General features: G+C 70.1%; 53 protein-coding genes, 1 tRNA gene and 1 pseudogene (1 of these 55 running past the window's edge). 16 read left to right on the top strand and 39 right to left on the bottom strand.

Annotation, left to right across the window (positions count from 1 at the left end; translation table 11 throughout):
- A protein-coding gene (locus DJ73_RS03420; protein ID WP_094522976.1) for a hypothetical protein crosses the window boundary here: on the top strand, positions 1-606 show its 3' portion. Its footprint begins 591 nt before the window's first position; only the last 606 of its 1,197 coding nucleotides appear in the window; the start codon falls outside the window, past its left edge; the stop codon is at positions 604-606.
- A 74-nt stretch (positions 607-680) separates the two neighbouring features.
- Here the strand turns inward: DJ73_RS03420 and DJ73_RS19645 are convergent, their stop codons facing one another.
- Complete coding sequence (locus DJ73_RS19645) at positions 681-812, bottom strand: rubrerythrin-like domain-containing protein (RefSeq protein WP_141211975.1); 132 nt, start codon at positions 810-812, stop codon at positions 681-683.
- A 225-nt stretch (positions 813-1,037) separates the two neighbouring features.
- Here DJ73_RS19645 and DJ73_RS03415 point away from each other — a divergent pair, with 225 nt between their 5' ends.
- On the top strand, positions 1,038-1,241 hold the full coding sequence (locus DJ73_RS03415) for a hypothetical protein (protein ID WP_094522978.1): 204 nt from the start codon (positions 1,038-1,040) through the stop codon (positions 1,239-1,241).
- An 83-nt stretch (positions 1,242-1,324) separates the two neighbouring features.
- Here DJ73_RS03415 and DJ73_RS03410 read toward each other — a convergent pair.
- From DJ73_RS03410 to DJ73_RS03375, 8 genes are all read right to left on the bottom strand, one after another.
- A tRNA-Thr gene (locus DJ73_RS03410) sits at positions 1,325-1,397 on the bottom strand.
- A gap of 598 nt (positions 1,398-1,995) precedes the next feature.
- Positions 1,996-2,385, bottom strand: coding sequence for a peptide ABC transporter ATP-binding protein (locus DJ73_RS03405; protein WP_094522984.1), 390 nt, complete (start codon positions 2,383-2,385; stop codon positions 1,996-1,998).
- A complete protein-coding gene (locus DJ73_RS03400; protein ID WP_094522986.1) occupies positions 2,372-2,593 on the bottom strand; it encodes a hypothetical protein in 222 nt (73 codons plus the stop codon). The genes DJ73_RS03405 and DJ73_RS03400 overlap by 14 nt, the downstream gene beginning before the upstream one ends.
- Before the next feature lie 131 nt (positions 2,594-2,724).
- A complete protein-coding gene (locus DJ73_RS03395; RefSeq protein ID WP_094557290.1) occupies positions 2,725-3,714 on the bottom strand; it encodes a class I SAM-dependent methyltransferase family protein in 990 nt (329 codons plus the stop codon).
- A gap of 93 nt (positions 3,715-3,807) precedes the next feature.
- On the bottom strand, positions 3,808-5,310 hold the full coding sequence (locus DJ73_RS03390; protein WP_094557289.1) for an MATE family efflux transporter: 1,503 nt from the start codon (positions 5,308-5,310) through the stop codon (positions 3,808-3,810).
- A gap of 103 nt (positions 5,311-5,413) precedes the next feature.
- Positions 5,414-5,845, bottom strand: coding sequence for an EamA family transporter (locus DJ73_RS03385; protein WP_094522992.1), 432 nt, complete (start codon positions 5,843-5,845; stop codon positions 5,414-5,416).
- A gap of 58 nt (positions 5,846-5,903) precedes the next feature.
- Positions 5,904-7,652, bottom strand: a complete 1,749-nt coding sequence (locus DJ73_RS03380) for a histidine kinase N-terminal 7TM domain-containing protein (protein WP_094557288.1) — start codon at positions 7,650-7,652, stop codon at positions 5,904-5,906.
- 86 nt (positions 7,653-7,738) lie between these two features.
- Positions 7,739-8,857 (bottom strand): UbiA family prenyltransferase, encoded by a 1,119-nt coding sequence (locus DJ73_RS03375; protein ID WP_094557287.1) that lies wholly within the window; start codon positions 8,855-8,857, stop codon positions 7,739-7,741.
- Between the two features lie 229 nt (positions 8,858-9,086).
- Here DJ73_RS03375 and DJ73_RS03370 point away from each other — a divergent pair, with 229 nt between their 5' ends.
- Positions 9,087-9,857 (top strand): VOC family protein, encoded by a 771-nt coding sequence (locus DJ73_RS03370; protein WP_094522998.1) that lies wholly within the window; start codon positions 9,087-9,089, stop codon positions 9,855-9,857.
- Between the two features lie 3 nt (positions 9,858-9,860).
- Here DJ73_RS03370 and DJ73_RS03365 read toward each other — a convergent pair whose 3' ends face one another.
- From DJ73_RS03365 to DJ73_RS03325, 9 genes are all read right to left on the bottom strand, one after another.
- Positions 9,861-12,608, bottom strand: coding sequence for a PAS domain S-box protein (locus tag DJ73_RS03365; RefSeq protein WP_094557286.1), 2,748 nt, complete (start codon positions 12,606-12,608; stop codon positions 9,861-9,863).
- Positions 12,609-12,695: 87 nt separating this feature from the next.
- Positions 12,696-13,169, bottom strand: a complete 474-nt coding sequence (locus tag DJ73_RS03360; protein ID WP_094557285.1) for a Zn-ribbon domain-containing OB-fold protein — start codon at positions 13,167-13,169, stop codon at positions 12,696-12,698.
- Positions 13,166-14,332, bottom strand: a complete 1,167-nt coding sequence (locus DJ73_RS03355) for a thiolase domain-containing protein (protein ID WP_094557284.1) — start codon at positions 14,330-14,332, stop codon at positions 13,166-13,168. Before DJ73_RS03355 ends, DJ73_RS03360 begins: the two co-directional genes overlap by 4 nt.
- Positions 14,333-14,412: 80 nt before the next feature.
- The gene (locus DJ73_RS03350) at positions 14,413-15,165 is read right to left on the bottom strand and encodes a proteasome assembly chaperone family protein (RefSeq protein WP_094527730.1); all 753 of its coding nucleotides are present in this window, start codon (positions 15,163-15,165) and stop codon (positions 14,413-14,415) included.
- A 76-nt stretch (positions 15,166-15,241) separates the two neighbouring features.
- Positions 15,242-15,424 carry an RNA-protein complex protein Nop10 gene (locus tag DJ73_RS03345; protein WP_094523008.1) on the bottom strand — a complete coding sequence of 61 codons (183 nt, stop codon included), beginning with the start codon at positions 15,422-15,424 and terminating at the stop codon, positions 15,242-15,244.
- A gap of 25 nt (positions 15,425-15,449) precedes the next feature.
- Positions 15,450-16,250 carry a translation initiation factor IF-2 subunit alpha gene (locus DJ73_RS03340; protein WP_094557283.1) on the bottom strand — a complete coding sequence of 267 codons (801 nt, stop codon included), beginning with the start codon at positions 16,248-16,250 and terminating at the stop codon, positions 15,450-15,452.
- 18 nt (positions 16,251-16,268) lie between these two features.
- A complete protein-coding gene (locus DJ73_RS03335; RefSeq protein WP_008004084.1) occupies positions 16,269-16,442 on the bottom strand; it encodes a 30S ribosomal protein S27e in 174 nt (57 codons plus the stop codon).
- Between the two features lie 2 nt (positions 16,443-16,444).
- Entirely contained in the window at positions 16,445-16,726 is a 282-nt protein-coding gene (locus tag DJ73_RS03330) for a 50S ribosomal protein L44e (protein ID WP_053771189.1), read from the bottom strand.
- A 115-nt stretch (positions 16,727-16,841) separates the two neighbouring features.
- Positions 16,842-17,537, bottom strand: coding sequence for a cyclase family protein (locus tag DJ73_RS03325; protein WP_094557282.1), 696 nt, complete (start codon positions 17,535-17,537; stop codon positions 16,842-16,844).
- Between the two features lie 203 nt (positions 17,538-17,740).
- Here DJ73_RS03325 and DJ73_RS03320 point away from each other — a divergent pair, with 203 nt between their 5' ends.
- Positions 17,741-19,924 (top strand): S9 family peptidase, encoded by a 2,184-nt coding sequence (locus tag DJ73_RS03320; protein WP_094557281.1) that lies wholly within the window; start codon positions 17,741-17,743, stop codon positions 19,922-19,924.
- A gap of 37 nt (positions 19,925-19,961) precedes the next feature.
- Here the strand turns inward: DJ73_RS03320 and mce are convergent, their stop codons facing one another.
- On the bottom strand, positions 19,962-20,345 hold the full coding sequence (gene mce, locus DJ73_RS03315) for a methylmalonyl-CoA epimerase (RefSeq protein WP_094557280.1): 384 nt from the start codon (positions 20,343-20,345) through the stop codon (positions 19,962-19,964).
- Positions 20,346-20,465: 120 nt separating this feature from the next.
- On the opposite strand from mce, the gene DJ73_RS03310 reads away from it, so the two are divergent.
- Together DJ73_RS03310 and DJ73_RS03305 are read left to right on the top strand one after the other, a co-directional pair.
- The gene (locus DJ73_RS03310; protein WP_094523017.1) at positions 20,466-21,269 is read left to right on the top strand and encodes a formate/nitrite transporter family protein; all 804 of its coding nucleotides are present in this window, start codon (positions 20,466-20,468) and stop codon (positions 21,267-21,269) included.
- 77 nt (positions 21,270-21,346) lie between these two features.
- Complete coding sequence (locus DJ73_RS03305; RefSeq protein ID WP_094527725.1) at positions 21,347-21,661, top strand: YbjQ family protein; 315 nt, start codon at positions 21,347-21,349, stop codon at positions 21,659-21,661.
- Positions 21,662-21,670: 9 nt separating this feature from the next.
- Here the strand turns inward: DJ73_RS03305 and DJ73_RS03300 are convergent, their stop codons facing one another.
- The 4 genes from DJ73_RS03300 to DJ73_RS03285 form a co-directional block, all read right to left on the bottom strand.
- Positions 21,671-23,347, bottom strand: coding sequence for a methylmalonyl-CoA mutase (locus DJ73_RS03300; RefSeq protein ID WP_094523021.1), 1,677 nt, complete (start codon positions 23,345-23,347; stop codon positions 21,671-21,673).
- Between the two features lie 164 nt (positions 23,348-23,511).
- Positions 23,512-24,666, bottom strand: coding sequence for a DUF63 family protein (locus DJ73_RS03295; protein ID WP_094557279.1), 1,155 nt, complete (start codon positions 24,664-24,666; stop codon positions 23,512-23,514).
- A gap of 103 nt (positions 24,667-24,769) precedes the next feature.
- Positions 24,770-25,219 carry an Lrp/AsnC family transcriptional regulator gene (locus DJ73_RS03290; RefSeq protein WP_094523025.1) on the bottom strand — a complete coding sequence of 150 codons (450 nt, stop codon included), beginning with the start codon at positions 25,217-25,219 and terminating at the stop codon, positions 24,770-24,772.
- A 150-nt stretch (positions 25,220-25,369) separates the two neighbouring features.
- Complete coding sequence (locus DJ73_RS03285; RefSeq protein WP_094527724.1) at positions 25,370-26,134, bottom strand: phosphopantothenate/pantothenate synthetase; 765 nt, start codon at positions 26,132-26,134, stop codon at positions 25,370-25,372.
- Between the two features lie 110 nt (positions 26,135-26,244).
- Here DJ73_RS03285 and DJ73_RS03280 point away from each other — a divergent pair, with 110 nt between their 5' ends.
- On the top strand, positions 26,245-26,481 hold the full coding sequence (locus tag DJ73_RS03280; protein WP_094523029.1) for a hypothetical protein: 237 nt from the start codon (positions 26,245-26,247) through the stop codon (positions 26,479-26,481).
- Between the two features lie 68 nt (positions 26,482-26,549).
- On the opposite strand, the gene DJ73_RS03275 is transcribed toward DJ73_RS03280, so the two are convergent.
- Positions 26,550-28,250, bottom strand: a complete 1,701-nt coding sequence (locus DJ73_RS03275; protein WP_094557278.1) for a methylmalonyl-CoA mutase — start codon at positions 28,248-28,250, stop codon at positions 26,550-26,552.
- A gap of 122 nt (positions 28,251-28,372) precedes the next feature.
- Between DJ73_RS03275 and DJ73_RS03270 the strand changes: the two genes are divergently transcribed.
- Complete coding sequence (locus DJ73_RS03270; RefSeq protein WP_094523033.1) at positions 28,373-28,729, top strand: hypothetical protein; 357 nt, start codon at positions 28,373-28,375, stop codon at positions 28,727-28,729.
- Positions 28,730-28,787: 58 nt separating this feature from the next.
- Here the strand turns inward: DJ73_RS03270 and DJ73_RS03265 are convergent, their stop codons facing one another.
- The 11 genes and pseudogenes from DJ73_RS03265 to DJ73_RS03215 all read right to left on the bottom strand — a co-directional run bounded on the left by DJ73_RS03265 (position 28,788) and on the right by DJ73_RS03215 (position 41,360).
- A complete protein-coding gene (locus DJ73_RS03265; RefSeq protein WP_094527722.1) occupies positions 28,788-30,482 on the bottom strand; it encodes a potassium transporter TrkG in 1,695 nt (564 codons plus the stop codon).
- A gap of 1 nt (position 30,483) precedes the next feature.
- Positions 30,484-31,167 carry a TrkA family potassium uptake protein gene (locus DJ73_RS03260; protein WP_094523037.1) on the bottom strand — a complete coding sequence of 228 codons (684 nt, stop codon included), beginning with the start codon at positions 31,165-31,167 and terminating at the stop codon, positions 30,484-30,486.
- 68 nt (positions 31,168-31,235) lie between these two features.
- Positions 31,236-32,108 (bottom strand): annotated as a pseudogene (locus DJ73_RS03255) (universal stress protein); the annotation flags it as partial.
- Between the two features lie 56 nt (positions 32,109-32,164).
- Complete coding sequence (locus tag DJ73_RS03250) at positions 32,165-34,540, bottom strand: amino acid permease (RefSeq protein ID WP_094557277.1); 2,376 nt, start codon at positions 34,538-34,540, stop codon at positions 32,165-32,167.
- Positions 34,537-34,977, bottom strand: a complete 441-nt coding sequence (locus DJ73_RS03245) for a universal stress protein (RefSeq protein ID WP_094523041.1) — start codon at positions 34,975-34,977, stop codon at positions 34,537-34,539. The genes DJ73_RS03250 and DJ73_RS03245 overlap by 4 nt, the downstream gene beginning before the upstream one ends.
- Positions 34,978-35,096: 119 nt before the next feature.
- On the bottom strand, positions 35,097-36,635 hold the full coding sequence (locus DJ73_RS03240; protein WP_094523043.1) for a TrkH family potassium uptake protein: 1,539 nt from the start codon (positions 36,633-36,635) through the stop codon (positions 35,097-35,099).
- Between the two features lie 112 nt (positions 36,636-36,747).
- Complete coding sequence (locus DJ73_RS03235) at positions 36,748-38,250, bottom strand: TrkH family potassium uptake protein (protein WP_094523045.1); 1,503 nt, start codon at positions 38,248-38,250, stop codon at positions 36,748-36,750.
- A 7-nt stretch (positions 38,251-38,257) separates the two neighbouring features.
- On the bottom strand, positions 38,258-39,595 hold the full coding sequence (gene trkA / locus DJ73_RS03230) for a Trk system potassium transporter TrkA (RefSeq protein WP_094523047.1): 1,338 nt from the start codon (positions 39,593-39,595) through the stop codon (positions 38,258-38,260).
- Between the two features lie 70 nt (positions 39,596-39,665).
- Positions 39,666-40,583 carry a mechanosensitive ion channel family protein gene (locus DJ73_RS03225; RefSeq protein WP_094557276.1) on the bottom strand — a complete coding sequence of 306 codons (918 nt, stop codon included), beginning with the start codon at positions 40,581-40,583 and terminating at the stop codon, positions 39,666-39,668.
- The gene (locus tag DJ73_RS03220) at positions 40,583-40,828 is read right to left on the bottom strand and encodes a YhbY family RNA-binding protein (RefSeq protein WP_094523051.1); all 246 of its coding nucleotides are present in this window, start codon (positions 40,826-40,828) and stop codon (positions 40,583-40,585) included. Before DJ73_RS03220 ends, DJ73_RS03225 begins: the two co-directional genes overlap by 1 nt.
- A gap of 103 nt (positions 40,829-40,931) precedes the next feature.
- Positions 40,932-41,360 carry an SHOCT domain-containing protein gene (locus DJ73_RS03215; protein WP_094523053.1) on the bottom strand — a complete coding sequence of 143 codons (429 nt, stop codon included), beginning with the start codon at positions 41,358-41,360 and terminating at the stop codon, positions 40,932-40,934.
- Positions 41,361-41,511: 151 nt separating this feature from the next.
- Here DJ73_RS03215 and DJ73_RS03210 point away from each other — a divergent pair, with 151 nt between their 5' ends.
- Genes DJ73_RS03210 through DJ73_RS03200 form a run of 3 tightly spaced genes read left to right on the top strand, consistent with a single transcriptional unit; the run spans position 41,512 to position 44,398 of the window.
- Positions 41,512-42,576: a metal ABC transporter substrate-binding protein gene (locus DJ73_RS03210; protein ID WP_094557275.1), complete on the top strand. Its 1,065-nt coding sequence runs from the start codon at positions 41,512-41,514 to the stop codon at positions 42,574-42,576.
- On the top strand, positions 42,573-43,328 hold the full coding sequence (locus DJ73_RS03205) for a metal ABC transporter ATP-binding protein (protein ID WP_094557274.1): 756 nt from the start codon (positions 42,573-42,575) through the stop codon (positions 43,326-43,328). The genes DJ73_RS03210 and DJ73_RS03205 overlap by 4 nt, the downstream gene beginning before the upstream one ends.
- On the top strand, positions 43,325-44,398 hold the full coding sequence (locus DJ73_RS03200; RefSeq protein ID WP_094557273.1) for a metal ABC transporter permease: 1,074 nt from the start codon (positions 43,325-43,327) through the stop codon (positions 44,396-44,398). The genes DJ73_RS03205 and DJ73_RS03200 overlap by 4 nt, the downstream gene beginning before the upstream one ends.
- Here the strand turns inward: DJ73_RS03200 and DJ73_RS03195 are convergent.
- Positions 44,395-46,893, bottom strand: a complete 2,499-nt coding sequence (locus DJ73_RS03195; RefSeq protein ID WP_094557272.1) for an RND family transporter — start codon at positions 46,891-46,893, stop codon at positions 44,395-44,397. The genes DJ73_RS03200 and DJ73_RS03195 overlap by 4 nt on opposite strands.
- Positions 46,894-46,962: 69 nt before the next feature.
- The gene (locus DJ73_RS03190) at positions 46,963-48,669 is read right to left on the bottom strand and encodes a COG1361 S-layer family protein (RefSeq protein WP_094557271.1); all 1,707 of its coding nucleotides are present in this window, start codon (positions 48,667-48,669) and stop codon (positions 46,963-46,965) included.
- Between the two features lie 169 nt (positions 48,670-48,838).
- Between DJ73_RS03190 and DJ73_RS03185 the strand changes: the two genes are divergently transcribed.
- Entirely contained in the window at positions 48,839-49,525 is a 687-nt protein-coding gene (locus DJ73_RS03185; protein ID WP_094523065.1) for a TetR/AcrR family transcriptional regulator, read from the top strand.
- Between the two features lie 75 nt (positions 49,526-49,600).
- Here the strand turns inward: DJ73_RS03185 and DJ73_RS03180 are convergent, their stop codons facing one another.
- A complete protein-coding gene (locus DJ73_RS03180) occupies positions 49,601-50,302 on the bottom strand; it encodes an HD domain-containing protein (RefSeq protein WP_094523067.1) in 702 nt (233 codons plus the stop codon).
- Positions 50,303-50,548: 246 nt separating this feature from the next.
- Here DJ73_RS03180 and DJ73_RS03175 point away from each other — a divergent pair, with 246 nt between their 5' ends.
- Positions 50,549-51,481: a cation diffusion facilitator family transporter gene (locus DJ73_RS03175; protein ID WP_094527709.1), complete on the top strand. Its 933-nt coding sequence runs from the start codon at positions 50,549-50,551 to the stop codon at positions 51,479-51,481.
- 274 nt (positions 51,482-51,755) lie between these two features.
- Positions 51,756-52,442: a YqjF family protein gene (locus tag DJ73_RS03170; RefSeq protein ID WP_094557270.1), complete on the top strand. Its 687-nt coding sequence runs from the start codon at positions 51,756-51,758 to the stop codon at positions 52,440-52,442.
- Between the two features lie 105 nt (positions 52,443-52,547).
- On the opposite strand, the gene DJ73_RS03165 is transcribed toward DJ73_RS03170, so the two are convergent.
- A complete protein-coding gene (locus DJ73_RS03165; RefSeq protein WP_094523073.1) occupies positions 52,548-53,858 on the bottom strand; it encodes a Glu/Leu/Phe/Val dehydrogenase in 1,311 nt (436 codons plus the stop codon).
- 209 nt (positions 53,859-54,067) lie between these two features.
- Here DJ73_RS03165 and DJ73_RS03160 point away from each other — a divergent pair, with 209 nt between their 5' ends.
- Together DJ73_RS03160 and DJ73_RS03155 are read left to right on the top strand one after the other, a co-directional pair.
- Positions 54,068-54,532: a PH domain-containing protein gene (locus DJ73_RS03160; protein ID WP_094557269.1), complete on the top strand. Its 465-nt coding sequence runs from the start codon at positions 54,068-54,070 to the stop codon at positions 54,530-54,532.
- A partial coding sequence (locus tag DJ73_RS03155; protein WP_254921578.1) for a PH domain-containing protein occupies positions 54,529-56,471 on the top strand: 1,943 nt, incomplete at its 3' end. The genes DJ73_RS03160 and DJ73_RS03155, both read left to right, overlap by 4 nt.

The following is a 56,471-nucleotide window of genomic DNA, read 5'->3' as shown; positions in this document are numbered from 1 at the left end:
CCAGTCGACTTCACCGAGGGGGAACCGCGCGTGACGATCGAACAGGAGGAATTCGCCGCCGGAGCGCTCCCGTTCGTCGCCCTCGGACTGCTCGTGGCGATCGTTGCGGTCGTCGGCTACCGTCGCCGCCCCTGGGGAGCGTCGGCTTCGGGCGAGACACCGGTGGCGTCGGCGGAGTCGACCGAGCCCGGGGCGACCACTTCGACCGCGGCTGACGGCGCGAGCGCCTCGCCCGATTCGGCTTCGGGCGAGGACGACGTGACCAGCGACTCGGCCGCCGGAGAGGACGAGTCGGGCACGGACGCGGACGAGGACGCGGACGGCGCGGCGCCGCCGGTCGACGAGGACCTGCTGAGCAACGAGGAGCAGGTGATCCGACTCGTCGAGGAGAACGGCGGCCGGGTCAAACAGAAACGGGTCGCCGAGGAGCTGGACTGGACCGCCGCCAAGACGAGCCAAGTCGTGACTGGGCTCCGGGACGACGGGGACCTCGACGGGTTCCGGCTCGGCCGCGAGAATGTGCTCTCGCTGCCCGAGTACGACGCGGCCGGCGGGGGAGACGCGGACGGCGAGGCCGACGGTACGACGGACGAACGCGAGGAGTGACGCGTCCGAGCGCCGCTCTCGGACCGACTCAGGCGGCCGGTAACGACCGGCCCCTCACTCGCTCTCCGCCCGCGTCAGAGGTCCCGCGACCGACCGAGGTGCTTGAGTTCGCCGCCGCACTCGCACGTGCCGCCGGAGTCCGTCCGTTCCCCGCATTCGAAACACTCGTACAGTTCTTGTCCGTCACTCTCGTATTCTGGTCGCATATCAAGTCTTTTGATAGCAAGTAACATAGCTTCGGCCCTATTATTCTTTAAAGAATACGATATCATATCGGCGAGTGGTTGGACGAACGATCAGACCCGGTACGGGGCGCGCTCGGCGTCGACGGTCCGCCGGTGGGCCGATTCCGTGCCGTCGAGACGACCCGGGAAGACGGGACGAACGGCCGGAACCCGTTCCTTTTTCACTCGAATCGGCGTAGTTGAGGTATGGAGTTCGGCTTCACTCTCGGATCGAACGCCCCGACCGGCGTCTTCGCCCTCCACGCCGCGGTCGCCGCGTTCTTCCTGTACCTCGGGGCTGTGAACGCGGCCGCCGGCGAATCGCTCGGTCTCGCGTTGAACGCGCTCATCGGCGCCATGCTCCTCGTCGCCGGCGTCGTGACGGCGCGGATAACCGAACGGCGAACCTGAGTCACGGCGCGTTCGCCACCCTCGGCCCCGTTGAGTCCGAACGTCACGCGTCGCTTCTCGGCTCCACGTCGTTCCGTTAGAAGAGCCGGAGGAGGGATTTGAACCCCCGACCTATTCCTTACGAAGGAATCGCTCTGCCAGCTGAGCTACCCCGGCGCGCGTCTAACAATTCCCGAACGGCAAAATAAGGGTTCCGAAACGACGACGGCTCGGGGACCGGGCGCGGGCTCGATGCCCTCGACATCTCCCGATCCCTGTGCCCTCAAATTGTTGTCGTTCGTCTCGGTTAAAGTCTAATTCTACCTAGATACGGCGGTTTCTATCGATACTATCACAGGTGTATAAGGAAAAAACATAAATACTTGTTCAGGTCTTCAGTACAGTGTGGTCGCGCCGCGACGGCGGAGATCGGCTCCGTCGGTGGTGCGTGCCCGGTCGAAGCCCGTGCCGGGTGCCGATACTCTCGTCGGTCGCTTCCCCCACGGCGACCCGACGTGGCGGTCACCACTATCAGCGATCCACCGCGGCCGTCGTCCACCCACGTCTCCGACGTGTCAAGCGCGAAATCGCCTCTGACCTCGACGCTCCGACGGCCGCGAACTCTTGTCATGTGACGGGCCGTGTCGTCCCGACCCGCTCGTTCCCGGGCGGGACGACTGCCGCGCTGTCGGTCAGTCCATCCGGTCTCCTCGGTAGTTATCGGTGTGAGAGCCACTCGGCGAGGGGCGGCGCTCGTCCGACGCTCGCCGCGCCCCTAAGCGAAGAGCCGCCGCGGCTCGCTCGCGATCGCCGAGAGACCGCTCGCGCCGGCCCCGAGAGCGCCCGCGACCCGCACCTCCGCCGGTGCGACGCCGAGCTCGCGGGAGAGGCGCCCCGGGCGCGCGTCCGCGCCGATCACCGCGACCGTCCGACCGCGGACCCGGACCTCGGTCGTGAGGCGCGTCGCGGTCAACAGCGCGGCGGGGGCGCGTGCGTCGCCGTTCTCCGGTAGCCTCCGGACGACCCGGATCGCGTCGCGGACGGTCGGTACCTCGACGAACAGCCGCTCGCCGGTCGAGCGGACGTCGAGATCGACGCCGTCGACGGTGAGCGTGAGGTCCTCCGTGACGACCGAGAGCGGCGCCCTCGCGTCAGTCCCGCTCACGGGTCGTGACCCGCACGGTGCCGTCGAGCCGCCAGTTGGCGTGCTCGACGTCGTCGCCGGTTCCGCTGGGGACGTCGACGCTCATGTCCTCGAACTCGTACACGATCTCTGCGTTGCGGCCGGTCAGCCGGTCGTAGAGCCCGATTGCGAGGTCGGGCCACGTGGTCGTCTCGTCGATGCGCTCCTCCGGGTCGACTGTGTCGCTCATAGTCGATGGATACCACGTACCACAGTACTATAAAATTGTCACTCTGTCGAAACCACCGGCGGCGCTGGCGACGGGGAGTCACCGACACGTGATGACGCCGGCGTCGCAGGCGCGACCGACCGAACCGCGCTTCAGAGCCGCGTCAGCCGGACGTCGAGGCAGACGTTGTACTCGTGGGGCGCGTACGACCGGACGACGCGCTCCGTCTCGATGTCGACCGCGTACTCGTCGCCGGCCGCCTCGCGGATCGCCCGCGCTCCGGGGCCGAACGGGTCGTCCTCGTGCTGAATGTCGTAGTAGTGGACCGCGCAGTCGTCGCCGGCCAGCCGAACGGCGGTGTCGAGGAACGCGTCGGCGGAGTGCGGGAGGTTCATCACCAGCCGGTCGGCCGCGTCGGCGTACTCGTCCGCGATCTCCCGCACGTCGCCGGCGATCGCGGTCACGCGGTCGGCGACCCCGTTCCGGGCCGCGTTCTCGCGGAGGTAGTCGACGGCGCGCTCGTTGAGGTCACAGGCGATCACGTCGGCGCCGCGGGACGCCAACGGCACCGCGTAGGGGCCGACGCCCGCGAACATGTCGACGGCGGTCTCGCCCGCCTCGGCCCGCTCGATCACGCGGTGGCGCTCCGTGGCGAGCCGCGGCGAGAAGTACACCTCGGCGACGTCGAGCAGGAACTCGTGGCCGTACTCGCGGTGGACCGTCTCCGTGCCGTTCCCGGCCAGCACGTCCCACCGCCGGACGCGGAGCTCGCCCTCGATCGGCGACGCGCGGTTGAGCACCGTCTCGCAGGGCACGTCGGAGGCCATCACCGCGTCGGCGATCTCGCGGGCGCGCTCGTCGTCGTCCTCGTCGACGATGACGATGTCGCCGAGCCGCTCCAGCGAGGGCTCGTATCCGAGGATGTCGGCCGGCGTCCGCGGACGGTCGCGCTCGGCGGCGTCGCGCTCGACGACGGACGCGTCGAGGTCGGCAGGCACCGCTTCCGGGTCCGTGACGGGGATGTAGATGGCGTCGCCCTCGACCGCGATCTCGTGGTCGCCGTCGAGGACGCCCGCCTCGGCGAGGCGCTCGCGGACGGCCTCTCCGCGCTCGCGGTCGACGGCGACGCAGGGAACGCTCATTGTCGCGGAGAGGCGGAGCGAGCCATAAACGCTGACGCTTTCGGCCGTCCGGGACGGCCGGGCCGACGATCCGGTGCGACCGCGGCGCCGGAGTCAGTCGTCCGCGGTCGCCTCGGGTCGATACGCCTCGCTTATCCCCTTCCACTTCCCCGACCGGAACCGCCAGTAGTTGATCGCGGCGGGGATCGTCGTCTCAGCGAGGAACGCCGTGTAGAGGCCCCACAGCCCGATCGCGGGGAGCGCGACCTCCGGGAGCGTGAGCCCGGTCAGGGGCACGTCGAGCGCGGGGGTCACGTCGTTAGCGCCGACGTACGCGAGCGGGATCGAGACGCAGAACATTCCCAGAAACTGGCTCGCGAAGGGGATCTTCGTGTCGCCGGCCGCGTCGAGCGGTCCCGCCGCCCCGCCGGAGACGCCCTGGAACACGACGGCGACGCAGGCGGCGTACACGAGGTTCACGGCGATCGGGACCTCCGGGCTCTGTGGGCTCTCCGCGAACAGCACCACGATGTCGGTCGCGAACGCGGCGATCAGCGCCGCGGAGACGACGTACGTCGCCACGGAGAAGCGGATGATGTCGCGGGCGTACGCCTCCGCCTCTCCGGGGTCCTCGCCGCCGAGTTCCTGTCCGACGAGGCTTGAGGAGGCGAGCCCGAACCCCCAGCCGGGCGTGTTCATGAGCCCCCAGATGCGCCGTGCGATGACGAACGCGGCCACCGTGTTCTCGCCGAACACGTCGAGGATGGCGAGCATCGGGAACTCCGCGGCGGTCCACACGAGGTTGCGCGCGCCGACCGGGAGCCCGATCTCGACGAGGTCGCGGAGCATGTCCGGGTTCAGGTAGGAGCCGAAGGGGTCGACGGCGACCGGGAACTCGCCGATCAGGGGTGCGCTGCCGCGCACGATCCCGACGGCGAAGCCGGCGACGGCGAGGACGTTCGAGAGGACGGTGCCGACCGCGGCGCCCTCGACCCCCCACCCGAACCCGAAGATGAACAGCGCGCTGAGGACGATGTTCGCGAGCGCGCCGCCCGCCCGCACCTGCATCGCGGTGTACGCGTCGTCGCAGCCGACCAAGACGCGGCTCCCGACGAGGTTGAGAGCGGCGAACGGCACCCCGAGCCCGACGACGCGGAGGTAGTCGGCCCCGAGCGCGATCGCGGCCTCGTTGCTGCTCAGGACGTCGATGAACGCCGGCGCGTACAGCCAGAACGCCGAGCTGACGGGGAGCGTGACGAGCACGACGAGGAGGACGCTCGACCGCACGGCGTCGCCGAGCTCGCCGTACGCCGCCGCGCCGTACCGCTGGGAGACCAGGGCGATGGTACCGCCGGCGACGCCGCCGCCGATCGCGAACGAGAGCCCCCAGTACGGCCCGGCGAACCCGACGCCGGCGACCGCGCTGGTGCCGACCGCGACGCCAACCATCGCGACGTCGACTGCGTTCTTCGACATTCGAGCGATCCCCGTGACGATCCGCGGCCACGCGAGGTCCGTCGTCCGGACCACCCGGTGGCGGTCGATCAGTCCCGCCCTCGCGAGGGCGAAGCCGATGTACAAGATGAGCGCGCGGAAGGGGTTCGGGAGGCGGACCACTGCGAGTACGCCTCTTTCCCGGTGGGCGCTAAAGGGATTTCGTCACGCGGCGGTCGTTTCCGGATCGGGGGACTCGACCGCGACGTTGAGGCGGAGACAGATCTCAGGCGCCCGACACGAGGTACACGGCCGCGGCGGCGAAGACGATCCCGACCGCCTTGCGGGCGGTGAACGACTCGCCGAGGAAGAGGAAGCCGATCACAGACGAGAAGACGAGGAACATCGCGAAGATGGGCGTCACGACGCTCACCGGCCCCAACGCGAGCGACCGGTACAGCGCCAGGATGCCGATCCCGAGGAACACTCCGGCCGCGAGCACGTGGAGGATCTTCGGCGACCCGAGGTGGACGGCGAACCCCTGGCCGGTGTACGCGAGCACGCCGACGGCCATGCAGATGAGCAGGGTGTTAGAGACGACGACGGCGACGTCGCTCGGGACCGCGTCCGGTCCCGTGGTCGCGACGCGCATCAGCGGCGAGACGAGCGCGTACGCGCCCATCGCGAGGAGCGCGTAGGGGAGATACGTAGCGTCCATACCGGCGGGTCGACCGGGGCGAACTAGTGCCTACCGACCCGCGGCCGTCGGCCGGCGGCTACCGACCCGTGCCCGCGGAGCCGGCGGACGCGTGGGTCTCGGCGCCGGCCGACTCCTCCCCGCCCGCCGGCGCCGCGTCGCCGGTGGGGACGGAGACCGTGACGGCCGTCCCGCGGGGCTCCCGCTCCGCGAAGGAGACGCTCCCGCCGACCTCGTCGATCCCCCACTTCACGATCCAGAGGCCGATCCCGCTGCCGTGTTCCAGCGGCGTCTCCGTGCCCTGCGCCAAGACCTCGTACTCGGCCGGGTCGATCCCCGGGCCGTCGTCGGCGACGGAGACCTCGACCCAGCCGTTCGCGACGGTCGCCTCGATCCACACGGACGGCGCGTCCGCGTCGTTGTGCTCGACCGCGTTCGAACAGAGGTTCGCCGCGACGACGCGGAGGGTCGACGGAACCGGCACGTCCGGCACGTCCCCGTCGATCGACACCCGAGCGTCTGGGAACTCCTCGCGGAGGTCGGCCGCCGCCTCCTCGACGACCGCGGACAGCGCGACCGGCGGCTCCGGCTCCGAGACCGGGTCGAACAGTTCGCTCGCGGTCCGGGTCCGCTCGCTGAGATCGAGGATCCGCGATGCGCTCTCCTTGACGACCGACAGCGCGCGCTCGTCTCCGGAGTCGGCCGTCAGTCGGTCGGCGTACCCGTGGATCAGGTTCGTCTCGGTCCGGACGTCGTGTCGAAACACCCTGTTGAGCACGTTCAGCCGCTGCTGCTGACCGAGATACTCGCCAACGTCGTGGAAGACCATGAGCCGCCCGACCGCCCGACCGTGGTTGTCGGTCACGCGTCGCACCGTGACCTCGTACGGTCGGCGCCCGTTCCGTCCCACGATCGAGAGGGGCCCGACGTCGCCCCGTTCACCGTCGAGCGTGTCGTAGCGGGGTACGACCGCGCCGGCCGCCTCGCCGACCGCCGTTCGGCGGTCGACCTCGAACACGTCGGCGGCGCTGCGGTTCAGGTCGAGCACGTGGCCCTCGGTGCCGACGACGAACACGGGGTCGTGGAGCTGCTCGAAGACGAGCTGGCGCGCCCGGCGGCGCGGCGCGGGCGTGAGCGTGAGCAGCCGGAACCGCGACAGCGCGAGGAGGTACGCGACCCCGGAGGCCGCGAACGCGACGGGGGTCGGGTCGAGTCCGGGGATGGGGATCGCCCCGGTGAGATAGAGGACGCTGCTCACCCACGGCACCGCCGTCCCCACGAGCAGCGCCGCGCTCTGCCCCCGGAACGGGCGGGCGTCGTCGCGGACGAGCTGGAGGATCGGGACCGACCCGATCAGCCCCATCAGGTAGGTGTAGCCGGCGATGACGTAGTACCAGTGACCGACGTCGACGCGGAGGAACGACCCGACCGCGGTGTCGGCGACCGCGCGGTCGGTGGTGATGAGCCCCAACGGGTCGCCCGTCGCGACCACGAGGACGGTTATCGCCGGTGCGACGCAGGCCGCCGCCACGACGCTCGGCCGCACGTACCGGTCGCGGCCCGTGTACTCCAGCGCGAACAGCAGCCACCCGACCGGGACCACTACCACGCCGACCCACTGCACGTCGTACCAGAGCGCCTTCGCGGCGAGCGTCGACGCCTCTAACTCGAAGACGAGGAACGTCGTCCACCACACCTGCCCGAAGAGGAGCAGCGCGAGCCACGTCGCCCCCGCCTCCGGCCGCTCCCGCCACGCGAGGATCGCCGCGGACATCCCGGTCACGACCGCGGCGAGAAGCGCGATGGAGAGCGGACTCAGCCCGATCACACTTAATTACATGTAAAGGTGATATAAATCATTTTGTTTCCCTGATTCGACATCCGCGCCGCGATCGGGCGGACGGCGGGAGTCGGTCAGCCGACCAGCGACACCCCCGCGATCGCGGCGCCGACGACGAGGTAAGTGCAGTCCGGGGCGACGCCGAGGACCGCGGCGTCGTCGACGCGGCCGGCGAGGGCGGTGACGCAGACCGACGCGACGATGCCGACGCCGAGCGCCCCGACGAGCGGCCACGCGAACAGCCCGGCGACGGCGGCGGCCGTCACGGCGCCCGCGACGATCAGGTCGACGCCGTACAGCACCCGCCGGGTCCGGGCGACGCCGAGCACGACGGGGAGCGTCTCGACGCCGACCGCCGCGTCCGCCTCCACGTCCCGGACGTTCGGGAGTTCGGCGTCGACGAACGACCGGAGGAGGAAGTACGCGAAGACGACCGGGACGGCCGGCCCCACCGCCGCCTCGGCGAACGCGATCGGGAGGAACGTGAGGGCGGTCGCCCACCCCACGGCGACGACGATCGAGTTGACGACGAGCACGTCCTTCAGGCGGGGGACGTAGCTGTGCCCGCCGTCGGTGACCCCCGCATCGACTCGCCCGACGGGCTGGTCGTCGGGCGCGACGCTCGCGAGGACGTCGCCGACGGCCCGGCCGAGGTCGGGCAACCAGTCGGAGGCGTACACGACCCAGAACGCACCGGGGAGCAGCGTGACCGCGAGCGCGACCGGTCCGCCGATGACCGCGAGCGCGACCGCGGTGCCGTACGCGAGCGTGGCGGCGACCATCAGCTGGTCTCCGTAGCGCCGGGCGAGCAGCGCCCGCTGCGGGGTCGAAGCCGCGTCGGCGTCGGCGTCGGCGACGTGGTCGACGGTGTACACCGCGAAGGTGACCAGTGCGACGACCACCGGGGCGGCTGTCGGCCGGACGCCCAGCAGAACGGTCGCGATGAGCGTCTCGACGGCCGCGACGAGCGCGATGAACGGGGCCCCCGACGCGAACGCGCCGAGGAGGCGCGCGGGGTCGGTAGTCGTCCCGACCGCGGCCGGAGACGTGCCTTTCGGCGCCGCTGACTCTCGACGCGGTGGCGTCGACTCCGTCGAGGCGCGCGGCGGCGTCTCGGACGGGAACTGTTCGGTGTGATTCTCCGAGTCGGTGCCGTCGATGAACTCCGACGGCGGATCTGTCCTGTTTGACATTGTTTGCGGCCGGCACCCCGACTGTCGGTGGCACCCGCCAGCTATACTCAAACCACCGAACCTATTTATACATAATAAAATGAATAAACAAACTGATAATAGTGGGCGTTTTATCTCCGACTGAGCCGATTCGATCTCGCGTGCGTCGCCCACCGGTGGATCGGCGGCGTCCCGAGTCCTCCGTGCCCCCTTCAGTACGCTTTTGGGGCGAGCGGCCGATCCGTCCCCTATGGACGGAACCTTCGACCACACGATGATCCGCGTCGAGGACTTAGAGGAGAGCCTCGACTGGTACCAGACGCACCTGAACTACGAGGAGAAGGGACGCTGGGAGGCGGACACGTTCACCAACGTCTACCTCGGCCCCGAGGACGTCCACGAGGACGGCGCGCTCTTAGAGCTCACCTACAACCACGGCGACCGCACCTACGAGATCGGCGACGCGTGGGGTCACATCGCCGTGCGCGTCCCCGAGGACGCTCTCCAGGAGTCGTACGACCAGCTGATGGCGGAGGGCGTCGAGGACTACCGAGACCCCGAGTCGTGCGGCAACCGCTACGCGTTCGTGAAGGACCCGGACGGCCACGAGATCGAGATCGTCAAGCGCGACTACGGCGAGAAGTGGAGCATCGACCACACGATGATCCGCGTCGAGGACGCCGACGAGGCGCTCGGCTACTGGACCCGCAAGTTCGAGTACACGGAGCAGCCGGGTGGCCGCTGGGAGGCGGACACCTTCTCGAACTACTTCATGGCTCCCGAGGACGCCCCGAAGGAGGCGATGAAGCTGGAGCTCACGTACAACTACGACGGCCGCGAGTACACGATGGGCGACGGCTGGGGCCACCTCTGCGTCCGCGTCGACGACCTCGACGAGGCGTGGGAGACGCTGATGACCCGCGAGGCGCCGGACTACCGCGACCCCGCCTCCTGCGACCACAACTACGCGTTCACGAAGGATCAAGACGGCCACGAGATCGAACTGCTCGTCCGGGAGTAGGCGTCAGCGCCCCTCGTTTCTCGCCGCTCGCTCCGCGACGTCGACGCCGTGCACCTCGAACCGGGCGCCGCCCAGCTCGGGGTCGTCCGTGACCCGCACGTCCCAGCCGTGAGCGGTCGCCACCTGCTCGACGATCCGGAGGCCGAACCCAGTCCCCTCCCGCGAGGTCGAGTAGCCGACGTCGAACACGTCCTCCCGGTCGTCGGGCGGGATTCCGGGCCCGTTGTCTGCGACGAAGAACCCGTCGCCGTCGGTCAGGCCGCCCACCGTGACGGCGACGCGATCGCCGCCGTGCTCGACGCTGTTGCGCATCAGGTTCTCGATCAGCTGTTGCAGCCGGCTCTCGTCGGCGTGCAGCGTCAGGTCGGTCTCGACGGCGAGCGTCGCGTCCGCGGTGTCGACGTTCAGCCAGCAGGACTCGACGACCGCCGCGAAGTCAACGAGCTCCGTGTCGCTCACGCGCTCCCCCTCGCGGGCGAGAGTGAGCAGGTCGCTGATCAGTCCGTCCATCCGTTCATGGGCGCCGGCCGCGGCGTCCAGGTGCGGCGAGTCGCAGTCGTCTCGAGCCAGCTCTACCCGGCCCTGCGCCACGTTGAGCGGGTTTCGGAGGTCGTGGGAGACCACGCTTGCGAACTCCTCCAGCCGGTCGTTCTGCCGTTCTAGCTCCGCGCTCCGCCGGTGGAGCCGCTCGGTACGGGCCTCCGACTGGAACGCCGTCTCCGCGGCGGTCGCGAGGATCTTCGCGAGGAACACGTCGGTCCCGTCGAAGACGCCGGGGTCGGTTTCGCCGATCGATACCGTCCCGTACTCGCCCGCCGGGAGGATCATCAGGCTCCGGAGCCCCGTCCCGTTGTCGACGGCGTCGAGAGTCTCGATGTCGTCGTACACCCGGACCTCGTTCGCCTCGTAGGCCGCCCAGTTGAGGCTCCCGCCGTCGGGCGTGAACACCTCGCGCTCGGGGAGCGTCGCCTCGACGGCCTCCGACACGGCGACCGGGACCAGCCCGCCGGCGTCCTCGTCGTGGATCCGGACGGTCGTCACGGAGAAGCCGAGCACTTCGGCCGCGGCGTCGACGACGCGCTCGGCGATCGCCTCTCGAGAATCCGCGCGGACCAGGTTCCGCGTCGCGTCGTGAAGCCGCTCTAAGCGCGTCTCGCGGTCGACGCGGTCGAGGGCGGCCTCCAGGTGGTTCGCCAGGATCACGGCGATGAGGACGTCCGTGTCGGTGAACGCGTTCGCCGCCGACGCGGAGATGACGAACAGCCCGTGCCCCTCGATCGGGTGGAGCACGAGACTCTCCGCTGGCGTCTCCTCGTCGAGGCGGTCAGACTCGGAGAGCTCGTCGATCGCGAGCGGCTCGTCGCCACGGTACGCCTCCCACGCGAGGGCCGCGCGCGACCCCGGCGGCCCGCCTCGGTCGTACGACGGCTGCTCGTCGAAGAACATGGGGACCGACTCCGCGAGCGCGATCGGCTCCAGCGCATCTCCGGCGTCGTTCTCTAGGTGGATCCCGCTCAGCTCCGCGCCGATGATCGCCGACGCGGCGTCCACCGCCAGCTGCGTCGTCTCCTCGACCGTGCGGGTGTAGTTGAGGTCCCGCGTCCACTCGCGGAGACGGGCCAGCTTCTCCTCGCGCCCCTTCCGGTCGGAGACGTCCCGCGTGTTGATCACGTACCCGTCGATCCCGCTGTCGTCGAGCCTGTTGCTGCCGACAGACTCCACCCACAGGTAGTCGCCGTCGGCGCGCTCCAGCCGGTGCTCTATCGTCGGATTCTCCGCGTCGCCGGCGATCGACTCCCTGAACCCTTCGAGGACGCGTTGGCGGTCGTCCGGGTGCACGTACTCGAACGCGTCCTCACCGAGGAGGTCCGCCGGCTCGTAGCCGAGGAGCGACTCGACGGACGGGCTCGCGTACTGGAACATCCCGTCCGCGTCGAGCGCCGAGACGATGTCGTTGGAGCGCTCGAGGAACGCGCGATGCCGCTCGCGCTCGGTCACGTCTCGGATGATCCCGACAAACCGGCGCTCACCGTCTTCCTCGAACTCGCCGAAGGAGATCGACAGCGGCACCTCGTGGCCCTCGCGGTGCTGGCCCGGGAACTCGACGGCCGACCAGTCCATCTTCGGGTCACCGCCGGAGACGTACCGTTCGACCCCAGCGGTGTGATCCGCGGCCTTCCGGTCCGGCATCAGCTTCGTCAGCGGTTCTCCCTCCAGCTCGCTCGGCGCGTAGCCGAACAGCCGTTCGACGGCGGGGTTCGCGAACCGGATCTCGCTGTCGGCGTCGATGGTGACGATCGCGTCCATCGAGTTGTCGGTGATCGCGCGCAGGTGCGTCCGGGTCCGTTCGGCCTCGCGCTCGGCGCGGCGCTTCATGACGGCGTCGGCGATCCGGTTCGCGAGGATCTCGTACTTCTCGGTACCCCCGCCCTTCTGGAGGTAGTCCGTCACCCCGGCGGAGATCGCCTCGCTGGCGACGGTCTCCGACCCCTTTCCGGTGTACAGGACGAAGGGGAGGTCGGGATCGCGCTCCCGGACGCGCTCTAAGAACTCGATCCCGTTCGGTCCGGGCATGTCGTGGTCGGAGACGACGCAGTCGATCCCGCCCTCGTCGAGCCGCTCCAGCCCGACCGTCGCGTTCGGGGCGGCCTCGACGGCGATCCGCTCGTCCTCGCGTTCGAGGAACGATCCCGTCACCTCCGCGAGGTCCGGGTCGTCGTCGACGAGGAGGACGCGGATCCGGTCTCTCATTGATCCCGAGTACTGGTGACGACGGTATAACCATTTGGTCGGCCAGCGGAAACATCGACCACCCTAGGGCGGGCGGATCCGCGGCTCCTACTCGCCGTCATCCGGCCGGAACGCGACCAGCGGCTCCCCGTCCGTCGCTCGCTCCTCGACGCCGGCCGTCACCGACAGTCCGACCTCGACCGCGTCGCCCTCGGGCTCGACGCCGCGCAGGACCCCCGTCGCTCGGACCGGCCCGAGGTCGACGACCGCGGTGACGTACGGGGCGTCGTCGGCGAACCGCGGCGAGGGCACGTGGACGACGCTGAACGTCTCGACGCGTCCGGTCTCCGTGAGCGGTTCCCGCGAGAGCGCGTCCGACCCGCAGTCCGGACAGATCCGGCGCGGCGGGAGCGACCCGTGGCCGTCGGGGCAGACCAGCGCGTACCCCTCGCCCGCCGCGAGCGCGTCGAGCCACTCGTCGTAGTCGGCGTCGCTGACCGGCGTCGGCGTGGGGCCGGTCCCGTCGGCGTCGCCGCCGTCGCTCCCCGCGTCGCCGTCGTCGCCGGCACCGTCGTCGCTCATTCCGCCACCTCCAGCACGTGGACGACCGCGCTGGCAACGGTTCCGCCCGCGTTGTGCGCGACGCCGACCTCGGCGTCTGGGACGTGTTCGCTGTTCGGGTGGTCGCCCCGCAGCAGCCGCGTCAGTTCGGCGACCTGGGACCCGCCGGTCGCGCCGACCGGGTGCCCCTTCGCCTTCAGGCCGCCGGAGAGGTTCACCGGGAGGTCGCCGTCGGCGGTCGTGATCCCCTCGCGGGCCGCCGAAACCCCCTCGCCGACCTCGAAGAGCCCGAGCGACTCCGTGGCGAGCACCTCGGCGATGGTGAAGCAGTCGTGGACCTCGGCGACGTCGACGTCGTCCGGGCCCACGCCGGCGGCCGCGTAGGCGGCCTCGGCGGCGTCGTCGGCGGCCGGCGTTCGAGCGAGGTGTTCGCGGTCGCCGAGCGCCATCCGGTCGGTCCCCTGTCCGGTCCCCGTCACCGCGACGGGGGCGTCCACGTCGTGTTCCGCGGCGTACTCCGCGGAGACGACCACCAGCGCGCTCGCCCCGTCGGTGATCGGGCAGGCGTCGTAGAGGTGGAGCGGCTCGGCGACCGGCGGCGCGTCCATCGCCTCGTCGACGGACACCTCTCGGCGGTACTGTGCGTACTCGTTCGGGAGCGCGTTCGCGTGGTTCTTCGACGCGACGTGGGCCAAGTCCCGTCGCTCCCCGCCGTACGCCTCGAAGTAGGCGGTCGCCATCAGGGCGTACGCGCCGGGGAACGTGACGCCAGACCGGACCTCGAAGAGGTCGTCGGCGGCCATCGCGAGCCCCTCCGTCACCTCGGCGGTCGGCAGGTTCGTCATGCGCTCCATCCCCCCGGCGAGGACCACGTCGGCGTCGCCCGCGGCGACGGTCCGGACGGCCTCGCGGACGGCGACGCCCGCGGAGGCGCACGCCGACTCGTACCGGGTCGCGGGACAGCGCACGCCGGCGGCCTCGGCCATCAGCGGCGCCTGGTGGCCCTGGTGCTCGGCGAGCGCCCCCATGAAGTTCCCGTAGTTCAGTTCCTCGACGTCCTCTCGCGGGACGCCGGCGTCCTCGAACGCGCGCTCCGCGGCCGTCGCGAAGAGGTCGCGTCCCGCGCGGTCCGCGTGGCTCCCGAAGCGCGTGAGCCCGACTCCGGCGACGCGTGCGTCGGTCATACCTGAACGATAATCGGGGTCCGGTTTATCGCTGCCGGAAGGCGCGGTCGCTCTGTATAAAAAGCCGGTCGGACCGCGTCCTACCCGATGTACCGCAGGTCGTCGTCGGGCACCGCGGGACCGTCCTGCATCTCGCGGATCTTCCCGACCACCTCCTCCATCTCCTCGGCGCGGTCCTCTAAGCTCTCGTAGTCGACCGAGAAGTCGAGGACCGCCTCGAGTGTCTCGAGCACCGCGCGGGCGCTCTTGGGGTCGACGAGGTAGCCGCTCGTCTCGCCCATGAGGCAGGCGGCGTCGAAGCCCCGGCGGCCGCCGAGCCCGAGCACGAGCCCGGAGACGCCGACGATCCCGCCGGCCGGCTCGTCGGGCCGGAACTCGACGCCGGCGTCTTTCAGCCCCTCGACGAGGTCGGCGTCGGAGACCGCGCCGAGCACGGTGTACTCCTCGACGAGCTCGCCGGTCGGCACGCCGCCGAGCGCGTACGCCCGCGTCGCCCCGAACTCCTCGGCGATGTCGAGGAACGTCGTCGTGAGCGTGTAGTGGCCCGCGTTCGAGCCGGCCTGGTGGTCGCCGGTCAACACGAGCAGGTCGGCGCCGTCGGTCTCGACGGCGTGGAACTCGGCGCAGGTAAGCTCCGCGACCCCGTCGCCGTCGACGCTCACCTGCGGCGGGAACTCCGTGGTGTACACGCGGCGGACCAGCTCCCCGTCGAACTCCTCTAACAGGTGCTCCGCCGCCAGCTTCCCCACGTGGCCGACGCCCGGGAGGCCCTCGATGAGCACCGGGTCGTCGAGCTCCGGCGTCGCTACCTCGTCGATCTCGATGTCGTCCATACCGGACTGGTCGGGGCGGCGGTCACAAGAGGGTGGCTATTCCGGCGGCGCGAGAGCCGGACGACCGTCCGACGGCCTACTCCGAGTCCCGCCGCCGCGCCCGCCGCCGGTACTCCCCGTAGGGGTCCTCCGGGCTGAACGGCGCGGGCGCGCTGTTGGCGGTCGGGCCGTCGCACTCGGGACAGCAGTCGCCGAGCGTGTACACCGGCCGATCGTGGGTCGCCTCCCAGTTCGCGCAGACGCGAATGTCGGATTTCACGGGTAGAAAGGTGTCCGCGGAGGGGTTACTCGTCGCCCTCGCGGCGCTCGCGGTGGAAGTCGCCGGCGCCGCCGCGGCCCTCGATCGCCTCGCGGGCGCGGGCCGCGGCCGCCTCCAACTGGTCCTCGGCCGTCTTGTAGTCGGGCGCGCGGACCTTGATCCGGTACTCGGGCGAGCCGACGTAGCCGACCTCCAGGTCGACGCCGTCCGGGACCTCGCCGTTGCCCTCGGCGGCCTCCAGCGCGGCCTTCACGTCGTCGACGCCGTCGGGGGCCGCGGACTCGAGGTCCACGTAGCCGGTCACGTCGACGTACGGCACCGAGACGTTGTCGCGGGCCGCCTCGACGATCGCCTCGCGGGCGTCGTCGTCGAGGTCGACGCCTTCGAGCGCCTCGCTCCCGCTTATCGCCGCCGCCTCGAAGGCGTCGTACAGCGAGTCGTACTCGGCGAGGAGCGCGTTGGCGACCGTGGTGTAGCGGTCGTCGTCGACGTCCTCGCCCAGCGCGATCAGCATCCAGTTGTCGGCCTTCTGCGAGTTCTTCCAGGCCTGTATCTTGTCCTTCCGCTGGTGTTCGTTGACGTCTTTGATCGACAGATCGATCTGGTTCGCGGACTCGTCGACCTCGAGCACCTTCGCGACGACCGTCTGTCCCTCGCGGACGTGGTCGCGGACGTTCTTGATCCAACCGGAGGCGACCTCGCTGATGTGACAGAGGCCGCGCTTCTCCTCGTACTCGTCGAGGTCGACGAACACGCCGAAGTCGGCGATCTCGTCGACGTCGCCGACCACCAGCTCGCCGGGTTCGGGCCAGCCGCTGTACTTCATACGGGGTGGGTGAGGCGGTTACCGCGCCTCAACGGTTTCGACGATCTCGCCGTGGAGCTCCGCCTCCCCGCCGGTCGGGGTCGCGAGCGTCGTGCCGCAGACCGCACACGACACCACGGAGGAGGCCTTGCCGAAGACGACCTGTTCGTTCTCGCAGTCGCCGCAGGCGACGCGGTGGAAGCTTCCCGCCATGCTTACTCCTGGAACGTGAGCCGGCCGGCGCGCCATCCCTCGCGCATGTGGGCCTTGCCGCAGTCGCCGCAGCGGTACTTCAGGTGGGTCTTCTTGGTCGGCTTGTCGCCACCGGGGACCTTCGAGTACCCGCCGGCGTTGCCGATCGTCGCGAGCGCGCGGCGTCGCTGGCGCGCGTCTCGCTTCATTCCGGTCGCCCGACCCGATCGAACCTTCTCCACTTCGTGCTCCTGATGGGAGTCACAGTGTGGACAGTACGTGTTGAAACGACGTGGCATCTCCATGGATATCGACCTTGAGTCGCGGTTCGTCGCCGACGCTTAAAACGGGTTTGGTCTGGCTCCCGGCCGGCGATCGGGCCCGCGGAGCGGTCGAGATACCCGCGCGCCGCCCGGCCAGTTATCCCTCCCACTCCGCGACCGCCCGCACCGGCGACCCGTCCCCGCCGCGCAGGCGGAGCGGGAACGCGTACAGCCGGAACCGCGCCGGCAGCCCGTCGAGCCCGCACAGGTTCTCGACGATCGGGAGGCTCTCTTTTAAGAGGACGTCGTGAGCGGGCGTGCCGTCGGGCTCGTCGCTCGCGGGCGCGACGTTCGTCCTCGCCGCGGTCGGCGTCGGATCCGGCCCGAACGCGTCGACGCCGACGCCGACGCCCCGGTCTCGGCACCGCGCCGCGGCCGCCTCGGTCAGGTACGGGTGGTCGCGGTACCGGTCGCTTCCCCAGTGGGCGGCCCAACCGGTCCGCAGGACGAGGAGGTCGACTCCGAGATCGACCGCGTCCCCTCCGTCCCCGAGGAACCTCGCCTCGTTCTCGAGCGCATCAGCCGTGATCGCCTCCCGCGCCCTCAGCGGCCGGAGGTCGACGAGGCGGGCGTCGAACGCGAACCGACCCGGGTCGATCTCCTCGACGGTCGCTCCCTCCGAGAGCGTGTGGCGCGGCGCGTCGAGGTGGGTCCCGGCGTGGGTGCCGGTCCGGAGCTCGCTCGTCGCGTAGCCGTCGGCCTCGTGGGTCGCGTCGGGCGCGAGCGTCACCTCGGGGTCGCCGGGGTAGATCGGCATCCCCGTCTCGATCGGTCGCGAGAGGTCGCGGAACACGGGTCGGGGTGGGACGCGGCGACGCTTAAAAGGGCGGGCGAACGGGCGCCCGGCCCCGGCGGCACCGTCCGTCGACCGCGGGCTTCGTTTCTCGATCGCGCCGACGCCGTTTTCGGGCCGGTGGCGCCGTTCTCCGACCGCCGGCGCCTCCCCCGACTTCCGCGGCCAGAACGTATTTCCTCCGGCCGCCGTTCGGTGCGTCCATGTCGAAACTGCCGCTCGACGCCTACTACGACCTGACGCAGATCGGCGAGGTCGCCGTCTCTCCCTCCGGGGACCGCGTCGCCTTCACCGCCACCGAGTACGACCAGCGCGAGGACGAGGCCGTGGCCTCGCTGTTCGTCGTCCCGACCGACGGCTCCCGCGAGCCGCACCGCCTGACGAGCGCGTCCGGCGCCTCCGCGCCGGCGTGGGGCCCCGAGGGCGACCGCCTCGCGTTCGTGGCCGCCCGCGACCGCGACGCCGAGCGGCGCGTCGGCTGGCGGGACCGGGAGGAGGAGAGCGACGGAGACGAGGCCGAAACGGCGGACGACGAGAACGGCGCGTCCGGCGACGACGCGTCCGGCGAGGACGACGAGGCGGGCGACGACGAGGGCGAGGGCGCGCCCGGCGACGACGAGCCCAAGCCGCAGGTGTGGCTGTTCGACCTCGCGCTCGGCGGCGACGCGCGGCAGGTCACGGAGCGCGACGAGGGCGTCGCCGACTTCGACTGGTCGCCGTCGGGCGACCGGCTAGCGATCGAGTCGCGCGACCCGACCGACGAGGAGACCGACTACCTCGACCAAGTGCGCGAGGAGGGCGGGCCGATCGAGACGACCCGCCTCCAGCACAAGCTGAACGGCGTCGGCTGGACCGACGAGGTGACGCCGTACCTGTTCGTCGTCGACCTCGACGATCCCGAGAGCGACCCGCGCCGGCTCGACGACGCGTACGGCGGCGGCGCCTTCCAGGACGTGACCGGGATGGACCCTCACTGGGGCGACGACGGCCGGATCGCGTTCACCTCCTGCCGGCTCGACCGCCCCGACGACACCACGGTCCGCGACGTCTACGCGGTGTCGCCCGAGGGCGGCGACGCCGAGCGGCTCACCGGCGGCGACCGCTCTCACGGCGTCCCGACGTGGCGCCCCGGCGCCGGCGAGCTGGTGACGGTCGCGAGCGACCCCGACGACCCGCCCGCGCCGGCCGAGGTGTACCTCGTCGACGGCGACGCGGACGGCGAGGGGGACGCCGAGAGCGTCGCCTCTCTCACCGTCGACCTCGACCGGACGGTCGCCCGCGGCGGCGCGCCGCGCTGGGTCGACGGCGCGATATACGTCCCGATCGCCGACGAGAGCCACACGCGGCTGGTCCGCGTGGAGACCGACGGCTCCGTCGAACGCGTCTTCGCGGCGCAGGGCCGCGACCGCGCGCTGGCCGGCTTCGACGTCTCGGCCGACGGGTCGACGTCGGTGATGATCCTCTCGGACCCGATCGACGGATCCGACCTGTACGCGGTCAACGCCGGCGACCTCGACGACGGATCCGACCCGCCGGCGGAGCCCGAGTCGTTCCGCCGGCTCACGGCCGTCAACGAGTCGCTGATCGACGAGTTCGCGATGCCGGAGGCCACGCGCGTCGGGTGGGAGTCGGACGGCTGGACGCTCGACGGCGTCGTGTATCACGACCCCGAGATCGAGCCGACCGGGGGCGACCACCCGCTCGTGGTCGCGATCCACGGCGGACCGATGTCGTACGACGAGCCCGTGTTCAGCTTCGCGCACGCCGCGCTGACCAGCCGGGGGTACCTCGTGTTCCGACCGAACTACCGCGGGGGCACCTCCCGCGGCCGGGAGTTCACCGCGGAGCTGACCGGCGCCTGGGGAACCGCCGAGGTCGACGACATCGCTGCGGGCGTCGCGTCGCTCGCGGACCGGGGCTGGGTCGACCCCGACCGCGTGTTCGGTCACGGCTTCTCGTACGGCGGGATCGCGCAGGGGTTCCTCGTCACCCGAGAGCCCGACCTCTTCGCCGCCGCCGCGCCGGAGCACGGCATCTACGACCTCCGGTCGGCGTTCGGCACCGACGACACCCACACGTGGTTCGAGGCCGAGTACGGGCTCCCGTGGGAGAACCCGGAGGCGTACGACGCGTCGACCGCGATCCTCGACGCCGGGAGCATCGAGACGCCGCTGCTCGTGATGGCCGGCGGCGAGGACTGGCGGTGCCCGCCCTCCCAGTCCGAGCAGCTGTACGTCGCGGCCCGGAAGCAGGGGGTCGACGCCGAGCTGGTCGTCTACCCGGACGAGCACCACAACATCGGCGACCCGGACCGGGCGATCCACCGGCTGGAGAAGATCCTCGACTGGTACGAGACGCACGACTCGGCGGCGGACGGCGGCGACTGAACGGCGGTCGGCGTCGCCGCAGAGGGGGCCTTCGGGCTCAGTGCTCGACGAACTCCACGAGTACCCCGCCCGTCGACCGCGGATGGAGGAACGCGACCTCGTGGCCCCACGCTCCCGGACGCGGCTCCTCGTCGACGAGGTCGACGCCGAGGTCGCGGGCGCGGTCCAGCGCCCCGCGGAGGTCGTCGGTCGCGAGCGCGACGTGGTGGATCCCCGGCCCCTCCCGGTCGAGGTAGTCGGCGATCGCGCCGCCGTCGTCGGGCTCGAGGAGTTCGAAGTAGCCGCCGTCGAGTTCGAGGAAGACGACGTCCATCCCGTCGAACGTCTCCTCGTGCGCGATCGGCGCGTGGAGCAGGCCCTCGAACAGGTCCGCGAGGTCGGCGGCGTCGCGCGTCGCGACGCCGACGTGATCGAATCGCATACGACTCGGATCCGGCGCCGCCGACTTATAAGAACCGAGCGACGGTCGGGTCCCTCGCTCCGCTCACCGGAATCAAAAGGTTTGGGTAGGCCCCGCGGGAATCGAGGATCGACTCTACCAGTGAGCGACTCACAGACCGACGCGGCGACGGAGCAGATGACGTCGCGGAACATCCTCGGCTCGCTGCTCGAGAGCGCGCTCCACGAGATGAATCGGGAGCGCTCGGGGCTGCTGCTCTCCGGGCTGTCGGCGGGGCTCGACATCGGGTTCGGCCCGCTGATGATGGCGGTGATCCTGACGCTCTCGCCGGGGAGCTTCGGCGACCTCGGGACCGAACTGCTGTTGGCGAGCGTCTACTCCATCGGGTTCATGTTCGTCATCCTCGGCCGCTCGGAGCTGTTCACCGAGCACACGACGCTGGCCGTGATCCCGGTGCTCGATCGGCAGGCGTCGGTCAGGCAGTTGGGCCGGCTCTGGGGGTGGGTGTACGTCGGGAACCTCGCCGGCGGTCTGCTGTTCACCCTGCTCGTGACCCTGTTGATGCCGGAGCTCGGCGTCGTCGATCCCGAGTCGTTCGAGACCATCGCCCTGAAGCTCGTCGACCACGACCTCCCGTGGCTGTTCGTCGGCGGGGTCTTCGCCGGCTGGCTAATGGGCCTGCTGGCGTGGCTCGTGACGGCGGCGCAGGAGACGACCGCCCGAATCCTCCTCGTGCTGATCGTCACCGGGACGATCGGACTGCTTCACCTCCCGCACTCGATCGCGGGCAACGTCGAGGTGCTGTTCGGGCTGATCGTCTCGGACGCGATCTCGCTGTCCGACTACGTCGGGTTCCTCGTGCTGTCGACGGTCGGCAACGCCTTCGGCGGCGCGGTGTTCGTCGCGTTGCTGAAGTACGGTCACGTCGTCCGCGGCGCGGACTGAGGACCGGCGGCGCGGCGGTGGCCGGAGCGGTCGACCGTCGTCGAGATTTATATCGGTGGTCGACGAATCGGCCCTGTATGGAGCTCTCCAACACCGAATCGATCGCCGGCAAGGAAGTGATCGAGACGCTCGGGCTCGTCCGCGGGAACACGGTCCGCGCTCGCAACGTCGGCCGCGACATCACGCAGGGACTCCGCAACCTCGCGGGCGGCGAGCTGAAGGGGTACACCGAGCTGATGACTGACGCCCGGGATCAGGCGCAGGACCGCATGATCGAGGAGGCGGAGGCGCTCGGCGCCGACGGCGTGATCAACGTCCGGTACACGACCTCCTCGATCGCCGACAGCGGCGCGGAGATCCTCGCGTACGGGACCGCGGTGCGGCTTCGGTAGGTCGCCGCCCTACCGCCCCGGCTTGTACTCGCCGAACTCGTCGCGGAACACGTCCGATATCTCCTGGACCGTCGCGTACGCCTTCACGGCGTCGACGACGTGCGGCATCACGTTCTCGGTGCCCCGCGCGGCCTCGCGAAGCGACCCGAGCGCGTCCGCCACCGCGTCGTCGTCGCGGTCGGCCTTCACCTCCTGCAGGCGCTCGCGCTGGTTCTGCTCCTGCTCGGGGTCCACCTCTTCGAGGTCCATCTCCGGCTCCTCGTCGACCGCGTACTCGTTGACCCCGACGATGATCCGCTCTCCCTCCTCGACCTCCCGCTGGCGCTCGAAGGCGACGTCCTGTATCTGCCGCTGGACCCACTGGCTCTCGACCGCCTCTAACATTCCGCCGCGGCGGTCGACCTCGTCGAGGATCTCGAACGCCTCCTCCTCGATCCCGTCGGTGAGGCTCTCCACGTAGTACGACCCGGCCAGCGGGTCGATCGTGTCGGCCGCGCCGGACTCGTGCGCGAGGATCTGCTGGGTGCGAAGCGCGGTCCGGACCGACTTCTCGGTGGGGAGCGCGAGCGCCTCGTCTTTCCCGTTCGTGTGGAGGCTCTGCGTTCCGCCCAACACGGCCGCGAGCGCCTGATACGCGACGCGGACGACGTTGTTCTCGATCTGCTGGGCGGTGAGGGTGGAGCCGCCGGTCTGGGTGTGGAACTTGAGCTGTTTCGACTTGGGGTTCTCCGCGTCGAACCGCTCCTCCATGATCTTCGCCCACATGCGCCGGGCGGCGCGGAACTTCGCGGCCTCCTCGAAGACGTTGTTGTGGGCGTTGAAGAAGAAGGAGAGCTGCGGGGCGAACTCGTCGACGTCGAGGCCGGCGTCGATCGCGGCCTGCACGTACTCGATGCCGTCGCCGAGGGTGAACGCGACCTCCTGGGCCGCGGTCGAGCCCGCCTCGCGGATGTGGTACCCCGAGATGGAGATCGTGTTGAAACTAGGGGTCTCCGCGGCGCAGAAGTCGAAGATGTCCGTGATCAGCCGCATCGACTGCTTCGGCGGGTAGATGTAGAGGTTCCGCGCGATGTACTCCTTCATGATGTCGTTCTGGATGGTGCCCCGGAGCTCCTCGCGCGGGACCCCTTGCTCGTCGCCCATCGCGACGTACATCGCGAGGAGGACGGCCGCGGGGGCGTTGATCGTCATCGACGTCGACACCTCGTCCAAGGGGATCCCGTCGAAGACCGTCTCGAAGTCGTCGAGGGTGTCGATGGCGACGCCCGAGCGCCCCACCTCGCCCTCGGCCATCGCGGCGTCGGAGTCGTACCCCATCTGCGTCGGGAGGTCGAACGCCATCGAGAGCCCGGAGGAGCCCTCGTCGATGAGGTAGTTGAACCGCTCGTTCGTCTCCGCGGCGGTGCCCATCCCCGCGTACTGGCGCATCGTCCAGAGCCGGCCGCGGTGCATCGTCGAGTAGACGCCGCGCGTGTACGGCTCCTCGCCCGGGTTCCCGACGTCCTCGCGGTAGTCGTGGTCGGGGACGTCGGCGGGGGTGTACAGCGGGTCGACCTCCTGGCCGCCCGTGTCGGTGGTGAACGTCTCCTTGCGCTCCCCGAACCGGTCGACCGTCTCGCCGTAGGTCCCGGACTCCCACGACTCCTTGGCCTCCCGAATCTCGGCCAGTTCCTCAGGATCGTACATTAGTGAACCAGTCGTCCGAACGCGACTTAACCCTTTTCGGGAATGGCGTAACGCCGACAGTTCGACGACGGCGACGGGGCGAGGGAGAACCCCTCCGCCTGCGACCGGGGCGGACCGCCGGCGACGACGCGACCGGCGGGGTCAGACGGGTCGGCCTCCGGTACTCAGACCCCGAAGGTGGCTCGGAGCATGTCCCGCGTCCCGGGTCCGAGCCCGACGGCCAGCACGGTGATGAGCAGCATCAGCGTGTAGCGCGGCGACTCCTCGAACATCTCGCCGTTGAACACCCAGACGACGAACGTCGCGGCCGCGAGCTTGACGAGGAGGAACGGCCACGCGTCGCCGGTGACGGCGAGGACCGAGTCCGGGAGGAGCCGCCCGGTCCAGTTCACGATCAGCGCGTTGACGACGTGTTTCGGCACGAGGTTCGCGGTCCCGGTCAGCGCCGGCATCCAGTTGAGCCCGATCACGTTGGCGACGCCGTCGATCGCGTGGCCCCAGATGATGACGATCCCCGCGGCCCCCGTCCCCTGCCGGACCGTCGGTTCGTACGCGGTCGCGAGCTTCCAGGTGGCCGCCGTCGAGACGGTCGCGAGGAGCAGCGTGAGCGCGAGCACCTGCGGGTAGAACTCGACGTAGTCGGTCGCGGCGGCGAGGTACGAGAGGTAGCCGACCGAGGCCGCGAGGGCGAGCGTCCCCATCGCGAACAGCGGTCGGGCGTAGTCGTCGACGACCCCGCGGTCCGCCAGCGCGTACGCCGCGATGACGCAGGCGAGGGTGACCCCGAACGCGGTGAAGTAGATGAACGGGCTGATCAGCACCGCGCTCGCGGGGAAGGGGATCAGCGGCTCCGTGCCGGCGCGGACCGCGGCGACCCCCGAGTCCTCGACGGTGCGGAGCGCGCCGCCGAGCAGCATGAACGGGAACAGCGCGTAGAAGAACCGCAGCTCGTCGCCGATATCCAACCGGCGGAGCAGGAAGACGACGCCGATCAGCATCCCGAGCAGAACGACCACGTAGCTCACCGTCGAGACGGTGGTGTACCCCGGGAACGCGACGACTTCCCCAGCGTCGACGGCGGCCTGACACGCGCCCGAGCCCCCGAGCAACTCCGTGCCGCCAGCGTCCCGGACGGCGCACTGCGCCCCCTGCCCGTCGGCGACGACCGGTCCCCAGAAGTACCGCCAGACGAACCGATCGTACACGGCTCGCGGGAAGACGACCGATCCGACCGCGAGCAGGAGCGCGACCCCGCCGACGACCGCCGCCCACGCCCGCTCCGGAGACTGCCTGATCCGTCCGGCGACCGGTGTGCTCATGACTCCCGTTCGGAGTGTTCCCGAGTTGAGCGTTCCGGTCCCGGCTCGCCTCGTCGTCGTCCGCGACGGGTCCCCGATGGCGCGACGCGGCGCGGAGCCCCGCTCAGATCGGCGGGCCGTCGGCCTCGAAGTCGGTGCCGAGGATGATCATGGTCTGCGACCGCGAGAACCCGTCCATCTCCGCTATCTCGTCGAACATCAGATCGCGGAGGCTGTCGGTGTCGGCGGCGACGACGCGCAAGATGACGTCCCACTTGCCGGTCGTCAGGTGGATCTCGCTGACGCCGTCGATGTCGCGGAGCCGGTCGAGCGCGTCCTCCTCGCGTCCCTGCTCGATGCGGAGTCCGACGAACGCGCTGACGCCGTAACCGACGGCCTTGGGGTCGACCTCCGCGTGGTACCCCTCGATGACGCCGGCCTCCTCCATCCGCCCCACTCGGTCGTGGACGGTCGCGCTCGACATGTCGATCCGCCGCGCGATCTCCGAGAACGGCGTCCGAGCGTCCTCTTGGAGGATCCTGAGGATGGCGCGGTCCGTCTCGTCGAGTTCCATGGCCGGGCCTACGTCGGGAGCGGACTTTGCAGTTCCGGCGTTTCGACGTCGCTACGGGTTGTATTCTCAACACCTCCGGCCACTCGCCGGGCGGCCGATCTCCGCCCGAGGCGATTCGTCTGAGTACGTCTCGGGCGGGATTCCGTCCGATTACGCCTCGGCCGGAGTCTCGAACGACCCCTCTCGGATGGCCGCTTCCGCCGCCGCGAGCGCCTCGTCGGCGTCGAACGCGTCGACGATCTCCCGCAGCTCCTCGTGAGACGCGTCCGCGAGGTCTCGCGCGTGCGACGCGACGTTCGGCACCGCCCGGATCAGGTTGTCGACGATCGGAACGTCCGCGGTCCGCGGCGACCGACTCCCGGGATTCAGGTCGATCACGATCTCCGTCTTCCCCATCGCGTCGAGCGCCGCCGCGCGGTCGCCGTCCTCCAGCGGGACGACCACGACGTCGGCCGCCTCGATCCCGTCGGCGTCGACGACGCCGCGAGCGTGCGACAGGCCGGGGATCTCCCCGTCGCCGGCCATGCCCTTGACCCGGTCGGCGCCGTGCTCGCGGAGGTGGTCGGCGATGCGCCGGACGCGCTCGTCGGTGTGGTTGAAGAGGTTCACCTCCAGGTCGGCGTCGACCGCCTCGGCGAGCGCGACCGTCTCCGCGGGGGCGAGGGCCGCGACGTTGCCGTTCACCGAGATCACCGGACGGTCGGCCGCCAGCAGGGTCGCCGCGGCGGCGCGCGCGGCGCGGTCGGCGCTCGGGAGGGTCCGCTCGCCGAGGAGGTAGTCGAAGGCCTCCGCGCGTCCCTGGGCGATGAGTCCCTGCTTCGATGTGATCCCCTTCTTCACCCCCTCCTCGATCCGGTGGCGCGTCACGAGCGAGGCGTACCGCGGGTGGTCCTCCGGGACCTCCGTCTCCGTCATACCGGAGCGAGGCGGCGCGCCGATTAAAGTGGACCGTTCGCGGCCACCGTGTGGCTCCGGTACCCGTACGCACAAACGTTAACATGGGTTACTTCGTAGCGCCACACGGGATGGATCGCACTGGCAAGTACACGATCGTGGACGCGTGCAACGACCACGGGGCGATCACGCTCCGTGAATACCCCCGGAACGGGACGCTGTACGTCGTCGAGTACGACGATCCCGACGTGGAGGCCGAGCTGTCGTCGCTCGACGCCGGCACGGTCGTCGAGCTCGACCTGCGGCGCGCTGGTCGCCGGGGCAACGCGTGGTGCGCGGAGTCCGCGCGGCCGGTCGATCCGGCGTAACGCGGCGGATCGATGCGGCTTCGCGCGCGGTCGGTCCGTCCGCTTCGACGTCCCCGCTTTTTCCCCGCTCAGGCCACCCCGATACGCTCGCGGTACGTCCCGTACTCCGCCTCGAACACCGCCATGATCTCGCCCATCGTCGCGTACGCCTTCACCGCCGCGACGATCGCGGGCATCACGTTCTCGCCGGCGTCGACCGCGTCGCGGAGGTCGTCCAAGGCGGCGTCGACCGCGTCGTCGTCGCGCTCCGCCTTCACCGACTCGAGCCGGTCGAGCTGGCGCTCCCGGGTCGTCTCGTCGACCCGGAGCAGGTCCGGCTCCGTGTCCTCTTCGACCTGATAGGCGTTGACGCCGACGACGGTCTCCTCGCCCTCGTCGACCCGCTCTTGGTACTCGTAGGAGGCCTGCTGGATCTCGCGGTGGAAGTACCCCTGCTCGATCCCGGCGAGCACCCCGTCGCGGACCGACCCGTCGCCCATCTCTCGGATCTCTTCGATATACGCGGTCGCCTCCGCCTCCACCTCGTCCGTGAGCGCCTCCACCGCGAAGGAGCCGCCCAGCGGGTCGACGATGTCGGCCGCGCCCGACTCCTCCGCGATGATCTGCTGGGTGCGGAGCGCGACCCGCACGGCCCGCTCGGAGGGGAGCGCCAGCGCCTCGTCGAAGGAGTTGGTGTGGAGGCTCTGGGTTCCCCCCAAGACGCCCGCCAGCGCCTGTAGCGTGACGCGGACGACGTTGTTCAGGGGTTGCTGGGCCGTCAGCGACTGGCCCGCGGTCTGGGTGTGGAACTTCAACTGCTTCGAGGCGTCGGCCTCGGCGCCGTACCACTCGTCCATGATCCGCGCGTAGATCCGACGGGCGGCGCGGAACTTCGCGACCTCCTCGAAGATCGAGTTGTGCGAGTTGAAAAAGAAGGAGAGCTGCGGGGCGAACGCGTCGACGTCGAGCCCGCGGTCGAGACACGCCTCGACGTACGCGAACCCGTCGGCGAGGGTGAAGGCGAGCTCCTGGACCGCGGTCGAGCCCGCCTCGCGGATGTGGTACCCCGACACCGAGATCGGTTTGAACGAAGGGGTCTCGTCGACGGCGAACTCGATCGTGTCCGTCACCAGGTCGAGGGAGGGCTCCGGCGGGATCACCCACTCCTTCTGCGCGATGAACTCCTTCAGCATGTCGTTCTGGAGGGTCCCCCGAAGCTCCTCGCGCGGGACCCCTTGCTGGTCCGCGATGGCGACGTACATCGCGTAGATCACCGGCGCGCTGGGATTGATGGTGAAGGAGGTGGACACCTCGCCGACGTCGATCCCGTCGAAGAGGACCTCCATGTCTCGGAGCGTGTCGACGGCGACGCCCTCCTTGCCGACCTCGCCGAGCGACATCGGGTCGTCGGAGTCGAGCCCCATCAGCGACGGCATGTCGAAGGCGGTCGAGAGCCCGGTCTGGCCCTCGTCGATGAGGTAGCGGAAGCGCTCGTTCGTCTCCTCGGCGGTGCCGAACCCCGCGAACTGCCGCATCGTCCACGTCCGGCCGCGGTGCATCGTCGGGTAGACGCCCCGGGTGTACGGCTCCTCGCCGGGGAAGCCGAGGTCCTCGCCGTAGTCGAGGTCGGCCACGTCCGCGGGGGTGTACAGCCGGTCGACCTCGTGGTTCGACACCGTCGCGAACCGCTCGTTCCGCTCGCCGTGCCGGTCGAGGGTCGGGTCGAGCGTCTCCGCCTCCCACGACTCCTTGGCCTCGCGGATTTCGGAGAGCTCCTCGTCGTCGTACATGCCGCCCGCTACCCGCCGGACTCATATAAATATTCATTACAATTTGCCGCGCGGCCGGCCGGATTCGCCGGCGGTCCGAATCGCCACCGACCGTTATGAGGGCTCGGAGTCAATCCCCACCCATGACCGACCCATCGGAGTCCCCGACGCCGCCCGAAGGATTACCGCCGAAGCTCGTCAAGCAGCTGAAAAACTGCACACCGGAGGAGCTCCGTAAGGCGATCGTCCACGCGCAGGAGCTGCTGCACTACCACGAGGAGACGGAGCTCCCGGTCGACGCGGAGGCCGGCGAGGACATCCTGCGCGTCACCGAACACGAGGGATACACCGAAGTCGTGAAACAGTACTCCTGTCAGGAGGGCTGTGACGACTGTCCGCACGGGCCGTACCTCTACCACGTCACCGAAGAGACCCTTCCGAACGGAACTCACGAGACCCACTGGTCGTTCATCGGTCGCGTGAACGCCGACGGGGAGTGACCCCGACCGCGCCGTGGGTTCGATCGCCGTCCGGCGGTGACCGTCGGCGTCGAGCCGGTCACGGGTTCAGCCCCCAGATACCGGCTCGGAGGAACACGAGCACCGGAATGATCTCCAGGCGGCCGATCCACATGTGGAAGAGGAACATCGCCTCCGCCGCCGGCGACATCGACGGGCCGGTGATCCCGGACGAGAGCCCGACGTTCCCCTGTGCGCTCGCGACCTCGAACAGCGCGTCGGCGTAGCCGAACTCCGAGCCGGCGACGTTGACCAGCACGAGGCTCCCGACGACGAGCGCGACGACCCACAGCAGCGTGACGATGGCGGCCTCGCTGAACTCCCGCTCCATCGTCTCGCGGTCCAGCGTGCGGTCGCCGATGCGCGCGGTGACGACGGCGTTGCCCGGGAGGAACACGCGGGAGAACTGCCAGATGATTCCGCGAGCGGCCGTGTACGCACGAATGATCTTGATGCCGCCGACCGTGGACCCGGCGGCGCCGCCGAGCACCATCGCGACGACGACCAACACCTTCGCGCCCGCGACCCAGCTCCCGATCGGCGCCGACTGGAAGCCGGTGGCGGTCAGCGCGCTGATCCACTGGAACGCCGAGTCCCGGACCGCGTCGAGCCCCGCGCCGTCGAGGAGCGGAACCGGGAACGAGAGGAACGACTCCGTCGCGAACGCGCCGGCGGCGACCGGAACGGACGCGACGTTCTGTATCGCGAGCACGGCGACGCCGGCCCCGAGCAGCGCGAACAGCCACCTGGTCTGGAGGTCTGCGACCAGTTCGCGTACGCTCCGGTCCCTGAGCACGACGTAGTGGACCGGGAACGCGATCGCGCCGAGGACCATGATCGGCAACAGCACGACCTCGACCAGGGGGGAGCCGTACGTCGCGATCGAGTTGTCGGTGACGGAGAACCCGCCCGTCGTCAGGCCGGTCATGGCGTGGTTGAGCGCCTGCCAGGCGATTTCGCCGAGCGAGAGCGACTCGGCGTAGTCGCTCTCGCTCGCTCGGATCGCGACGAACAGCATCGCGAACGCCAGCAGGGTGTAGCCGACCACGAGCTTCCAGACCGTCCGGACCGTCGAGACGACGCTCGGGTGGATCTTCTGCTCCCGGGCCTCGCTCCTGTAGAGCGCGTAGCTCCCGCTTCCCGGACGCGAGAGGATGGAGACGGTGAGGACGATGACGCCGACGCCGCCGACCCACTGGATGAACGACCGCCACCACTGCACTGCCCGCGGCAATGACGGCTCGTGGACGGCCATCGTCAGCCCGCTCCCGGTCCAGCCGCTCATGCTCTCGAAGAGGGCATGCAGGGGGTCGCGGAAGTAGGCGAGACTGGAGACCGTCGTGGTCCCTCCGACGGCGATCGGCTCCCACGAGGCCGTGTCCGCGGCGGCGGGGACGAACGCGTCCATGACGGCGGACGGCGTCAGCCACGCCGTGAGGAACAGCGGGAGCGCCCCGAAGACGGCGACCATGAGCCACCCGCCGGCGGCGATCACCATGCCGTGTTTCATCTTCGGGTCTGGGGCGTCGGCGAACCGCCGATTCGCGAGCCCGCCGACGAGGGCCGTCGCGCCGCCCGCGACGAGGAAGCCGAGCGCGGCGTGAAACTCCCGGAACGCGAGGGCGACGACAACGGTGACCGTCATCAGCCCGGCCTCCATCAGGAGGAGCGAGCCGACGTCGCGGGCGATGACTCCCAGGTCGGTCGGGAGCCGGCCGCCGTTCCGCTCGGACATCTCAGTCGTGGTCCTCCTGGTGGCCGAACACGTCCGTCACCTCTGGCGTCGCGCCCTCTCCCGAGTACACCGTGAGCAGGTCGCCGGCCTCGATACGCGTGTTGCCCCGGGGGGTTATGGGCGTCCCCTCCCCGTCGCGCTCGACGGCGATGATGAGGGTCTCGCCGCCGATGAGATCCGCCTCGTCGGCCTCGCGCAGCGTCTTCCCGGCGATCGGCGCGTCCGGACCGACGGTGATCTCGAACACCTCCGCCTCCTCGCCGATGTGCATGAAGTCGACGACCGACGGTCGGCTCACCGCTCGGTAGAGGTACTCCGCGATCAGACTCTGCGGGTTCTGCATCGTGTTGATGCCGATCTGTTCGAACACGTTCATGTGCTCGGGGTTGTGGACGACCGAGACGATGTTCGGCACCGACAGCTCTTGCGCCAGCAGACAGACCATGATGTTCGTCGCGTCCTGATCCGTCGTCGAAATGAGCGCGTCCGCGCGATCGGCCCCGGCGTCGAGCAGCGTCTCCTTCGAAGTCGCGTCGTCGTTGATGACGAGGCAGTCGTACCCCCGGGACGCCCGCTCCGCCCGTTCCTCGTCGCGCTCGATCACGACGACCTCGTTGCCGCTCTCGGTCGCGAGCTTGACGAGCGGCGTCCCGATATCGCCCGCGCCCACGACGATCAGATACATGTGTCAGCGGTTCAGGAGCGACCACCGAAAGCCTACCGCAATCCGCCGAGAGGCGCGGGACCCCGCCCTCAGCGCCCGCCGAACAGCCGCTCCCACAGCGACCGCGAGGACGGCCGCTCCGCGAGCAGCACCGGGGTGTCGAGCGTCTCTATCGTCTCGAACGCCAGCGACCCGCGGACGATCCGCGAGAGCAGTCCGCGCTCGGTCGCACCGACGATAACGAGGTCGTACTCCTCGCCGACGCGACCGATCGTCTCCTCGACGCCGCCCGCCTCGATGCGCAGGTCGGCGTCGCCGAGGCCGTGGCCCGCCGCCCAGTCGGTGAGGAATTCCCGGCCGGCCGCCTCGTCTCCCGGGTCGACGACGTACAGCAGCGAGACGTCCACGTCGATCTCGTCTCGGAGCGCCCTCGCGACCTCGGCGGAGAGGTCGGAGGAGGGACCGCCGGCGGTCGGCACGAGCACCCTCGAGAGGTCCAGCCGTTCCCCGTCCAAGACGAGGAAGTCGCACGGGAGGTCGTGGGTGAGTTCGTCCAGCGAGCCCTCGGCGCGCCCACCCGCGAACCGCGTTCCGCCGTAGCCCATCACGACGGTGTCGGCGTCGTTCGTCCGCGCGGCGTCGAACACCTCCTCGATCCCGCGGTGCGAGAGGATCGTCTTCGTCTCGATCGGCACGTCGAACGCCTCGGCGTCCGCGGCCGCGGCGGCCAACAGCTCCTCGGACGAGTCGTCGAGCCCGGTCCGGTTCTCGGCCGCCTTCTCCAGCGACGTCTGGTCCGGAACGGTGACGATGTGCGTCGCGAGCACGCGACCCCCCTCGTGACTCGCGACCGCGCCGGCCAGCGTGACGAGCGCGCTCTCCGTGCGCGGGTTCGACACGGCGACCATCACCGTCGGCCCGTCGGTTCCGACCCCGTTCGCCGCCCCGAACGCGGTCACGACGCCCCCGGTGGCCGCCCGGTCGCTCGTTCGTCCGGTTCGCTCATTTCTCCGTTCGGCTACTCCTCCGTTTGCTCGTCCGATTCCGCCCGCCCGACCCCGCCGTCGCCTCGCGCCTCGGCGGTCGCGTCGCCCGCCTCAGCGGCGTCGGCCGTGACATCGTCAGGGGCGTTCTCCCGTGCCCCGCTCCCGAACAGCCGAGCCCAGACGCCGCGGTCGTCGCGCTTCTCCGCGAGCAGCACGGAACACTCCACGTCTTCGAGCACCTCCAACACGAGCGAGCCGCTCACCAGCCGCGAGAGCAGCCCCTTCTGAGTCGCGCCGATGATAACCATCGTCGCGTCGCGCGCGGCCCGTTCGATCGACTCCTCGATGTCGCCGCTCTCGACGCGGAGCGTCGCGTCGGCGAGGTCGTGCTCGGCGGCCCACCCCATGAGGAAGCGCCGTCCGGCGCTCTCGTCGTCGGCGACGTGCAGCAGCGTGACCTCGCCGTCGAACTCCGTCTGGAGCATCTTGGCGACCGCGCCGGAGAGGTCCGAGGCCGGTCCGCCGGCGGTCGGCACGAGGATCCGCGAGGGGTCGAACCCGCGGTCGCGGAACACGAGGAAGTCCGACGGGAGCGAGTGCGCGAGCTCGTCGACCGCCGTCTCCGCGCGCCCGGGCGACCCGTGCGAGTCCTCGCCCCAGCCCATCACGGTCATGTCGGCGCCGTAGGTCCGGGCCGCGTCGAACACCTCCTCGAACACGCGGTGCGAGAGGACGACGTGCGTCTCCACGTCGACGCCGAACGTCTCGGCGTCTTCACGGGCCTTATCGAGGAGACTGTGCGCCGCATCGTGGGCGCCGCGGTCGCGGGCGGCCTCCAGCGACGTCTGGTCCGGGACGTTCGCGATGTTGACCGCGACGACCGTCCCGTTTCGCTGCTTGGCGATGGCCGACGCGAGCGTGATCAGGTGCTCCTCGGTCGCGGGGTTCGCGAGCGGCACCATCACGCGGTAGTCGTCGCCGCTCGGCTGGACCGACGTGGCCGCCGACACGGCGGCCTTGGGCAGCTCGTCGGAGCGGTCGAGGATCCACGCCCCCAGCACGCCGCGCGCCTCCACCTTCCGGCGGGCGTACAGCAGGTACCAGAGCAGGGCGAAGGCGACGAGGCCGAACGAGATCAGGATGATCGTCGGGTCAATGTAGATGATCAGCGCGAACGACGACAGCGTCCCGATGATCGGAACGGCCGGGTAAAACGGGACCTCGAAGTCGGGGTCGTACCCCTCGACCCCCGACTCGCGCATCACGATGAGCGCGATGTTGAGCAGGCCGTAGACGATGAGGTGGAGCACGGATCCCATCGTCGACAGCGACTCGACGCCGCCGGCGACGAGGAACACGAGGATGAGCGCGCCTGTGAGCGCGATCGACTTGTACGGGGTGCCGAAGCGATCGTGGATCTCGTTGAGCTTCGGCGTGACGATCTTCTCGCGGCCCATCGCGAAGTTGATCCGCGACGACGAGAGGATCGAGGCGTTCGCCGAGGAGGCGGTCGCGAGCAGGCCGCCGATCAGGAGCATCCCGGCGCCGACGGCGCCCAGCGAGAAGCCGAACACCTGGTAGTTGCCGAAGAGGAGGCGGGCGGCGTCGACCACCGCGGTCTCGTTGTTCGCGACGAGCTCGTTCGGGACCGCCGCGAGCAGCACGACGAGGAACAGCGCGTACACGACCGTGACGATCACGACCGAGCCGAGGACCGCGAGCGGGAGGTTCCGCCCGGGGTTCTTGATCTCCTCGGCGACCGAGGTGATCTGGACGAAGCCGAGGTACGAGACGAAGATGATCCCCGTCACCGGGAGCACCTGGCTCGTCGTCCCCGGCGGCGCGATCGGCCGCAGCGACTCCATGTCGGCGTTCAGCAGCCCGACGACGGTGAAGACGGCGAGGATGCCCAAAAGCGACATGACGATGACGATCTGGAGCCCGCCCGTCTCCTTCGCGCCGAAGTAGTTGACGGCGATGAACAGCAGCGCGCCGGCGAGCCCGATCACTTGGGCGGCCTCCAGCGTCACCGGGCCGAGCCCGACCGGCCCGAGCCCGAGGAGCGCGTTGACGTACTCGCCGAAGCCGTACATGTAGAACGCGGAGGCGAACGCGAGCCCGAGCCAGTTCGCCCACCCGGCGACGGAGCCGAACATGGGCCCGAGCGCCCGGTTGACGTAGAAGTACGCGCCGCCGGACTTCGGCATCGCCGTCCCGAGCTCGGAGGCTGAAAGCGCCGTGAACAGGGCGATGACGCCACCGAGGACGAACGTGGCCGCCGCGAGGGGACCGGCCCGCGCGACCGCGGTCCCGGGGAGCACGAAGATGCCGGCCCCGATCATCGTCCCGATCCCGATCGTGAGCGCGGCGAGGGGACCGAGGTCCTTGGCCAGCTCCTCGTCGCTCATTCGGTGGATCCCTCGCGCGGGAGCGCGACCACGGGCACGTGAGACTCCGTCACGAGCCTCGTAGAGCGGTCGCCCGAGAGGAACTGCATCAGGCGGTTCCCGCCCCGAGACCGGTAGGCGATGGCGCTCGCGCCGACCTCGTCGACGGCGTCGAAGATCGCGCCGACGACGTCCCGTGAGTAGGCGGTGTGTTCCTCGGCGTCCGGGAATACGGTTCGAACTGCGGCGTAGGACTCGTCGGCCAGCTCTTCCGACTGTTCGACCGGCGTCTTGTCGGGGACGCCGCCGCCCTTCTCGACGACGTGTAGCGCCGTCACCTCGGTCGGTCGATACGGCTCGAGCGCAATCGCCGTCGCCAGCGCGTCCTCCTCGTTGGCGACTGGCAGGAGGACGTGGCCGAGCAGATCCCGCTCCTGCGGTTGGTCGGTGCTCGTCATACGAACACTCATATCCTCGTCAGTTAAGAAGATACGCTCTCCGAGGTCACGGCGTTAGATCGGCGTAAGTACTGTCTCCGTCGGTCTGAATGCGCTCTTCGTGCTCCCGACACGGATCGTCACCGATCATCGACGCCGGCGACGAACAGCGCGAGCACGGGGACGATCTCCAGCCGACCGATCCACATCAGCCCGATCATCAGCAGCTTCGTCGTGTTCGGCAGGAACTCGTAGCTCCCGAAGGGGCCGAGCGGCCCGAGCCCCGGTCCGATGTTCCCGATCGTCGCCAGCGAGGCCGCGAACGCCTCCGTACCGGTGAGCGCCTCTCCGACTCGCGCCGTGTCGATTTCGATGAACACGGCCGCGAGCGCGAACAGCAGGAAGTACAGCATCGTGAACACCAGAATCCCGCGGATCACGTCCTCGTCGACCACCTCGCCGCCGAGTCGTACCGGTCGGACGACGTCGGGATTCGCCGTCGTGTACAGCTCCCGGCGGAGCGTCTTCAACAGGATGAGCCACCGGATGATCTTGATCCCGCCGCCGGTCGAACCCGCCGAGCCGCCGAGGAACATCGCGAACAGCAGAACGAACTGCGTCTGGGTGTCCCACTGCGCGAAGTCCGCGGTGGCGAACCCGGTCGAATTCAACAGCGAGGCGATCTGAAAGGCGCCCTGTCTGAGCGCGTTCTCCGTGACGCCTTCGGTGATCCCGCCGATTTCGGTCGCGGGTGCTCCGCCGTAGAACAGGCCGATCGCGAGCACCGCCGCGAACCCGGTCACCAGCCCGAGGTACATCCGGAACTCGGAGTTCTCGAACATCCGCGTGGGATCGTCGCGGAGCACGAACCAGAACAGCGCGAAGTTCACGCCGGCGATCACCATGAACGGGACGAACACCCACTGGACGACGGGCGAGAACGCCGCGATGCTCTCCGCCTGCGGCGAGAACCCGCCCGTCGGAAGCGTCGAGAAGCCGTGGGCGATCGCGTTGTACAGGTCCATGTTCGGCGCGAGCGGCGTGAGGCCGAGTCCGAACAGGATCGCGATCAACGCGGCCGTGAAGCCGGCGTAGATCAGCCAGAGCGCCCGCGCCGTCTCGGCGATCCGCGGCGTGAGCTTCTGGAGTCCCGGCCCCGGCGCCTCGGACTTCATCAGCTCCGCGCCGTTGACCGCCAGCTGCGGGAGGATCGCGACCATCAGCACGATGATCCCCATCCCGCCGAGCCACTGCGTGAGCTGCCGCCACATCAACACGGCGTGCGAGTGCCGCTCGAAGCTGATCTCCGCGGTCGCCGTCGCGCCGGTCGTGGTGAAGCCGCTCATCGACTCGAACAGCGCGTTCACGGGGTGCCCGAGCGCCGAGGCGGTCCCGTACCCGGCGATGACGTACGGGATCGCGCCGACGATCGCGGCCATCAGCCACGCGAGCGAGACGACCGCCAGCGCGTCCCGCGGTCCGAGATCCGGCTCGTCGTCGAGCCGCTCCATTCCCGCGCCGATCGCGACGCCGAGGGCCAGCGAGACCGCGAACGCGATCGCGTCCTCCCCGTAGATCAGCGCCACGACGAGCGGGACGCTCATCGAGGCCGAGAGGTATTTGACGACGCTCCCGGTGTAGCTCAGCGTCGCCCGCGTGTCGACCGTGGTTCGCGTCATGAATGCCCCGTAGGGATACCGATATCAGTCGTAGCCTTCCCACGCGCAAAGAAGTCGTCGATGGCCGGACCGGCCGGCGGCGAGCGGTTATTCACGCCCGAATGCGTGCCCGTCATGACGTCCAGAACGCCTTCGTGAACAGCACGAGCACGGGGATGATCTCGATCCGGCCGATCCACATCAGGACGATCATCACGGCGCGGGTGCTTATCGGGAAGGAGGCAAACGTCCCGTACGGGCCCGCGTCGCCGAACGCCGGGCCGATGTTGAGGAACGTCGTCGCCGCGGCGCCGAGCGCCTCGAACTCGTCGATCCTGAGGTTCGCCCGCTCCGCGTCGACGACGATGACGATCGCGAGCAGGAAGAAGATCACGATGCTCAACAGGAGGTACGCGTAGATGTCGCGGATCGCGCCCTCGTCGATCGACTTCCCGGAGATCCGGACCGGTCGCACCGCCTCCGGGTGGACGGCGGTGAAGAGATTTCGTTTGAACGTCTTCAGCGCGACCAGCCACCGCAGCGACTTGATCGAGCAGGTGGTCGACCCGACCATCCCGCCGATGAACATCCCCATGAACAGCATGTGCTTCGCCGCGGGCGCCCACAGCACGTAGTCGGTGCTCGCGTACCCCGTCGTCGTCACGATGGACGCGACGTTGAAGACGGCGTGGCGGATCGTCGCCTCGGCGCCGAAGGCGGTTCCCGGATCGAGGAACAGGCTGAAGGCGACGATCGACGCCAGCGTCCCCATCGCGCCGAGGTAGAAGTGAAATTCCTCGTTCTTTAAAAGGCGCATCGGCTCGCCGTTGATGGCGAAGTAGATGAGGACGAAGCTGGTCGACCCGATCACCATGAACGGGACGACCGCCCACTGGATGAGCGGGTGGAACGCCCCGACGCTCAGCGGCTCCGGCGAGAACCCGGCGGTCGCGACCGACGTGAACGCGTGTGCGACCGCGTTGTACAGGTCCATCCGGGGGTCGACGGCGAGACCGAGCGAGTAGTAGACGGCGACCGCGAGCCCCGTGAGCCCGAAGTAGATCCCCCAGATGAGCTGTGCAGTCTGCGAGATCTTCGGCGTGAGCTTGTTGACGTCTTGGGTCTGTGACTCCGTCTCCATGAGCTGTGCCCCGCCGACGCCGAGCTCGGAGAGCACCGCGGTCGCCAGGATGAGGATGCCGAGCCCGCCGAGCCACTGGATCACCTGCCGCCACATCATGACGGACCGGGAGTGGATCGAGAAGTCGCGGAGGACCGTCGCCCCCGTCGTCGTCAGCCCGCTCATCGACTCGAACATGGCGTTTACGGGATGCGCGACGGTCCCGACGCCCGCGACCACGAAGGGGATCGCGCCGACCGCGGCGACGAGGAACCAGATCATCGCCACCGCGAGGAACGCCTCGCGCGGCCCGAGGTTCTCCTCCGGGTCTTGCACCGACCGGAACGCCGCGCCGAGCGCGAGCGAGACGGCGATCGCCGCGAGGAACGGCAGCGGCGACTCGCCGTAGTAGAGTCCGATCAAAAGCGGGAACGCCAGCGGGACCGGAAGGGCGGCGAGGACGTCGCCCGTGAGTCCGACGCTCGCTCGCCAACCGACTCGGATTGCGGCGCTCACGGCGAGCTCACGCCATCGAGGTGATCGCGCTCACCGAGTCGGACTCCACGAACAGGATGACGTGGTCGCCCGCCCGAAGCACTGTGTCGCCCCGCGGCGTGACGAGCTCGCGTCCCCGGGTGATCGCGCCGATGACGAACCGGGCGTCCGTGTCGGCGACGATCTCCGAGATCGGCCGTCCGACGAGTCCGCACCCCTCGGTGAGCTCGAGCTCGAGGACCTCCGCCTGGTCGTTCTCCAGCACGGCGATGTTCTCCGCGACGCTCTCGTAGGTGAACCGCGTGATCTCCTCGGCGGTCACGGTTCGGGGGTTGATCGCGATGTCGATTCCGATCTCCTCGAAGACGGTGACGTAGTCCGGGCTGTCGACGACGGCGATCACGCGGTCGACGCCGAGTCGCTTGGCGAGCACGGAGATGAGGAGGTTCTTCTCGTCGGAGCGGAGGGCGGTGACGACGATGTCGGCCTCGTCGACGTGCTCGCGCGCGAGGAACTCCGTGTCGGTCGCGTCGTGTTCCATGACGACCGTGTTCGGGAGGTTCTCGGCGAGCCAGCGCGCGCGGTCGGGGTCCTGTTCTATCAGCCGCGGCCTGAAGTCGCGCTTCTCGAGGAGCCTGGCCGTCTGATACCCGATCTCGCTCCCGCCGACGACGACGATCTCGTCGGCGCGGCCGGGCGTCGTCTCCGGGGCGACGTCGGTCGCGAACGCCTGGACGCTCTCGGGGCTTCCGATCACCACCGCGCGGTCACCGACTCCGATGTCGGTGTCGCCGCGCGGCATGATCATCTCGCCGTCGCGGAACAGCCCCACGAACGTGAGCGACTCGAAGCGGTCCGCCTCCGAGACCGTCTGTCCCGCCACGGGGCTCCCCTCGGCGATCTCGAACTCGGCCATCTGGACCAGCCCGCTCGCGAACGGATCCACGTCGATCGCCGCCGGGAGGCCGATGACGCGGACGATGTTCTCCGCGGTCAGCAGGTCCGTACACACCATGAAGTCGACGCCGAACGCACCGTCGCTGCGCTCCCACGTCCGGAGGAACTCGGTGCTCTTCACGCGGGCGATCGTGAACGGCTCCCCGAACGTCTTCGCGGCCCCGCAGGCGACGAGGTTCGTCTGGTCGTTGTCAGTGCAGGCGATGACCATGTCCGCGCGGCCGACCTCCGCCGCCGTCTGGATCTCGGAGGTCGTCCCGTCGCCGGCGATGGTGAGGACGTCGAGCTCGTACTTCAGCTGTTCCGCGCGCTCGGGGTCGACGTCCACGACCACGACCTCGTGGTCCGACGCGAGGCTCGCAGCGATGCTGGTGCCGACCTCGCCGGCCCCGATGACGACCACGTGCATGGACACAACCAGTTACCGGACCCTGAAGTTCGTTACTATCGGTGTCGCCGCGGTCGCCGGGAGGAGCGGGCTACGAGTCCCCGCCGATCCCGGCCTCCGCCGCCCCGCCGAACGACGAGGGGTCCGTCCACTCGTTCCGCCCGGAGACGGTGCGCTGCGGGAACGGGATCGAGATGTCCTCCTCGTCGAACCGCTTTTTCACCGCCTTCACGTAGTCGGCCCGCGCCTTCACGAAGTCCGCCCGCGACGGGTCGTCGATCCAGATCCGCGACTGCAGGCCGACGTACGAGTCGGCGAGTTCCGTCAGTCGGACCGACGGGGCGGGGTCGTCGAGAATGGCGTCGCTCCGCTCCGCCTCCTCGACGATGATGTCGGTCGCCTTCTCGACGTCGTCCTCGTAGTCGATCCCGAAGACGAACTTCAGCCGGAGCGTCTTCTTCGCGACCGGGTTCTTCACCACGTCGCCGGTGAGCACGGCGTTCGGCACCGTGAGAAGTTCGTTGTCGAACGTGCGGACGCGGGTGACTCGAAAGGAGATGTCCTCTACGACCCCCGAGTTCCCCTGCCACTCGATCCAGTCGCCGATGCGGAACGGCTTGTCGGTGTAGATGAACACGCCCGCGACGAAGTTCTTGATCACGTCCTGAAGCGCGAAGCCGATGGCGAGCGTCGCCGCCGCGGCGATCGTCGCCAGCGACCGGAGGAATCCCTGATATCCCGCCGCCCCGAACGCGACCGTGACGCCCGCGAACAGCACGAGGAACGCGACGATCTTCTGGAGCGGTCGCCGCGCGTGCTCGTCGAGGCCCTGCCTGTCGAAGAGTCGCAGCACGAGCGGCGCGATGACCGCCTTATACAGCAGGTACGTCGCGAAAACGACGGCGAGGAAGATCGCGGCGTCGATGACGATCCCGGTCAGCGGCCGCAAAAACGGCTCCAGCGTCCCCGCGACGGCGACGACGTCGCTCGTACCGCCCGCGGCGCTCATCAGTGGAGTACCGCCGTGTTCCCTCGCGTCTCTACGAGTTCGGCGTCGACGGCGTCGGCCAGCTCCGCGGCGAGCTCGTCGGTCGTGGTCCCGCCTCGGGCCGCCCGGAGGAACTTCACCTTCACGAGCTTGGCGTCGTCGAGCTGGTCGGCCGTCTCGTCGACGACGGCGTCGACGCCCTTCTTCCCGACCCAGACGGTGACGTCGAGGTCGTGCGCTTCCTTGCGGAGCTGTTGATCGCTCATACGTCGTTCACTCGGTCGCGGCAGTTGAACCTTGAGGTTCGCGGACGAGGGGGCCGTTCGGGGCCTGCGGGCGACGCTCGCGTCCGGATCGGCCGCGGTCCCCCTACTCGCGTTCGACCTCGCGCGCCGGTTCCCGGGAGCGCTCTCGACGCACGTACTCGGCGGCGTCTTCCGGCGTCTCCGTCTCGAGGAGCCGGTCGAGCTTCCGCTCGAACTGCTCGTCGGTGAGGTCGCCCTCGGCGTACCGGCTCCGGAGCCGGTCGAGCGCGTCCCGCGTGCCCGCCGGCTCCTCGTCGACCGCGTCGCTCTCCGTGGTCCGGTCGACCGCGGGTCCCTCGGCCCGCTCCGCCTCCTCGTCCCCGTCGAACAGCATCCCGACCACCGGCACGACGACGACGTAGCCGAACAGCATGAGCGGGAGCCACCACTCAAAGCCGAGGAACAGCGCCGCCAGCCACGCGCCCGTCACGACCGTGCCCGCGATCTCGCTCGCGTTTCGCTCGAACCGCTCGCGCAGGGAGGACTCCGCCATCGTGGGGGTCCTCTCGGTGTGGCGACTAAATCGTATCGGCGGCGTCGGGGCGCTCCGTCGGCGCTTCTCCCGTCCGCGGCTAGAGTTAGACTTGTCTAATCTTTTTCTTAGACCCAAAGCGTATTACGTTCCCACCGACAAACGGCTGGTAATGCGCACCGACACGAACGAGGCCGCGGGCCTCTCTCGACGGCGGTTCGCCGGCATCGGCGCCGGCGTCCTCGCGGGGGGTCTCGCCGGCTGCACGGGAAACGCCGCCGATCCGGGAGACGGCGGCGGCGGAAGCGACGGTGAGGGCGCCGACGCCGGAGAGTACACGGTCGTGGCCTCTTTCTTCACGTTCTACGACTTCGCCGACACGCTCGCCGAGGGGACGGTCCTGAACGTCGAGAACCTCGTGCCGACGGGCCTCCACGGTCACGGCTGGGAGCCGGACCCGTCGATCCAGCGGCGGATCACCGACGCCGACGCCCTGGTCCACGTCGGGCCCGACTTCCAGCCGTGGGTCGACCGCGCGATCGACACGCTGGAAGCGGAGACGACGGAGACGGCGCTTATCAACGCCCGCGCCGGGGTCGAGCTGCTCGACCTCGCCGACTCGCTCACCGAGGACGAGGCGGTCGAGGACGCGAAGGACCCGCACTTCTGGCTCGACCCCCAGCGCGCGAAGGTCGCGGTCGAGAACATCGCGGACGGGCTCGCGGCGCTCGCTCCCGACGACGAGGCGACGATCCGCGAGAACGCCGACGCGATCGACGCGGAGCTCGACGCGCTCGACGAGGAGTGGACGGCCGTCTTCGACGCCGCCGAGCGCGACGTGGCGTTCCTCGCCGCACACAACGCCTTCGCCTACGTCTCGGAGCGCTACGGCGCGACGATCGAGCCGCTGGTGGTGAACCTCGCGGCCAGCAACGACGTCCGGCCGGCCGACATGCAGCGGGCGCAGGACACGATCGCCGCCAACGACATCCGACACATCGGCGCGGCCGTGTTCGAGCCGATCCGGCCGGCGAGACAGCTCTTGGAGCAGACCGACGTCGAGGCGTACTTCCCGGTGACGCCGTACGCCGGCACCGCCGAGTCCTGGGTCGAGCGGGGGTGGGGGTACTTCGAGATCGCCCGTCAGGTGAACCTGCCCACCTTCCGGATCCTCCTCGGTCTCGACGACCCCGAGGACGTGACGTTCGCCGACTACGGCCGGAACTTCGAGCCATGAGCGGTGACACCCCCCTCGTCGACGTCCGCGGGCTGACGTTCGGCTACGCCGCGACGCCGGTCGTCGAGGACGTGGACCTGCGGGTCGACCGGGGCGAGTACGTCGGGATCGTCGGGCCGAACGGCTCCGGGAAGAGCACCCTGCTCCGCCTCCTTCTGGGCCTCCACGAGCCCGACGCGGGGTCGGCCGAGCTGCTCGGTCACCCCGCCCGGGCGTTCGCGGAGCGCGAGCGCGTCGGCTACGTCGCGCAGGACGTGACCGAAGACGAGAAGCGCATGCCGATCACCGTGAGCGAAGTCGTCCTCATGGGGCGGTTCCCGCACGCCGGCTTCGGCCGGGTGACCGCCGCCGACCGCGACCGCGTCCGCGACGCCCTGGCGACGGTCGGCATCGAACACCTCGCCGACCGGAAGATCACCGCGCTCTCGGGCGGGCAGCGCCAGCGGACGTACATCGCGCGGGCGCTCGCCGGCGAGGCCGAACTGCTCGTCCTGGACGAGCCCACCGTCGGCGTCGACGCCGAGTCGGTCGACGCCTTCTTCGACCTGCTCGACGAGCTCGTCGACGACGGGATCACCGTCCTCCTCGTCGAACACGACATCGGCGCCGTCATCGAGCACGCCTCGCGGGTCGTCTGTCTCAACCGCGAGGTGTACTTCGACGGCGAGCCGACCGCGTTCGCCGAGAGCGACGCGCTCGACCGCGCGTACGGGACGAACGTCCGCCGCGAGGAAGGGGGGATCGTCACGTGACCCCCGCCGGTTCCGCGGCCGTCGCGTCGGCGGCGTCGCCCGCCGCCGTCGTCCCGCTCCTCTCCGCGCCGTACGACCTCCTCTCGCGGCTCGTCGGCCTGTGGAGCGACGGGCTCGGCTGGGTCGGCGACCGGCTCGGGATCGCGATGCTGGAGTACGTCTTCATGCACCACGCGTTCCTCGTCGGCGCGCTCATCGCCGTGATGGCGCCGCTGATCGGCACCTTCCTCGTCCACCGGCAGCTCGCGCTCATCGGCGACGCGCTCGCCCACACCGCGTTCGCGGGCGTCGCCGTCGGGCTGTTCGTCAACTCGCTGCTCGGGACCGGGATCTCGCCGTACGTCACCGCGATCGTCGTCGCCGTGATCGCCGCCCTGGCGATCGAGCTGATCGCCGAGACCACCGACGCGTACAACGACGTGTCGATGGCGATCGTGCTCTCGACCGGGTTCGCGCTCGGCGCGGTCCTCATCAGCCTGAACACCGGCGGGCTCGCGGTCGGGATCAACCAGTACCTGTTCGGGAACCTCTCGACGGTCTCGCGGGAGAACGCGGTCCTGCTGGTCGTGCTCTTCGCGATCGTCTCGCTGGTCGTCACGGTCACGTACAAGCAGCTGCTGTACGTCACGTTCGACGAGACGGCCGCCCGCGTCGCCGGGATCAACGTCCCCTGGTACAACCGCCTGATGACGACCCTGACCGCCCTCGTCGTCGTCGGCGCGATGCAGATCATGGGCGTCATCCTCGTCGCGGCGATGCTCGTCGTCCCCGTCGCGGCCGCCGCCCAGCTCGCACGCGGCTTCCGCGAGGCGCTGCTCGCGTCGGTCGTACTGGCGCAGATCGCCGTGGTCGCCGGGATCACGCTGTCGTTCAACTACAACACGACCGCCGGTGGCACGATCGTTCTCGTCGCCGTCGGCGTGTACATCGTCGCGGTGCTCGCCGGGAAGGTCCAGTCGCGGCGGGCGGGCGACGAGGCCCCCGAGCGCGTCGACGGCGCCGAGCGGGCGACGGGCGAGGGCACCGACGTCGGCGGCGACGACGTCGCCGGAGCAGAGTCGACCGACTAGTCGGCCCGCTCCGTCGGCTCGTCGCGGAGGGTCCCGTCGAGCCCGAGACCGACGCGGTCGCCGTACCGGCTCCAGACGACCACCAGCGACGGGACGAGCAGGATCGAACAGAGGTACGCGTACAGCACGCCGAGCGCGAGCAGCACGCCGAAGTCCCGCAGGAGCGGGATCACGGCGAGCCACAGGACGCCGAGCCCGCAGACGGTCGTGAGCATGCTCCCGGTGAGCGCGCCGCCCGTGCCCGCGATTGTGATGTCGAGCGCGTCCTCGACCGCGTTTCCGGCCTTGAACTCGTCGACGAACCGGTGAACGAAGTGGACGGTGTAGTCCACGCCGAGTCCGATCGAGACCGAGAGGATCGGCGCGTTGATCGGCGTCAAGGGGATGTCGAACAGCCGCATCGAACCCACGAGCAGGCCGACCGTGACGAGGACGGGCACGAGGTTGAGCAGGCCGTACACGGCCTTCCCCTCCAAGTAGGCGTAAGAGAGCGCGAGGAACACGGCCGTGAGCACGAACGCGGCGATCAGGCTCCGGATCGCGGACTCGGTCAGCCGGTCGATCACGGCCTCGTTGACGACGAGGTCGCCCGTCGGAACCGCCTGCAAGGGAGTGCGCTCCGCGAGCGCCCGGACGCCGGCCACCGCTTCCGAGTCGTCGGCGCCGGGGCGGATCGTGTAATCTATCCGCGCGCTCCCGCGGTCGGCGGCGAGGTACCCGCGCGCCCGGTCCCGGTCGGGCGAGTCGAGCAGCGCGTCGTACACCTCGTCGACGTTGCGGTCGGGGACGCCCGTCCCGAGCCGGTCGTTGCGGTCCACGAGCGCGCCGAACTCTGGATCGCGCGCCGCCCGGTCCTCGATGACGGTCACGACGCTCGTGGAGGCGGCCCGGCGCTCGTCGGTCGTCTCGAAGGCGTCCGGCGGATCGCGCGTTGTCCGGTCGATCAGCTCCAGGGCGTCGTCGTCGCGCACGGACTGGTCGACGTACAGGGTCACGCTCCCGACGAAGCTCTGCTCGAACTCCTCCTCGAACAGCGTGAGCACCCGGAGGAAGGTGTAGTCGGTCGGCGCGAGCGGCTCCGGCAGGTTCGAGTACGTCTCCAGCCGGTCCTCGTCTGGGAAGAACGCCTCCTCCGAGAACTCGGTGTTCACGCCGGTCCCGTACGCGCCCCCGACCGCGCCGCCGACGAGCAGGACGGCGACGACCGCCACGGGCGCGACCTTCGAGAGGTCGACCCCGACGCGGAGCACGCGCCCGAGCCGCGAGCCGCCCGACCCGAGCGGCGTCGTGCCGAACGCCGGGATCGGCAGCCGCTCGCGCCAGCGGTCGACCACCACCTTCGTCGCCGGGAGAAAGACGCCGAACACCGTGAGCGTGAACGTGATCCCCGCCGCGGCGACGAGCCCGAAGTCCCGGTTAGGCTCGAAGGGACTCACGAGGTTCGAGGCGAGCCCGAACACCGTGGTGATCGTGACCAGCAGGAAGGCGATCAACAGCTGATCGGTCGTGGTCCGCATCGCCGCCGCGATCGAGAGCCCCTCGCCGCGCTCCTCCCGGTAGCGGTTGACGATGTGGATCCCGAAATCGATCCCGACCGCGAGCAGCAGCGGGAAGACGGTAATAAGGGAGTCGGAGAAGGGGATCCCCGCGTATCCCATGAACCCGAAGGTCCACAGGAGCGACATGAGCAGGGCGGCGAGGCCGATCCCCATGTCGATCGGGTCGCGGTAGGCGAACACGAGGAAGCCCAATATCAGGAGCAGCGCCGCGGGGAACACGATGACCGCGGTGTCGGTCAGCAGCGCCGTGACCTCCGACTGGAGGATCCCGTCGCCGAAGAGGACCGCGTTCTCGCCGGCCTCGTTGCCCGGCACCGAGTCGACCACGTCGACGCTCCGCGTCTGTAGCTCTGTCACTCGGGCCGTCGTGGCCGCCTCGGGCAGGTCGTAGGTGACACCGACGATGGCGGCCCCGGCTCGCTGGGCTGTCGGGTTGTAGTCGACAGACACCTGCGCCGCGACGGCGCCGGACGCGTCGGCGTCGGCGATGGCCGTCCGCAGCTCGCTCGGCGTCGCCTCCGCGACCGCGTCGCGGCGCTCGCCCGGCGTCTCCGCGGTCGGGTCCAACCGTCGGGCGACCGCGTCGGCGTGGCTCGTCGTCGAGCTCACTCTCAGGGTCGACCGCGACTCCAGCCGCTCCTGAGTCTCTAGGACCCGTATCAGCGCCGATCGCGAGAGCACGTTGTCGTCGGTGACGATCACCTGCGCCGACGTCGCCGACCCGCCGATCGACGTCTCGAACTCCTCGTCGATGTCGTCGAGCGCGCGCTGGGCGGGGATGTCCTGCGTGAACTGGTCGGCGCCGGCCGAGGTGGTGATCCCCCCCACCCCGCCGACGGCGACGACGCTGATCAGGAGGAAGACGGCGATCACCGCCACCGGTCGCTCCGTGACGAGCTCGTCGACCCGCTCGACGAGCCGGTCGGCCGCGGTCACCGTCGCCTCCGTCGACTCAGGACCCCCCGGTCGCTCGGAGACGCGCGGGCATTGGTGTCGCCCATCCGGTCACCGCCGCCGGTACCGGACGAGCGCTCCCGCGCCGGCGACCACGACGAGGAGGCCGACGGCGAGCGGTAGGAGTGGGAGCCCGCCGTCGTCGGTCGGTTCGGTCACCTCGACGGGGTACTGGGTGACGTCCGATATCCGGTCGTTACCGCGCTCGTCGTCGTAGCGGAAGTCCAGCTCGATCGGGTGGGTCTCGACGGTCGCCCCGGGCGCGGCCGCCACGTCGAAGGCAATCTCGGTCGACTCGCCGGGCGCCAGCTCGTCGACGAACGCCTCGTCGTCGGGGGCCGACAGCGGGCTGTCGGCGTACAGCCCGGCGTTGATCGACGAGAGCGTCTCCGGGCGCTGATTCGTGATCTCGAAGGTGATCCGCCGGGTTTCGCCCGCCGGGACGGTCGCGTTGTCGGCGGCGAGCTCGAACTCGGGCTGCCGCGGCGCGACCTCGATCCGCCGGGTCTCCTCGACCGCGATGGCCGAGTCGCCGTTCGTGTACTCGGTGGTGAACCGGAACTGCCGGGGGCCGGGGTCGGCGCTCCCGCTCACCTGGGCGTCGAACGAGAAGTCGACGGACTCGCCCGCCGGGATCTCCGGGAGGGCGTACCGCCGCTCGCCGACCGTCACCCGGTCGCTCTGCGGGTCGGCGACGAGCACCGCGTCGTCGACGTCGAGCGGCCCCTCGTTGGTGAGCGTCCCGCTGACGCTCCCGGAGTAGCCGACCTCCAGGCTCCCCTCCACGCCGTCGATCGAGAACGACTGCTCGGAGATCGGCACCACGCCGGCCCGGGACGCGGGAGAGGTCTCGTCGATCCCGTCCGCGTCGCGGTAGTCGACGGTGGAGACGAGCGCGTACGCCCCGCCGCCGAAGTCGGGCGAGACCGTCGACTCGAACGTCACCGTTCGGTTCTCGCCGGGCGCCCAGTCGCCGACGAACGACTCGGCGCTCCCGTCGCTTCCGATGACGGCCTCGCTCCCGGTCGTCGTTCCGGTGACGACCGCGTCGCGAGCGACCTCGTCGCCGACGTTCCGCATGGTTGCGGTGACCTCGCCGCCCCCGCCGACCTGCGCCTCGGTGCCGGTCTCGACGATCGCGAAGCGCGCGCCGTCGTCGACGACGATCGTGACGTCGAACCGGTCGGTACCGCGCCGGTCCTTGTGGTCGTTGAACTCGGGGATGACCTCGAAGGTGTACCGGTAGCGGGCCGTCACCTCGACCTCGTAGGAGCCGTCCGGCACGTCGTCGGGGACCGTCACCTCGAGCGGGACCTGCACGGGGCTCGCGTCGGTCCGCACGTCGCCGACGACCGTCCGGCCGTCGCCGACCTCGATCGGCACGTCGCCGTCGTCGACCGAGAGCGTGAGTCCGCGCGCCGTCGTCACCCGCGGGTCGAGCTGGTTGCCGAACTCCATCTCGCCGGTGTTGAGGACGTCCAGCGTCACCGTCGATTCCGCGCCGCTCGGCACCGTCCGCTGGGAGGCGAACAGATCGAGGGCGGGCGAGCCGCGGATCTGGCGCTCCGTCGTCTGCGCGGCGATACCGCCGTCCGCCGTCGGACCGACCGCGGCGGTCCGCGCGCCGTCGACGTCCTGCCCGGCCGTGGAGGCCTGTCCGACCGGCGCCGCGGCCCCGGCGAACGCGGCGGCGCCGACGAGGGCCGTGACGGCGACGACCGCGAGAGCGAGCGCGCCCGCCCGCGCTGGCCGGCTCATCTCTCGCCTCCGCCGTTTCTCCCATCGACCGCGTGGGGGCGCCGAATCGGGGACCGACCGCCGGACGCGTCGCGTCGAGTCATACGGTCGTGTGGGTCGCTCCCGTGTTAAGCGTGTTGAATGAACGTTCAATCAGGAGCGTTTTGTGCGTGGCCGCGATGGACTCACCATGCACGACCCGTTCGCGGAGCCCGCCGACACTCGCCAGGCCATCTTGGGGGCGGCGTTCCGCGCGCTCTGCGAGCACGGGTACGCCGATCTCACGATCAGCCGGATCGGCGAGGAGTTCGACAAGAGCCCGTCGCTCGTCTATCACCACTACGACGGGAAAGACGAGCTGCTCGTCGATCTCCTCGGGTTCCTGCTCGACGGGTTCGAGGCGTCGGTGTCGGCGGGCGAGTTCGACTTGACGCCCCACGAACGGCTCGACATCTACCTCTCGGCGACGACCGATCCCGGCTCCGTCGACGACGAGCACGCGCCGGACGCGCAGTTCCTGACCGTCATCGTCGAGCTCCGAGCGCAGGCCGCCAGCGACGGCGCCTACCGCGACCACTTCGACCGCAGCGACCGCGTGTTCGAGGCGTTCCTCGAACGGACCGTCCGCGAGGCGGCGGCGGAGATCGACGGCGGCACCGACGTCGACGCCGACCGCGACGGGGACGATTCGACCGATCCGCGCGGCGACGCGTCCGCGATACCCCCCATCGAGGTGGCCTCGACGCTTCAGACGCTCGCGACCGGGGGAATGCTCCGCTGGGCGACGACCGCCGACCGGGACTGGACCGACGACACCCGTCGCGGCGCCCGTCGATATCTGGAGGCGATGCTCCCGCGGGTCGACGTCGAGGGGTGAGCCTGGAGCGAAGCCGGGGCTGACCGGGAACGACCTCTCGGGGGATAGGTGGCCCGCGAACGAGGGGTCCGGCGGTCAGCGTTCGGTAACGCCTTCGACGTCCATCCGCGTGACCTCCTCTTCGAGCCACTCTTTCAGCCACTTCACGCGCTTGATGCGCTGGTGGGCGATGCTCTCGGCGCTGTCGGAGACGACGCGCTCGGTGTGGTCGTGGGCGCGCTGGAGGACCCGGTCGACCATCTTCGCGGCGTCCATGTGCGTGCGGGACTCGTACCCCATCCGCAGCAGCATCAGCACGGCGCCGTTGGCGCCGACCTTGTCCAGCACGTCGGCCTCGATCAGACACCGACTCTCCAGCGGCACGTCCGCCAGATCGCCCGTGTACGAGTGGTCGACGACCGCCCCGCACACCTCCTCGATGAACGACTCGGGGTAGTTGCCGCGGCTCTGGAGATACTCTCGGGCGACCCGCGCGCCGGCCTCGGCGTGCACGTCCTGTTCCGCCTCAAGCTTCGCGACGTCGTGGAACACCGCGGCCACGCGGACCACGTCGACGTCGGCGCCCTCCGCCTCGGCTATCTCGGTCGCGAGGTCGACGACGTTGACGATGTGGTTGAACCGGTACTCCGCGGAGTGCCAGGGGTACCAGCGCATCCGCCCGCCGTCCTCCTCGCTCTCGACGCTGGCCGCGAGGTAATCCCTCACAAACCCCATCATCTCCTCGAAGTCCTCGTCGCTCACCTCCGTTTCCTTAATCTCGACGCCCACGGAGACCACCCCGGGCGAAAAACTCGTGATTCATTACCGGTACCGAGGAGCGTTTCGTTCTTAGTCGTTACGACGGGGGGCGATCGGCTCCGCTCGGGCCCGACGCGTCGGCCGCCGGCGGTCTCGGCGCTCTGGCCGTCCGCGGACTCGCGGCGCGCTCGCGGCACCCCCGCACTCCGTCCGTGCCCCCGGAGGAAGTGACCCGCCGGGCGACGCGGCGAGGCTCTTAAGAACGGCCGGCGACGACCCGAACGTATGTGGCGCCCCTGGGGTGACGGCGAGAAGGCCCGCTTCCAGCGGGCCGCAGGGGTGAACATCTTCGGCAACGCGCTGAAGATCGCGGTCGTCGGCGCGACCGGACTGGCCTTCGGCAGCGTCGCGCTCCTCGCCGACGCCGCGCACTCGGTCGCCGACCTCGTCGCCAGCGCGGTCGTGTTCGTTTGGGGGGGCTCCCGGTACGACGCCGCCGACGAGACGCACCCGCACGGCCACCAGCGGATCGAGCCGCTGACGGCGCTGTTCGTCGGTGCGGTCATCGTCCTGCTCGGCGTGCTGCTGCTGCGGGAGTCCGTCTCGGAGTTCCTCGGATCGCCGGATATCACGGCCAGCCCGATCCTCGTCGCGGCGCTGCTGTTCGCGCTGATCGACATGTACCTCCTCTACCGGTACACGGAGCGCGTCAACGCGACCCTCGGGTCGACGGCGCTGACCGCGCTCGCGGCCGACTGTCTCAACGACATCTACACCACCGTCGCGGCGCTGTTCGGCGTGTTCGGCGCCCTGCTCGGGTTCCCCGTCCTCGACCCGGTCGCCGGCGCGCTGGTCAGCGTCCTCGTCGTCTACCAGGGCGTCGAGATCGGCCGCGAGAACGTCACCTACCTCGTCGGCGCGGCGCCCCCGGCCGGGGACCGCGAGCGGGTGACCGAGGCGCTCCGCGAGCACCCGGCCGTCGAAGGCGTCCACGACTTGACGGTGTATTACGACGGGACCGATCTAGAGGTCGAGGTCCACGTCGAGGTCGACGGCGGGATGACGCTCCGCGAGGCCCACGAGGTCGAGACGGCGCTCGTCACCGGCCTCCGCGACCTGGACGACGTCGGCGATGTCCACGTTCACCTCGACCCCTCCGGACTCGGCGAGTGGAAGGACGCCGAGGACGCCCCCGACGGGATCGACCTCGGTACCTGAGCCCCCGCAGGCGGGGACGACGACCGTGTGCGGCGCCGTCGGAGACGGAGCCGGCGCGATTCCCGACGGAGCCGACGCGATTCCCGACGGAACCGACGCGACTCCCGACGGAACCGACGCGACTCCCGACGGAGCAGACGCACTCTCGATCCGGGGAACCGGCGCGACTGATCGGCGAGGGGACGCATCCGACCGCGCTTCGGACCGCCCGTCCGAAACCGGAACGCGCCTCGACGGTCGTGCGGGTTTTGCCCCTCGCGTCCCTACCGATCGCATGTTCGGACGCCGCTGGCTGGAGATGACGTGGCGCGACGGGCTGTTCTGCCACTGGCCGGTCGATCCGGCCGTCGTCGACGAGACGCTCCCCGAGCGGCTCACGGTCGCCACGCACGACGGAGACGCGTACCTCGGCGTCGTCGCCTTCGTGATGGATGACATCCGCCCGCGAGGCGTCCCCTTCGGGCTCTCGTTCCCGGAGCTCAACCTCAGGACGTACGTCGAAGGGCCGAGCGGCCCCGGCGTATATTTCTACAACCTCGACGCCGACGACCGCCTCGGCGTCGCGGTCGCCCGGCGGCTGTTCGCCCTGCCGTACTACCGCGCCGAGATGAGCGCGACCCGTCGAGACGACGGGGCCGTCCGGTTCCGGAGCCGTCGGACGCACCGGGGGGTCCCGGACGCCCGCTTCGACGCCACCTACGGTCCGGCGGGCGAGGCGTTCGCGGCCGAGCCGGGGTCGCTCGCGGCGTTCCTCCTTGAGAACTACCGCTTCTACGCGGACGGAAATCGCCTCTACCGCGGCGAGATCGCCCACGAGCCGTGGACGCTGCGAGAGGGAACCGCCGATCTCCGAGAGAACACGCTCTTCGAGGCGAACGGCTTCGAGCGCCCCGCGGGCGAGCCGCTCGTCCACTACGCGGAGCCGGTCGACGTGAGCGCGGACCGGCTCCGGCGGGCCTGAACTCGGAGTCTCGGCGCCACCCGAGAGGCCGCCGACCGGGGCGCTGACCGGGAGGCCACCGACGGCGGCGCCGACCGCGACGACGCTGACCGCGGCGCCGGCCCTCTACGGGAAGAGACCGCGGTACTCGTGGGCGCTCGCCGTGCGTTCGAGCGCGAGGGTGTACGCCGCGGTCCGGAGGTCCGGGAGCCCCTTCTCGTCGTACTGGTCGATCGTCTGGTCGAACGCCGTCCCGATGCGGCGTTCGAGCTCCGCGTTTACCGTCTCAAGCGGCCACGAGAACTCCTGAGCGTTCTGGACCCACTCCAAGTACGAGACGATGACGCCGCCGGCGTTCGCGAGGATGTCCGGCACCACTTGCACGTCGCGCTCGGTCAGCGCCTCGTCGGCGGCGACGGTCGTGGGCCCGTTCGCGGCCTCGACGATGGACGACGCGCGCAGGGAGTCGACGTTGTCGGCGGTGATCACGCCCTCGACGGCGGCCGGGATCAGGACGTCGACGTCGAGCCTCAGCAGCTCGTCGTTGCCGATCGCGTCGGGGTCGTCCCAGCGCTCGCCGCCGTCGGTCGCTCGCCCGCTGTCCGGCGTCGCCCGCAGATCGCCGGCCACGTACTCCTCGATCAGCCCGCCGGCGCTCACGTGCGCGGCGAGCGCGCTCACGTCGAGCCCGTCGGGGTCGTAGGCGGCGCCGGTCACGTCGGAGGTGGCGACGATCCGGGCGCCGGCCTCGTCGAGGAGCCGGGCCGCGTTCGACCCGACGTTGCCGAACCCCTGGATCGCGACGGTCGCCTCCGAGAGGTCGCGGTCGAGGTACTCGAAGAGCCGCTCGGTGACGATGGAGACGCCGCGTCCCGTGGCCTCGACCCGTCCGGGCGTCCCGCCGACCTCCAGCGGCTTGCCGGTGACGACCTGCGGGACGGAGTGGCCCTCGTACATCGAGTAGGTGTCCATCATCCACGCCATCGTCTGCGGGTTCGTGTTCATGTCCGGCGCGGGCACGTCGGTCTCTGGGCCGATCATCCGCCGGATGCCCTCCGTGTACCGACGGGTGAGGCTCTCCAAGTCGTTCTGGGTGAGGTCTTTCGGCTCGCAGATCACGCCGCCCTTGGCGCCGCCGTACGGGAGGTCGACGAGCGCGGTCTTCCAGGTCATCCACCCCGCGAGCGCCTCGACCTCGCGCTGGCTGACGGTCGGATGGAACCGGACGCCGCCCTTGAACGGCCCGCGCGCGCTGTCGAACTGGCAGCGGTACCCCTCGAACACCTCGACCTCCCCCGAGTCGAGTTCGACCGGGAGGGTGACTTTGAGCGTCCGCTCGGGGTGTTTGAGCCGCTCGAAGACGCCGTGATCCACGTCGGCGTACTCCTCCGCGCGGTCCATCTGTGCCAGCATGTTCTCGAACGGATCGTCCGCCATATTCGGCCCGACTCGGGCCCGGGTGATATCGGTTTCGGCAATACTTGACCCCGGTAGAGAGTACCTCTCAAATGCGTCGAGTGCGCCCTCAGTGCGAGGACTATCACGGGCGTCTCCGGGGCCTGATGGCGACCCGTTTCGCCCGGACTTATACGTCGGCGCCGACAACGACGGCGTATGATACGCGGACACGCGGCGGGGGAGCCTCGATGACGGCACAGTCGCTGCATCCCCGGATTCGGATCGTGTGGATCCTCCGCGCGGTGATCGTCGCGGCGGTCTTCTCTCTCCCCTTCGCCGGCGGGTTCTACATCGGCCGCCTCCCGATGTGGGCGCCCTTCGCCGCCGGCGGCGTCGTCCTCGCGCTCGGCGTGGTCCACGCCGTGCTCAAGTACCGACGGTGGAGCTACGAGATCCGCGAGGACGCGCTGTACCTCGACCGCGGCGTGGTCACGCAGGTCCGGACGACGGTGCCGCTGGTGCGGATCCAACACGTAGACTCCCGGCGCGGCCCGGTCGAGCGCGGCGTCGGGCTCGCCTCCTGCGTCGTCTACACGGCCGGCTCCCGCGGCGCGGACGTCCGGATTCCGGGACTGACGCCGGACGGCGCGAGCGACCTCCGCGAGGAGCTGAAGCGACTGGCGATCCGCGCGGACGGGGAGGACGCGGTGTGAAGCTCGCGCCCCAGTCGGTCCCGTACCGCGCGCTCCAGAAGGTGTCGGGATTCGTCGTGGTCGCCTTCTTCGTCGCGAACAGCAACGACTGGGGGCTCCCGGCGGCGGCGGCGGCCGGCGGCGCGATCCTCATCGCGGCGCTCGCGTACGAGACCGCCTACTACCGGCGCTTCGACTACGAGCTCACGGCGGACACCCTCGACATTTCCTCCGGGGTCATCTCGCGGCGCGAGCGGGAGATCCCCTACCGCCGGATCCAGAACGTCGACGTGAGCCAGAGCGTGATCCAGCGGGCGATCGGGATCGCCGCGGTCGACTTGGAGACCGCCGGCGGCTCCTCCACCGAGGGGTCGATCCGCTTCGTTAAGCCGGCGGAGGCGACCCGGCTCCGCCGCGAGGTCCAGCGCCGCAAGTCCGGCTCGTCGGCCGGCGAGGCGAGCGCGACTGAGGGCAGCGCCGACGGCGCCGACCGCGACGCCGTCGGTCCGGCGGAGGAGGAGCTGTTCGCCATCTCGCCGGGAGAACTCGCCCTGGTCGGCGCACTGTCGTTCGACGGCCGGCTCATCGGTCTGCTCGTCTTTCTGAGCTCGGGATCGGTCCCGGTGCTCTCGGGCTTCATCCCCGAGGCGTCCGCCACCGCGCTCACCGCGACCGCCATCGTCGCAGTCGGCGGGCTGTTCCTCGTGTCGTGGATCCTCGGCGCGGGGGTCGCGTTCTCGAACTACTACGGTTTCCGCCTCTCGCGCGCCGGCGACGAGCTCAGGTACGAGCGCGGCCTGTTCCGGCGATACAGCGGCTCGATCCCGACCGAGAAGGTCCAGACGCTGACGGTCTCCGACAACCCGGCGAAGCGGGTGCTCGGGTACGCGAGCCTCTCGATCGAGACCGCTGGCTACGCCCCCGGCCAGTCCGGCGACGGGGGGAGTCAGGCGGCGGTCCCCATCGCGACGACGGACCGCGTCTACCGGCTCGCCCACGAGGTGGAGTCGTTCGGGACGCCGACGTTCTCCCGGCCGCCGAAGCGGATCCGGTGGCGCTACGTCTTCCGGTACGTTATCGCCGTCGCGGTCCTCGTCGGGGTCGCCTTCGCCGTCGACTGGTTCGTGACTCCGGACCTCCCGTGGTACGGCCCCGCCGTCCTCCTGCTTGCGGTGCCGCCGGCGGCGCACCTGAAGTGGAAGCACCGAGGCTACTGGCTCGGCGACGACCACCTGCTCACGCGCAACGGGTTCTGGAGCCGAACGGTGACCGTCGTCCCCTACTACCGGATCCAGACCGTCATCGACAGCCGGACGATATTCCAGCGCCGGTGGAACGTGGCGACGATCGTCGCCGACACCGCCGGGAGCAGCTCGTTCAGCGGCACGTCGGCGGCCGCCGTCGACTTCGAGCTCGACGAGGCGATCGAGCTCAGAGAGGCGTTACAGGAGCGGCTCCAGTCGGCGCTCACCACCCAGCGGGACCGCCGCGACCGCTTCGAGTGGTTCGAGGGCGACGTCGACGAGGCGGTCGAGGCGGGTCCCGACGACGACGCCGACGGGGTGGACGTCGCAGACGCCGAAGAGGCCGCCGGTGCCGGACGGGCCGGGGCTGGCAACGACGCCGACACCGGAGACGACGACGCCGCGACCGCGAGAGACGCCGGGATCCCCGACGCCGACCGAGATGCCGAACGCGGCGACACCCAGAGCGGGGATTCCTCCGACTCCGGCTCCGATGCCGACTCCGACCCCGTCGACGCCGAGGACGAACCCGAGATCCCCGACGACGGGGTGGTCCGGCCGGACTTCTCCACGACCGACCGCGACTACTCCGAGCCCGCGGAGCGGATCGACACCGGCGAGTACGCCGTCGACCGGTTCCCCTCAGACGCCGACGTGGCCCATCAGCGGGGCGGACGGAACGGAGAGGCCGACGAGGGGACGTCGGACGAGGAGAC

Origin of the sequence: Halorubrum sp. Ea1, from assembly GCF_002252965.1 — an archaeon.
Taxonomy (GTDB): domain Archaea; phylum Halobacteriota; class Halobacteria; order Halobacteriales; family Haloferacaceae; genus Halorubrum.
Note: the sequence above shows the minus strand (reverse complement) of the source record. Positions and strands in the feature narration are given on the sequence as shown.

Bases quoted from the DNA above. Each gene is read 5' to 3' on its own strand.
- DJ73_RS03215 (WP_094523053.1), bottom strand. From the start codon at position 41,360: ATGGCGGAGTCCTCCCTGCGCGAGCGGTTCGAGCGAAACGCGAGCGAG.
- DJ73_RS03290 (WP_094523025.1), bottom strand. From the start codon at position 25,219: ATGGAACTCGACGAGACGGACCGCGCCATCCTCAGGATCCTCCAAGAG.
- DJ73_RS03335 (WP_008004084.1), bottom strand. From the start codon at position 16,442: ATGGCGGGAAGCTTCCACCGCGTCGCCTGCGGCGACTGCGAGAACGAA.
- DJ73_RS03385 (WP_094522992.1), bottom strand. From the start codon at position 5,845: ATGGACGCTACGTATCTCCCCTACGCGCTCCTCGCGATGGGCGCGTAC.
- DJ73_RS03170 (WP_094557270.1), top strand. From the start codon at position 51,756: ATGTTCGGACGCCGCTGGCTGGAGATGACGTGGCGCGACGGGCTGTTC.
- DJ73_RS03285 (WP_094527724.1), bottom strand. From the start codon at position 26,134: ATGACGGAGACGGAGGTCCCGGAGGACCACCCGCGGTACGCCTCGCTC.
- DJ73_RS03395 (WP_094557290.1), bottom strand. From the start codon at position 3,714: ATGAGCGTTCCCTGCGTCGCCGTCGACCGCGAGCGCGGAGAGGCCGTC.
- DJ73_RS03210 (WP_094557275.1), top strand. From the start codon at position 41,512: ATGCGCACCGACACGAACGAGGCCGCGGGCCTCTCTCGACGGCGGTTC.
- DJ73_RS03270 (WP_094523033.1), top strand. From the start codon at position 28,373: ATGACCGACCCATCGGAGTCCCCGACGCCGCCCGAAGGATTACCGCCG.
- DJ73_RS03280 (WP_094523029.1), top strand. From the start codon at position 26,245: ATGGATCGCACTGGCAAGTACACGATCGTGGACGCGTGCAACGACCAC.
- DJ73_RS03330 (WP_053771189.1), bottom strand. From the start codon at position 16,726: ATGGAGATGCCACGTCGTTTCAACACGTACTGTCCACACTGTGACTCC.
- DJ73_RS03305 (WP_094527725.1), top strand. From the start codon at position 21,347: ATGGAGCTCTCCAACACCGAATCGATCGCCGGCAAGGAAGTGATCGAG.
- DJ73_RS03375 (WP_094557287.1), bottom strand. From the start codon at position 8,857: ATGTCAAACAGGACAGATCCGCCGTCGGAGTTCATCGACGGCACCGAC.
- DJ73_RS03365 (WP_094557286.1), bottom strand. From the start codon at position 12,608: ATGAGAGACCGGATCCGCGTCCTCCTCGTCGACGACGACCCGGACCTC.
- DJ73_RS03295 (WP_094557279.1), bottom strand. From the start codon at position 24,666: ATGAGCACACCGGTCGCCGGACGGATCAGGCAGTCTCCGGAGCGGGCG.
- DJ73_RS03190 (WP_094557271.1), bottom strand. From the start codon at position 48,669: ATGAGCCGGCCAGCGCGGGCGGGCGCGCTCGCTCTCGCGGTCGTCGCC.
- DJ73_RS03205 (WP_094557274.1), top strand. From the start codon at position 42,573: ATGAGCGGTGACACCCCCCTCGTCGACGTCCGCGGGCTGACGTTCGGC.
- DJ73_RS03220 (WP_094523051.1), bottom strand. From the start codon at position 40,828: ATGAGCGATCAACAGCTCCGCAAGGAAGCGCACGACCTCGACGTCACC.
- DJ73_RS03355 (WP_094557284.1), bottom strand. From the start codon at position 14,332: ATGACCGACGCACGCGTCGCCGGAGTCGGGCTCACGCGCTTCGGGAGC.
- DJ73_RS03225 (WP_094557276.1), bottom strand. From the start codon at position 40,583: ATGAGCGCCGCGGGCGGTACGAGCGACGTCGTCGCCGTCGCGGGGACG.
- DJ73_RS03320 (WP_094557281.1), top strand. From the start codon at position 17,741: ATGTCGAAACTGCCGCTCGACGCCTACTACGACCTGACGCAGATCGGC.
- DJ73_RS03165 (WP_094523073.1), bottom strand. From the start codon at position 53,858: ATGGCGGACGATCCGTTCGAGAACATGCTGGCACAGATGGACCGCGCG.
- DJ73_RS03415 (WP_094522978.1), top strand. From the start codon at position 1,038: ATGGAGTTCGGCTTCACTCTCGGATCGAACGCCCCGACCGGCGTCTTC.
- DJ73_RS03400 (WP_094522986.1), bottom strand. From the start codon at position 2,593: ATGAGCGACACAGTCGACCCGGAGGAGCGCATCGACGAGACGACCACG.
- DJ73_RS03370 (WP_094522998.1), top strand. From the start codon at position 9,087: ATGGACGGAACCTTCGACCACACGATGATCCGCGTCGAGGACTTAGAG.
- DJ73_RS03300 (WP_094523021.1), bottom strand. From the start codon at position 23,347: ATGTACGATCCTGAGGAACTGGCCGAGATTCGGGAGGCCAAGGAGTCG.
- DJ73_RS03245 (WP_094523041.1), bottom strand. From the start codon at position 34,977: ATGACGAGCACCGACCAACCGCAGGAGCGGGATCTGCTCGGCCACGTC.
- DJ73_RS03240 (WP_094523043.1), bottom strand. From the start codon at position 36,635: ATGACGCGAACCACGGTCGACACGCGGGCGACGCTGAGCTACACCGGG.
- DJ73_RS03185 (WP_094523065.1), top strand. From the start codon at position 48,839: ATGCACGACCCGTTCGCGGAGCCCGCCGACACTCGCCAGGCCATCTTG.
- DJ73_RS03340 (WP_094557283.1), bottom strand. From the start codon at position 16,250: ATGAAGTACAGCGGCTGGCCCGAACCCGGCGAGCTGGTGGTCGGCGAC.
- DJ73_RS19645 (WP_141211975.1), bottom strand. From the start codon at position 812: ATGCGACCAGAATACGAGAGTGACGGACAAGAACTGTACGAGTGTTTC.
- mce (WP_094557280.1), bottom strand. From the start codon at position 20,345: ATGCGATTCGATCACGTCGGCGTCGCGACGCGCGACGCCGCCGACCTC.
- DJ73_RS03175 (WP_094527709.1), top strand. From the start codon at position 50,549: ATGTGGCGCCCCTGGGGTGACGGCGAGAAGGCCCGCTTCCAGCGGGCC.
- DJ73_RS03265 (WP_094527722.1), bottom strand. From the start codon at position 30,482: ATGTCCGAGCGGAACGGCGGCCGGCTCCCGACCGACCTGGGAGTCATC.
- DJ73_RS03260 (WP_094523037.1), bottom strand. From the start codon at position 31,167: ATGTATCTGATCGTCGTGGGCGCGGGCGATATCGGGACGCCGCTCGTC.
- DJ73_RS03350 (WP_094527730.1), bottom strand. From the start codon at position 15,165: ATGGACGACATCGAGATCGACGAGGTAGCGACGCCGGAGCTCGACGAC.
- DJ73_RS03160 (WP_094557269.1), top strand. From the start codon at position 54,068: ATGACGGCACAGTCGCTGCATCCCCGGATTCGGATCGTGTGGATCCTC.
- DJ73_RS03275 (WP_094557278.1), bottom strand. From the start codon at position 28,250: ATGTACGACGACGAGGAGCTCTCCGAAATCCGCGAGGCCAAGGAGTCG.
- trkA (WP_094523047.1), bottom strand. From the start codon at position 39,595: ATGCACGTGGTCGTCATCGGGGCCGGCGAGGTCGGCACCAGCATCGCT.
- DJ73_RS03360 (WP_094557285.1), bottom strand. From the start codon at position 13,169: ATGAGCGACGACGGTGCCGGCGACGACGGCGACGCGGGGAGCGACGGC.
- DJ73_RS03250 (WP_094557277.1), bottom strand. From the start codon at position 34,540: ATGAGCGACGAGGAGCTGGCCAAGGACCTCGGTCCCCTCGCCGCGCTC.